The sequence below is a fragment of the Sphaerotilus sp. genome, assembly GCF_031429695.1.
In the GTDB taxonomy this organism is placed as follows: Bacteria; Pseudomonadota; Gammaproteobacteria; order Burkholderiales; family Burkholderiaceae_C; genus Sphaerotilus.
This window is the reverse complement of record NZ_JANPAB010000048.1, coordinates 1-41,635: the sequence shown is the minus strand read 5'-3', so window position 1 is coordinate 41,635 and position 41,635 is coordinate 1. Positions and strand designations below refer to the sequence as shown.

31 protein-coding genes and 1 CRISPR repeat array are annotated in these 41,635 nt (G+C 67.2%); of the genes, 13 read left to right on the top strand and 18 right to left on the bottom strand.

Translation table 11 applies throughout. The annotated features are described in order from the left end of the window. Positions 1–170: 170 nt before the first annotated feature. A CRISPR array of direct repeats spans positions 171–1,479; the repeat unit is 29 nt; unit sequence GGTTGCCCCGCGTGAGCGGGGATAGGCCC. Between the two features lie 154 nt (positions 1,480–1,633). Together RMP06_RS08415 and RMP06_RS08410 are read left to right on the top strand one after the other, a co-directional pair. Continuing rightward, positions 1,634–1,972 carry a hypothetical protein gene (locus RMP06_RS08415; protein ID WP_310461324.1) on the top strand — a complete coding sequence of 113 codons (339 nt, stop codon included), beginning with the start codon at positions 1,634–1,636 and terminating at the stop codon, positions 1,970–1,972. Further along, complete coding sequence (locus RMP06_RS08410) at positions 1,969–2,652, top strand: hypothetical protein (RefSeq protein ID WP_310461323.1); 684 nt, start codon at positions 1,969–1,971, stop codon at positions 2,650–2,652. Before RMP06_RS08415 ends, RMP06_RS08410 begins: the two co-directional genes overlap by 4 nt. 9 nt (positions 2,653–2,661) lie before the next feature. Here the strand turns inward: RMP06_RS08410 and acs are convergent, their stop codons facing one another. Then, a complete protein-coding gene (gene acs, locus RMP06_RS08405; protein ID WP_310461322.1) occupies positions 2,662–4,644 on the bottom strand; it encodes an acetate--CoA ligase in 1,983 nt (660 codons plus the stop codon). A gap of 222 nt (positions 4,645–4,866) precedes the next feature. On the opposite strand from acs, the gene RMP06_RS08400 reads away from it, so the two are divergent. After that, positions 4,867–5,490, top strand: coding sequence for a TIGR00645 family protein (locus tag RMP06_RS08400; protein ID WP_310461321.1), 624 nt, complete (start codon positions 4,867–4,869; stop codon positions 5,488–5,490). Here the strand turns inward: RMP06_RS08400 and RMP06_RS08395 are convergent. Further along, positions 5,438–8,629 (bottom strand): transglycosylase domain-containing protein, encoded by a 3,192-nt coding sequence (locus RMP06_RS08395; protein ID WP_310461320.1) that lies wholly within the window; start codon positions 8,627–8,629, stop codon positions 5,438–5,440. The two genes, RMP06_RS08400 and RMP06_RS08395, sit on opposite strands and share 53 nt — an antisense overlap. A 325-nt stretch (positions 8,630–8,954) precedes the next feature. Here RMP06_RS08395 and RMP06_RS08390 point away from each other — a divergent pair, with 325 nt between their 5' ends. Together RMP06_RS08390 and RMP06_RS08385 are read left to right on the top strand one after the other, a co-directional pair. Next, positions 8,955–10,478: a fumarate hydratase gene (locus RMP06_RS08390; protein ID WP_310461319.1), complete on the top strand. Its 1,524-nt coding sequence runs from the start codon at positions 8,955–8,957 to the stop codon at positions 10,476–10,478. Between the two features lie 5 nt (positions 10,479–10,483). After that, positions 10,484–10,726 (top strand): cysteine-rich CWC family protein, encoded by a 243-nt coding sequence (locus RMP06_RS08385; RefSeq protein ID WP_310461318.1) that lies wholly within the window; start codon positions 10,484–10,486, stop codon positions 10,724–10,726. Here RMP06_RS08385 and RMP06_RS08380 read toward each other — a convergent pair. Then, positions 10,699–13,572: a putative bifunctional diguanylate cyclase/phosphodiesterase gene (locus RMP06_RS08380; protein WP_310461317.1), complete on the bottom strand. Its 2,874-nt coding sequence runs from the start codon at positions 13,570–13,572 to the stop codon at positions 10,699–10,701. The genes RMP06_RS08385 and RMP06_RS08380 overlap by 28 nt on opposite strands. A 152-nt stretch (positions 13,573–13,724) precedes the next feature. Here RMP06_RS08380 and RMP06_RS08375 point away from each other — a divergent pair, with 152 nt between their 5' ends. Together RMP06_RS08375 and RMP06_RS08370 are read left to right on the top strand one after the other, a co-directional pair. Next, the gene (locus RMP06_RS08375; RefSeq protein WP_310461316.1) at positions 13,725–16,004 is read left to right on the top strand and encodes a GGDEF/EAL domain-containing response regulator; all 2,280 of its coding nucleotides are present in this window, start codon (positions 13,725–13,727) and stop codon (positions 16,002–16,004) included. Then, positions 16,001–17,866, top strand: a complete 1,866-nt coding sequence (locus tag RMP06_RS08370) for a sensor histidine kinase (protein WP_310461315.1) — start codon at positions 16,001–16,003, stop codon at positions 17,864–17,866. Before RMP06_RS08375 ends, RMP06_RS08370 begins: the two co-directional genes overlap by 4 nt. Here RMP06_RS08370 and RMP06_RS08365 read toward each other — a convergent pair. Next, positions 17,853–19,160: a mechanosensitive ion channel family protein gene (locus RMP06_RS08365; protein WP_409050124.1), complete on the bottom strand. Its 1,308-nt coding sequence runs from the start codon at positions 19,158–19,160 to the stop codon at positions 17,853–17,855. The genes RMP06_RS08370 and RMP06_RS08365 overlap by 14 nt on opposite strands. 95 nt (positions 19,161–19,255) lie before the next feature. On the opposite strand from RMP06_RS08365, the gene RMP06_RS08360 reads away from it, so the two are divergent. Continuing rightward, positions 19,256–19,915 (top strand): RluA family pseudouridine synthase, encoded by a 660-nt coding sequence (locus RMP06_RS08360; protein WP_310461313.1) that lies wholly within the window; start codon positions 19,256–19,258, stop codon positions 19,913–19,915. A gap of 12 nt (positions 19,916–19,927) precedes the next feature. Here the strand turns inward: RMP06_RS08360 and RMP06_RS08355 are convergent, their stop codons facing one another. From RMP06_RS08355 to RMP06_RS08345, 3 genes are all read right to left on the bottom strand, one after another. Further along, positions 19,928–20,095 (bottom strand): DUF3149 domain-containing protein, encoded by a 168-nt coding sequence (locus RMP06_RS08355; RefSeq protein ID WP_310461312.1) that lies wholly within the window; start codon positions 20,093–20,095, stop codon positions 19,928–19,930. A 313-nt stretch (positions 20,096–20,408) separates the two neighbouring features. Next, positions 20,409–20,915: a serine O-acetyltransferase gene (locus RMP06_RS08350; RefSeq protein WP_310461311.1), complete on the bottom strand. Its 507-nt coding sequence runs from the start codon at positions 20,913–20,915 to the stop codon at positions 20,409–20,411. Positions 20,916–20,927: 12 nt separating this feature from the next. After that, positions 20,928–22,133, bottom strand: a complete 1,206-nt coding sequence (locus tag RMP06_RS08345) for a glycosyltransferase (protein WP_310461310.1) — start codon at positions 22,131–22,133, stop codon at positions 20,928–20,930. A gap of 341 nt (positions 22,134–22,474) precedes the next feature. Between RMP06_RS08345 and RMP06_RS08340 the strand changes: the two genes are divergently transcribed. The 5 genes from RMP06_RS08340 to RMP06_RS08320 all read left to right on the top strand — a co-directional run bounded on the left by RMP06_RS08340 (position 22,475) and on the right by RMP06_RS08320 (position 28,486). Then, the gene (locus RMP06_RS08340) at positions 22,475–23,758 is read left to right on the top strand and encodes an O-antigen ligase family protein (RefSeq protein WP_310461309.1); all 1,284 of its coding nucleotides are present in this window, start codon (positions 22,475–22,477) and stop codon (positions 23,756–23,758) included. Between the two features lie 132 nt (positions 23,759–23,890). Next, on the top strand, positions 23,891–25,078 hold the full coding sequence (locus RMP06_RS08335; protein WP_310461308.1) for a hypothetical protein: 1,188 nt from the start codon (positions 23,891–23,893) through the stop codon (positions 25,076–25,078). Positions 25,079–25,082: 4 nt separating this feature from the next. Further along, complete coding sequence (locus tag RMP06_RS08330; protein ID WP_310461307.1) at positions 25,083–26,297, top strand: glycosyltransferase family 2 protein; 1,215 nt, start codon at positions 25,083–25,085, stop codon at positions 26,295–26,297. Positions 26,298–26,348: 51 nt separating this feature from the next. Continuing rightward, on the top strand, positions 26,349–27,479 hold the full coding sequence (locus tag RMP06_RS08325) for a Gfo/Idh/MocA family protein (RefSeq protein ID WP_310461306.1): 1,131 nt from the start codon (positions 26,349–26,351) through the stop codon (positions 27,477–27,479). After that, complete coding sequence (locus RMP06_RS08320) at positions 27,476–28,486, top strand: NAD-dependent epimerase/dehydratase family protein (protein ID WP_310461305.1); 1,011 nt, start codon at positions 27,476–27,478, stop codon at positions 28,484–28,486. Before RMP06_RS08325 ends, RMP06_RS08320 begins: the two co-directional genes overlap by 4 nt. Here the strand turns inward: RMP06_RS08320 and RMP06_RS08315 are convergent. The 11 genes from RMP06_RS08315 to RMP06_RS08270 form a co-directional block, all read right to left on the bottom strand. After that, positions 28,443–28,712, bottom strand: a complete 270-nt coding sequence (locus RMP06_RS08315) for a hypothetical protein (protein ID WP_310461304.1) — start codon at positions 28,710–28,712, stop codon at positions 28,443–28,445. The two genes, RMP06_RS08320 and RMP06_RS08315, sit on opposite strands and share 44 nt — an antisense overlap. Further along, entirely contained in the window at positions 28,709–30,541 is a 1,833-nt protein-coding gene (gene feoB / locus RMP06_RS08310; protein ID WP_310461303.1) for a ferrous iron transporter B, read from the bottom strand. The genes RMP06_RS08315 and feoB overlap by 4 nt, the downstream gene beginning before the upstream one ends. Then, entirely contained in the window at positions 30,538–30,807 is a 270-nt protein-coding gene (locus RMP06_RS08305) for a FeoA family protein (RefSeq protein WP_310461302.1), read from the bottom strand. Before RMP06_RS08305 ends, feoB begins: the two co-directional genes overlap by 4 nt. A gap of 165 nt (positions 30,808–30,972) precedes the next feature. Continuing rightward, entirely contained in the window at positions 30,973–31,416 is a 444-nt protein-coding gene (locus RMP06_RS21450) for a phage tail assembly chaperone (RefSeq protein WP_409050123.1), read from the bottom strand. 3 nt (positions 31,417–31,419) lie between these two features. Further along, positions 31,420–35,487, bottom strand: a complete 4,068-nt coding sequence (locus RMP06_RS08300) for a TipJ family phage tail tip protein (protein ID WP_310461301.1) — start codon at positions 35,485–35,487, stop codon at positions 31,420–31,422. Then, positions 35,484–36,074: a tail assembly protein gene (locus tag RMP06_RS08295; RefSeq protein ID WP_310461300.1), complete on the bottom strand. Its 591-nt coding sequence runs from the start codon at positions 36,072–36,074 to the stop codon at positions 35,484–35,486. Before RMP06_RS08295 ends, RMP06_RS08300 begins: the two co-directional genes overlap by 4 nt. Continuing rightward, entirely contained in the window at positions 36,071–36,874 is an 804-nt protein-coding gene (locus RMP06_RS08290; RefSeq protein WP_310461299.1) for a C40 family peptidase, read from the bottom strand. The genes RMP06_RS08295 and RMP06_RS08290 overlap by 4 nt, the downstream gene beginning before the upstream one ends. Before the next feature lie 55 nt (positions 36,875–36,929). Further along, positions 36,930–37,640 carry a phage minor tail protein L gene (locus RMP06_RS08285; protein WP_310461298.1) on the bottom strand — a complete coding sequence of 237 codons (711 nt, stop codon included), beginning with the start codon at positions 37,638–37,640 and terminating at the stop codon, positions 36,930–36,932. 6 nt (positions 37,641–37,646) lie between these two features. Next, on the bottom strand, positions 37,647–37,991 hold the full coding sequence (locus tag RMP06_RS08280; RefSeq protein WP_310461297.1) for a phage tail protein: 345 nt from the start codon (positions 37,989–37,991) through the stop codon (positions 37,647–37,649). Position 37,992: 1 nt separating this feature from the next. Continuing rightward, complete coding sequence (locus tag RMP06_RS08275) at positions 37,993–41,241, bottom strand: phage tail length tape measure family protein (RefSeq protein ID WP_310461296.1); 3,249 nt, start codon at positions 41,239–41,241, stop codon at positions 37,993–37,995. Between the two features lie 16 nt (positions 41,242–41,257). After that, positions 41,258–41,488: a hypothetical protein gene (locus tag RMP06_RS08270; RefSeq protein WP_310461295.1), complete on the bottom strand. Its 231-nt coding sequence runs from the start codon at positions 41,486–41,488 to the stop codon at positions 41,258–41,260. Positions 41,489–41,635: the final 147 nt, after the last annotated feature.

Below are 41,635 nucleotides of genomic sequence, written 5' to 3'. Positions count from 1 at the left end.
GCCCAGGCCCTGCGACCGGATCATCTGCACGACCTGCAGCTTGAAGCTCGCGTCAAAGACTCTTCGTTTCGTGTTCGTCACGTTCGTTGCCCAGGTGATTTCCACCTATCGGTGTGTGCGAAATCATTAGATCAGGACACTGCACAGGCCAGCGCCACGACTGCGAACAAGGTTGCCCCGCGTGAGCGGGGATAGGCCCGTCTGGGTCTGCCCGGTCTGGCGCGGGATATCGGTTGCCCCGCGTGAGCGGGGATAGGCCCCAGTCGTCGAGCCTCTGAGTCTCGAAGAGGCCGGTTGCCCCGCGTGAGCGGGGATAGGCCCGCAAAGAGCACCCGTGCCGCAGGCCGGTTCCTGGTTGCCCCGCGTGAGCGGGGATAGGCCCGCGGCGACCACTGCCGCCACTGCCGCCCAGACGGTTGCCCCGCGTGAGCGGGGATAGGCCCCTGTTTGACCCGGCCGAGGCGCTTGACGGCTAGGTTGCCCCGCGTGAGCGGGGATAGGCCCGAGGGGGCCGCCTTCGTGAGCTTGACCTCGGTGGTTGCCCCGCGTGAGCGGGGATAGGCCCCGCTCCGAGGGCTTCCAGTTCAGTTCGAACACGGTTGCCCCGCGTGAGCGGGGATAGGCCCTTGATCGGGTCCGAGCCATGCGCCAGGCGCAGGTTGCCCCGCGTGAGCGGGGATAGGCCCTTCCTGGGCGATCTGTGCGGTATCCCGAGCGCGGTTGCCCCGCGTGAGCGGGGATAGGCCCGTGCAGCCGTTGAAGCGAACGCCGGAGCCGATGGTTGCCCCGCGTGAGCGGGGATAGGCCCTGAAAAACGACGCAAGCCGGACTCCGAGCGTAGGTTGCCCCGCGTGAGCGGGGATAGGCCCGTATCGTGGCATGGGAGCAATTGGACTCCGCCGGTTGCCCCGCGTGAGCGGGGATAGGCCCCCGGACGACGGATCGACCTGGAGCGGCCGAGGGGTTGCCCCGCGTGAGCGGGGATAGGCCCATCGGATTGCAGGTCGCTGACGGCTTCGACAAGGTTGCCCCGCGTGAGCGGGGATAGGCCCCCGCTGTTGACGACGCGGGAGACCGCGCGCCAGGTTGCCCCGCGTGAGCGGGGATAGGCCCTTCTGTGAACATGAAGATTCGAGCTGGATTGGGGTTGCCCCGCGTGAGCGGGGATAGGCCCCGGATCGACAGCGATGACTCTTCCAGCGCGTCGGTTGCCCCGCGTGAGCGGGGATAGGCCCGTGGCACGGCACAGCATCTGGTGAGGGCATTCGGTTGCCCCGCGTGAGCGGGGATAGGCCCCCTGGCGTTCTCCCTGGCGGCGGCTGGACCTTGGTTGCCCCGCGTGAGCGGGGATAGGCCCGAGGGGCAAGCGTCCCTGACTGTTGCGCTTGAGGTTGCCCCGCGTGAGCGGGGATAGGCCCATGCTGTCCCGCTGCTTGAACGTGATCGCATAGGTTGCCCCGCGTGAGCGGGGATAGGCCCCCGGAGGATGAGGTTCTGCCGGTGGTCAACACGGTTGCCCCGCCCGAGCGGGGATGATCTCTCCCGATCATCAAAGCATGACAAGACGCGCAGGGGTGCAAGATTTGGCGCAAAATAGCTAAATTAATATTTTGGCTATTTTTAAATCATCCCCATGAAAACCGTCGCCGCCACCCGCGCCAAGAACACCTTGGGCCAAGTCCTCGACATCGCCTGCCACGACATGGTGATGCTGGAGCGCCACGGCAAGGCACAGGTCGCACTGATGCCGGCGGCCGCCGCGCGCGTGGGCATTTTGTGCGCCTATGCCAGCGGTCATTTCAGCCGCAGTCAGGCGATGAAGATGCTGGGGTTCTCGTGGTACGGCGAGCTGCTGGATGCCCTGCGAGCCGAGCACGTTCGCATGGCTGTCGGCGACCAGGACACCGAGGCGATGGCGCAGCAGATCACTGCGCTGTGGTCGGATGCCACCCCCGACACCATCCCCGCATGAGCACCCCCATCCGCCTCGTCGTGCCCGACACCGGGCCGCTGATCACGCTCGCCAAGCTGGGGGCGCTGGATGCGCTGCTGGTGTTCGACGACCGGGTGCGCCTTGTACTGACCGACTACGTCGAATTCGAGGCCACGCGCCGGCACCAGGAATTCCCCGATGCGCAGGCCATCCACGCCTTCCTGCGCGACAACGCAGGCCGGGTGGAAATCGAGCGCACGGGAATTGGCAGCAACTACAAGAAACTGGTGCTGCTGAAGGAGCAACTGGCGCAGTCGCCGGAGCTGGCCGCCCAGCTTGGCATCGACCTGAGCGCGGAGCTGGACGACCCAGGCGAGCTGTCCATCGTCCAGTACATCCGTGACCTGATCGACCGTCCGCCGGGGACACCAGCTCTGATCTTGGCTGAGGATGACTATTTCCTGCGCCCGCTGTCACCCTTGCCGAGCAACGCCCATGTGGTCTCGACACGGGCCTTCCTCAACGCCTTGCCGAGGCTGGCCGCGCTCAAGGATCGACCGACACTCTGGACCGCCGTAGCCCGCTGGCGCGAGGCGGCGGATGCAGCCGGTATCGTGGACCGCCCGGCCGCTCGGCTGGCGACCACCTGGGAGGACACCGTCCACCCGGATCGAGCCGCCGAGGTCGTGCGGGCGCTGCGCCGACGCCACGACCTCTGATCACATAGATCAGTACGCCTGTCCCAACTGACTCAGGATCGCCGGGTTCTCCAGCGTGCTGGTGTCCTGGGTGATTTCCTCGCCTTTGGCGAGCGAGCGCAGCAGGCGGCGCATGATCTTGCCCGAACGGGTCTTGGGCAGGTTTTCACCGAAACGGATGTCCTTCGGCTTGGCGATCGGGCCAATTTCCTTGCCAACGTGGTCGCGCAGTTGCTTGGCGATCGCCTTGGCTTCGTCGCCCACCGGCAGCGGACGCTTGAGCACGACGAACGCGCACACCGCCTCGCCCGTCGTGTCGTCCGGACGGCCCACCACCGCGGCTTCGGCCACCAGCTCGGTGCAGCTCACCAGCGCGGACTCGATTTCCATCGTGCCCATGCGGTGGCCCGAGACGTTCAGCACGTCGTCGATGCGGCCGGTGATGGTGAAGTAGCCGGTCTTGACGTCACGGATCGCACCGTCGCCCGCCAGGTAGTACTTGCCCTGGAAGTCGGCCGGGTAGTAGCTCTTGACGAAGCGTTCGCCGTCGCCCCAGATGTTGCGGATCATCGACGGCCACGGACGCTTGACGACCAGAATGCCACCCTGCCCGTTCGGCACGTCCTTGCCGGTCTCGTCCACGATCGCGGCCATGATCCCCGGGAACGGCAGCGTGCAGGAACCGGGCACCATCGGCGTCACGCCCGGCAGCGGGGTGATCATGTGGCCACCGGTTTCGGTCTGCCAGAAGGTGTCCACGATCGGGCAGCGGCTGCCGCCGACGTGCTTGTGGTACCACTCCCAGGCGGCCGGGTTGATCGGCTCACCCACCGAACCCAGCAGGCGCAGGCTCGACAGGTCGTAGCTCTTCGGGTGCACGGCGTCGTTGGCTTCGGCCGCCTTGATCAGCGAGCGGATGGCGGTCGGCGCGGTGTAGAAGATCGAGACCTTGTGGTCCTGGATCATCTTCCAGAAGCGGCCGGCGTCCGGGTAGGTCGGGACGCCTTCAAAGACGATTTCCGTGCCGCCCAGCGCGAGCGGGCCATAGGTGATGTAGGTGTGGCCCGTGACCCAGCCGATGTCGGCGGTGCACCAGAACACGTCGTCCGCCTTCAGGTCGAAGGTCCACTTCGTCGTCAGTGCGGCGTGCAGCAGGTAGCCACCGGTCGAGTGCTGGACGCCCTTGGGCTTGCCGGTCGAGCCGGAGGTGTAGAGCAGGAACAGCGGGTGCTCGGCGCCGACCCACTCCGGTTCGCAGGTGGTGGCCTGCCCGGCGGTCACGTCATGCATCCATACGTCGCGGCCTTCGACCATCGTGACCGGCGCATTGGCGCGGTTGACGACCAGCACCTTCTCGATCTTCTCGCAGCCGGGCATCGCCAAGGCTTCATCGACGATGGACTTCAGGGGCAGCTTCTTGCCGCCACGGACCTGGCAGTCGGCGGTGATGACGGCCTTGGCGCCGGTGTCCTCGATCCGGTCGCGCAGCGATTGGGCCGAGAAACCGCCGAACACGACCGAGTGGGTCGCGCCGATGCGGGCACACGCCTGCATCGCCGCCACGCCGTCGATCGACATCGAGATGTAGATGACCACACGGTCACCCTTGCCGATGCCCATGGAGCGCAGGCCGTTGGCGATCTGGCAAGTCTTGGCGAGCAGGTCGCTGTAGGTGATCTTGGTGACTTCGCCGCCGTCGGCTTCGAAGATGATCGCCGTCTTGTCACCCAGGCCACGCTCGACATTGCGGTCCAGGCAGTTGTAGGAAGCGTTGAGCGTGCCGTCCTCGAACCATTTGAAGAACGGAGCGTTCGACTCGTCGAGCACCTGGGTGAACGGGGTCTTCCAACTGATCAGATCGCGCGCCAGATCGGCCCAGTAGCCTTCGTAGTCAGCGTCCGCCTTGGCGCACAGGGCCTCGTAGGCGGCCATGCCAGAGACGGCGGCGTTGGCGACAAACGCCTCGGACGGCAGATAGATCTTGGGTTCTTGGGTGGTTTCGGCTTGGGTCACGCTTGTCTCCTGCGGTGGAAAAGTGCTGCCCCCCACATTAGGGAGAGGCTCTTACGAACCCCTTACTTCGCAAATTTCATTCCCGTGGGGGCTGGATCGAGATCAAGAAATCGCGCGCCATCCTGACACGATCACCCCACTAGAATCCGCTGGTTTTCCCGTGTTTTCACCCGCTTTCCCAGCGGCTGCTGTTCCGTTACGGACCCACACCCTGACAAGCCCATGGCACAAACTCCCGCACCACTGACCGCGCCTACCTCGCCGCTGTCCAAGCTCATTTTCTCCAGCCGCTGGCTGCAGTTGCCGCTGTACCTGGGGCTCATCCTGGCACAGGCCGTCTACGTGCTGCAGTTCTGGAGGGAACTGGTCCACCTGATCGAGGCCGCACTGGGCAACCAGCACGCCCTGCAGACCCTCGTGTCCAGCATCGGCTACAAGAGCACGGCGCCGCTGGAGGGACTCAACGAAACCGTCCTGATGCTTGTCGTGCTGGGTCTGATCGACGTGGTGATGATCTCGAACCTGCTGATCATGGTGATCGTGGGCGGCTACGAGACCTTCGTGTCACGGCTGAACCTGGAGGGGCATCCGGACCAACCGGAGTGGCTGAGCCATGTCAACGCCTCGGTGCTGAAGGTCAAGCTGGGCACGGCCATCATTGGCATCAGCTCGATCCACCTGCTCAAGACCTTCATCAACGCCGAGAACTACAGCGAGAAGACGCTGATGTGGCAGACGATCATCCACATCGCCTTCCTCGCCTCGGCCATCGCCATCGCCTGGGCGGACAAACTCATGCACCCGCCCGGCACGCCTGCGCCGACACACCCGACAGCACCGGCTTGAGCAGCGGCGCCATGCTCTTGAGGATCTGCACCGGCAAGGCGCTGGTGAACTTGTAGCCACCCGCCTCCGGCCCAAGCACAAAGGCAGTGAGCGTGCCGAAGTGGCGCGGGCCCAGATAGAACACGAACGTCGCGGTGCGGCTGGTGACCTTGGACGCCAGCAGGCCGCCGCCTCGGGTGTAGGTGTTCAGCCGGTTGTCGCCGGTGCCGGTCTTGCCGCCGATGAGCATCGGTGGCTGGCCCGGCTCGTCGAGCGTGCCCTTGATGCGCCGCGCCGTGCCATCGCTCACCACCAGCGCCAGCGCCTTGCGCGCCGTCGCGGCGATCTCGGGCGCCAGAACCTGTTCGCCCTCGGCGGGCTTCTTCTGCAGCGTCACCTCGTAGGGTGATCCGGCAGCGAAATGCAGACTGTCCAGCATCGTGGCCGGCAGGCGCCGCCCGTCGTTGACAAGGATGCCCATCAGCTCCGCCAGCGCCGCGGGCCGGTCGCCCGAACTGCCGATCGCCGTGGCGTAGGACGGCACCAGCGTCTCGAACGGGAAACCCACTCGCTTCCACTGTGCATGGATCTTGGCAAACGCCTCGACCTCCAGCAACTGCACGATGCGGCTGTTCTGCCCGCGCCGCGCCTTGTTGCGCAACAGCCAGTTGTAGGACTGCTCGCGCTCGACCGCACCGGCGTCGAGCACCTGCTCCAGCGCCGCCTGGGGGTTCTGGCGCAGATAGTCCGCCACCCACAGCTCCAGCGGATGCAGGTGCGCCAGGTAGCCACGGTCGGCCAGCGAGTAGTTGCCCGGCGCGTGCCGGTCATAGAGCTTGCGCAGGTAGTCCGGTGGCAGCGGCGCGCCGGGAAGCTGCCGGACGAGGTAAGCGCTGAAGTCCTCGAATGCGCCGTCCGGGTTGACGGAGCGGTAGATCACTGCCAGCCGTGGCGCCGTCTTGTGCACGCTGGCCGCCATGTGCTCCAGCACCTCGCCGACCGGCTTGTCGTGGTGGCGCTGGTAGAACTTGCGCATGAACTGGCGCCCCTCCTTGTTGATGAAGAGCTTGAGCAGTTCCAGCCGGCGCGGGTGGTCGTCGTCGTCGAGGATATCGGTGGCCGAATTCGATGCGTTGTAGAGGTGGTGGTACACGACGTCCCGCATCAGCCGGATGAAGGGCAGATTGAGCGAGTCGCGCAATGCCTCGTACAGCGTGGGCATGCGGCCGTTGTCGGCGTTGTGGAAATTGGCGAAAACATGCGCGCCGCCGCCGGTGAAGAAGGTCTCGCCGGGGCTAGCCGAATAGGTACGCAGCATGGCGGCTTCGAGCATCGCGGCCAGGGAACGGTCCTTGGCCGTCTTCAGCCAGTCCACTGCCCAGCGCGTGAGCCGGTCCTTGGGGCCGACCTCGACCGCGGCCAGCGCCTTGAGATCCAGCGCCACGTAGTCCTGGTGCAGCTTGGCGATGATTTCCAGGTAGGTCACCAGCGTGCGCAGCTTGGCGGTGGAGCCGAGTTCCAGCTTGGCGCTGCCGTTGATGTCGAAGGGCTGGTCGAGGTTGTCGGTCTGTACCCGCACCCGGTTCATGCCCTCGCCGCGCTCGTAGAGGGTGAAGCTGTAGAGGAGTTTGGACGGGTCACCCTTCTCCAGCAGCTGGAAGCCGAGCAGCCCGGCGTCCTTCGCCACCTGCGGATCGCGCAGCCGGTTCAGCAGGTTCGTGACGTCCCGCTGCAAGCGGCCGTCCAGGTGGCTGGTGGCACTGAGGTCGAAGCGGTCCAGCTCGTACAGGCGGGGCGTGTTGAGCATCGACGAGAGCTGGACCCGCAACAGCGTCGAGGCGTTGCGCTCACCGAATTCGATGCCGGCGGCCGGACCGGTGTAGGCACCGCGGACGTCCAGCGGTGCGGCCAGGGCGGCATCTCGCAGCGCCGGGCCGATGACCCCTTCCTGGGCAAGCAGGCGGGTGTAGCTGGCGGTCATGTTCAGCAGCTGGGCATGGCCAGGGCCGAAGTAGTGGGCCGGGCGACGCTGGGCGATCATCAGGCTGAGCACCTGCCGGAACGCCAGACCACGCGCCGACAAGCCGGCTTCCTGCTCACCCGGCTCGCGCAGGCGCCGGTTGGCGGCCTCGACATCGACGCCGTACCAGGCGGCCAGTCCGTCATTGACGCCGTGCACTTCGCCCCAGCCTTTCTGGGCACCCAGCGGCAGGCTGTTGAGGTAGTCCTGCAGGATGCGACGGCGGGCGGCCACGGTGTTCTCGCCATCGCGATAGGCGCGCACGGAAGCCGACACCATCTGGAGGTACTTGTCCCGGGCCGAGGACGTCCGGCCATCGGGTGAATGGCGGAATTTTTCGGTCTGGGTGGCCAGTGTGCTGCCGCCCGCAGCGGCGTGGTCTTCGTGGGCCACGGCAACTGCCTGGTCCAGCACGGCCTTGCCGAGCCGGGTCCACTCGATGGCCGGGTTATGGCGCGGCTCGCTGGTGTCGAGCACCTCGCGGTTCTCGATGAACCCCAGCGTCTGCGCCACCAGCGCCGGCATGTCCTGCTCGTGCGCGTAGGTGGTGAGCGGAAAACGCGAGCGGAACAACGGCTCACCGCGGCAGTCCTGCAGCGTCAGCCCGCTCTGCACCTTCTCCGGGTAAGGCGGAAAGAGTCCCCTGACCATGAAATCCTGCAGCGCCGCGGACTGCTGCGCCTGCGACACCACCTGGTAGCCGCGGCCAGTCAGGCTGGTGAGGAAATCCGGCAGACGGGTGTAGCCCATGCGTTCGTCGCTCGGGCCGGCCTTGGGATAGCGGCTGCCAGTGGCAGGTTGCGGTTTCAGCTCGTGCCCCAACCTGGCGGCCCAGTCGGTAAAAAAGCGCGCCTGCAGTGCCGACGAACGCATCTCGACATGCGCCAGGTACGACACGCCCGCCACCACGGCCAGTCCGGTGGACCACTTGGCGAGCGTGACGGGCCAGCGCCGGCGCGGTGATGGCGGCGGCGGGGGGCTGGCCGATGTGGGGGGGAGCGGGGGTGGTGCGCCACCGCCGGGCTCCTCGGAGAAGGTCATCGGCAGGGTGTCCAGCGCATGGGCGCCAGCAGTGGAAGCGGAGGTCGCGTCGAGGGCGCTTGCAGCCGACGGTCGGTTCCCGGTGTCGCCTGGAGTCATGGACAGCACGTACCTGAATATTCTTGTGGATCTCCCGGGGCACGCCCCCGGACTGCAAGGATCTCGTCGCCTGACGAAGCCCTGGGGGAGCTTATCGTATCGACCCGACCCTCCTGAAACTGAAAAGCTGGTGAATGCAGTCGCTTGAAACGATTCCGCCACGCCTGTTGCCACCGCCCCGCACCTGTGGCAGCACGGAACACCCCCTTGAGTAAACTCGCAGCAAGTCGACCAGCGCAGCATCGCGGATCTGCCTCCGCTTCCGCCTGCGCCGTTCACGTACCCGTTCAATCCGCCCGCCGGGCGATCCGTCGAGAGACCCGTCATGACCACCATCCGCCAAGCCGATCTGGTTGAAAGCGTCGCTGCCGCGCTGCAATACATCAGCTACTACCACCCGGCCGACTACATCGCCCACCTCGCCCGTGCCTACGAACGCGAGGAATCCGCCGCCGCCAAGGACGCGATCGCCCAGATCTTGACCAACTCGCGCATGTGCGCCGAGGGCCGTCGCCCGATCTGCCAGGACACCGGCATCGTCAACGTGTTCCTGAAAATCGGCATGGATGTGAAGTGGGAAGGGTTCACCGGGTCGATCGCCGACGCAGTGAACCAGGGCGTGCGCCAGGGCTACCTGAACCCGGACAACGTGCTGCGCGCCTCGGTGCTGGAAGACCCCATATTCGCCCGGAAGAACACCCGGGACAACACGCCGGCCGTCATCCACATGGAAGTGGTGCCCGGCGACAAGGTGGACGTCATCGTCGCGGCCAAGGGCGGCGGCAGCGAGAACAAGTCGAAGATGTACATGCTCAACCCGAACGACAACATCGTCGACTGGGTACTCAAGACGGTGCCGACGATGGGCGCCGGCTGGTGTCCGCCGGGCATGCTGGGCATCGGCGTCGGCGGCACCGCGGAGAAGGCCGTGATGATGGCCAAGGAAGTGTTGATGGAAGACATCGACATGTACGAGCTGCTGGAGCGCGGCCCGCAGAACAAGCTCGAAGAGATGCGCATCGAGCTGTACGAGAAGGTCAATGCCCTGGGCATTGGCGCGCAGGGCCTGGGCGGGCTGACCACCGTGCTGGACGTGAAGATCAAGACCTTCCCGACGCACGCCGCCTCCAAGCCGATCGCGATGATCCCGAACTGCGCGGCCACGCGCCACGGCCACTTCGTGCTCGACGGCTCCGGACCGGCCTTCATGACGCCGCCGAGCCTGGACCTTTGGCCGGACGTGCATTGGGCGCCCGACTACAACAAGAGCAAGCGCGTCGATCTGAACACACTGACCAAGGCCGAAGTCGCGAGCTGGAAGCCGGGCGACACGCTGCTGCTGAACGGCAAGATGCTCACGGGGCGGGATGCCGCCCACAAGCGCATCGCCGACATGCTCGCCAAGGGTGAAACGCTGCCGGTGGACTTCACCAACCGTGTCATCTATTACGTCGGCCCGGTCGATCCTGTGCGCGATGAGGTCGTGGGGCCGGCCGGTCCGACGACGGCGACTCGCATGGACGGCTACACCCGCATGATGCTGGAGCAGACCGGCCTGATCTCGATGGTGGGCAAGGCCGAGCGCGGGCCGGTGGCGATCCAGGCGATCAAGGACAACCAGTCGGCCTACCTGATGGCGGTCGGCGGGTCGGCGTATCTCGTGTCCAAGGCGATCAAGGCGGCCAAGGTGGTCGGTTTCGCCGATCTGGGCATGGAAGCCATCTACGAGTTCGACGTGGTCGACATGCCGGTGACGGTCGCGGTGGACGCGGGCGGCACCAGCGCCCACATCACCGGCCCGAAGCTCTGGCAGGCCAGGATCGGCAAGATTCCGGTCGTGGAGGCTTGACCCACATGATCGAACGCCCCGTCGCCCCGCTGCCCGCCACCGGCTGCCCGCTGTGCGGCGGACCGAACGGCTGCGCGCCGGCGCTGTCCGGCTCGTTCGACAGCCCCTGCTGGTGTACCACGGTGCAGATTCCGTCCGAGCTGCTGGCCCGTGTGCCGGCCGCGCAGCGCGGACTGGCCTGCATCTGCCGCCGCTGTGCCGAAGCGGGCGCGGGCCAGCCTCAGCCGGAGGTCGCCACCGGCTGCTGAGCCGAGAAGCGGCACAGCGCCGCGAACTCGGCCGCCGGCACCGCCTTGCTGAACAGGAAACCCTGGAATTCGTCGCAGCCGAGCTGGCGCAGGGTGTCGGCCTGGGCCTGGGTCTCGATGCCCTCGGCCACTGTGTGCTTGCCCAGCGCCTGGGCCAGCGTCAGGATGGCGCGGGTCACCGCCAGCGCGGACGGGTCCTCGCTCAGGTCCTGCACGAAGGCGCGGTCCACCTTCATCACATCGATCGGCAGGTTGCGCAGCGTCGCCATCGACGAGTAGCCGGTGCCGAAATCGTCCAGCGCGATCAGCACACCGCGCTCGCGGAGCCGGCCCAGCTGCTCGCTGGCCAGGCGGGCGTCGCCGACCAGCAAGCTTTCGGTCACCTCCAGCTCCAGCATGTTCCAGGGAACGCCGTGCTGGACCAGCGCCGTCTCGACATCCTCCATCAGCCGCCCGGATTGCAATTGGCGCGGTGACACGTTGACCGACAGGCGCTGCAGCGGCACACCCTCGCGCCGCCAGCGTGCCAGCTGGGCACAAGCGGCCCGGATCACCCACAGTCCGATCACCTCGATCAGGTCCGACTCTTCGGCCAGCGGAATGAACACCCCCGGCGCCAGCAGCCCGCGGGTCGGGTGACGCCAGCGGATCAGTGCCTCGGCGGACACGATGCGGCCATCGGTCACACAGACCCGTGGCTGGTAGTGCAGCACCAGCTCCTTGCGCGCCGCCGCCTGGCGCAGATCGGCCAGCAGCGCACTGCGCTCCAGCAGCCGTGCATCGAGCGGCTCTTCGAACATCGCATGGCGGCCTCGACCGGCGTCCTTGGCGGTGTACATGGCCATGTCGGCGTGGCGCAGCAGATCGGTGCGGTTGTCACCGTGCACGGGGGCCAGCGCAATGCCGATGCTGGCGCCCAGGAAATGCTCCTTGCCTCCGAGCGAGAACGGCACCGCCATGCGACGGCACACTGCACTGGCCACCTCGATGGCCGCCACATCATCCGCCCCAGGCAGTACCAGCACGAATTCGTCGCCTCCGGGTCGCGCCGCCACTGCGCGCGTCGGCGCACAGGCTTCGAGGCGTTCGGCGGCCTGGCGCAGCAGTTCATCGCCCAGGCCATGCCCCAGGTTGTCGTTGACCGTCTTGAAGTGGTCGAGGTCGATGAAGAGCACGGCCAGGGCCACCGCGGACAGCGCCGGCTCTGGCCCCTGCAGTGGCGCAGTCCCGAGAGCCGTATCGGGCGCGAGCAGCGCATCCAGCTCCTGGTGCAAGCCGTTCCGGTTCAGCAGACCCGTCAAGTCGTCGTGGCGGGCCTGCCAGGTGAGTTCCAGTTCGCGCTGGTGCGCGGCCAGCGCCACCGAAAGCCGGTCGCGCAGCTCGGCCGCCTCGCGCAGGCGCTGCAGGGGTGGATCGGTGGTCCAGCCCAGCAGCAGCAGTCCGTGGGTGCGGCCCTGCCAGCGCAGCGGCAGGGCCTGCAGCGCAGTGTCCTTGTCCTGGCGCATCGGCGCGCACCAGGCCGAGGACAGACTCGATCCGCTCGGCTGCCACACGGAATCGACCGTCACCCCGAGCAGCGCCTGGACCTCCTGCGGCGCCAGCGCCCGCACGCTGCGCCGCACCTTGTGCGCAAAGGCTTCGTCGTTCCACTGCAGATGCAGCCGAGGGACCCGCGCCGACTCCACCCGCGCCAGCCCCATCACGGTCGCCCCCAACCCCGGCAGTGCCTGCACCAGCACGCGCCGGAACACCTCGTCCACCGCGCGGTGACCCACGATGTCGCGGTCGATCGAGGCGAGCAGCTCCAGCGACTGGAACTGCGTATCGACCGCCCCTGCCATCTCGTTGAACGCCTGTGCCAGCGCACCGAACTCGTCGCGAGCAGCAATGTCCACCCGCACCCCGGGCGCGCGTTGTTCGAGCTGGCGGGTGCCGCGCTGCAGGCGCTGCAGGGGGCCGAGCGTGCGTCGGATCAGCACACCGCTGGCCAGCAACACCCCGAACAGCGCACAGAGCGCCCCGCCCACCAGCGGCCCGGTCAGCGCAGGCCCCAGCACGGTGGTGGGTGCGCGCATCTGCACCATGTCGAACTGCCAGTCGCCGGCACCGAAATCGGCGTCGAGCGGAAGTGTCCAGCCGATGTGCACGCGGTCAGCGATGGCCGTGTCCAGCAGACCGGGCCGGTCACCGCCAGCCGCCGCCGGCGCAGGACAGTGCAGACGCAACCCCTGCGCGTTCTGCACGCACCAGTAGGTGGCGGTGTCTCCTGCGGCCACCGACTGCCACAGCGCATCCGGGGACAGCTCCGCCAGCCAGCGTGTGCCGTCGGCCCGGGGCGCCTGGGCGAGCACGAGCTGCAGTTGGCCATTGCGTTCATGCGCCAGCAGCTGGCTGCGCGCCGCACCGGGCCTGGGCAGTGCCGTCGCGGCCTGGGCCAGCGGACCGGGCCAGCCCTCGGTGGACCAGCGCAGCCGCCCGTCCGCGCCGACCAGCGCCGCCTGCCGGAACTGCATCCCGAGCCCGGGCAGGCGTGTCCGCACGCCCGCATCCAGCGGATTCGCCCCGGGTTCCAGCATCGGTGGCTCTCCCGGCCAGGCCGCCATGAGCGCGCGCGCATCCCCCAGATGGGTGCCCACCTGCTGGGCCACGGTGCGCACCAGCACCAGCCGTTCACGCGACGCGAAACGCTGGGTCAGCGACTCCAGCGCCTGCCCGCCCAGCAGCGTCAGCACGGCCAGCGGGAGCGCCACCGCCAGCAGCACGCTCAGAGTGATGCACCAGGCCAGCCGGCTGTGCAGCACCCGGCTGGCCGTCAGGCCACGCGTGGAGGAGGAATCGACCGACATGGGGGACCAGGAAACCAGTTGTTTTCAATATCGGCGACGGAGCATCAGCCTTGAGCAATTGCCAAGTCCCGGCGCCTGAGACAGACTGCGCATGGGGGGCGCGGCCCTGCCCGCCTGCGCTGCAAGACAAGCGGCATTGCCCGGAGTCGTACTTGACCTTGACGTTTCCCGCTTCCCCTCCCGATTCGACCCTTGCACGGCCGGCCCATCCGGCGGATGTTGCCGAGCTGAAAGTGCTGACGGTCGATGACGATGCGGTCTTTCGCCGTTCGATGGCCTTCGCGCTGGAAGGCTACCGATTCCAGGGCCGGGACATCACGCTGCTGCAGGCGGGCAGTGCTGCACAGGCCCGCGCGCTGCTGGTGGCACACCCGGACATCGCCTTGCTGCTGCTCGACGTGGTGATGGAGGACGACGACGACGGCCTGATGCTGGTGCGCCATGTGCGCGAGGTCATGGGGCGGCGCGACATCCGCATCGTGCTGCTGACCGGCCAGCCCGGCATGGCCCCCATGCGCGACGTGATGCGCAACCTCGATGTCAACGAGTACTGGCACAAGACCGAACTCGGCAGCGACCGCCTGGAGGCCATCCTCAACGCCAACCTGCGCAGCCACCAGTTCATCCGCGAGGCGCTGCAGACCCGGCGCCAGCTCGAACAGTTGCTCGCCGCGGTGGACGGCGCCAGCCACGTGCCCGATCTGACGGGGCTGAGCCAGGCGCTGCTGGTCGATGTCGCCCGGCTGCTGGGCCTCCCCGGCGAGGGCCTGGTGGTGATGTGGCCGGCGCACACGACCGCCGCACTGGTCATTGGCGCCACCGGCCGTTTCGCTGAACTGCAGGGGCGCCCGCTCGACGCGCTGAACGACCCGGAACAGGTCCAGCGCATCGAGCAGGCGCTCACGCACCAGACCGCCACGGTGGTCCCGCCCGACCATGCGCTGGACCTGCTGATGCCGCTGCACCCCTCGTCGGCGCTGTCCGCCGGCCAGGGTCGCGAGGTCGATCTGGCGACGGCGTTTGCACTCTGGATGCCCCGACGCCAGCCTCCCGCACCCAACGCAACCGAGATGGTGCAGTTGCTGGTGGCCAATGTCGGCGCCCAGATGCACCGGCTGGAGCTGATCGCCAAGCTCGACCGGCTGGCCTACCAGGATCCACTGACCGAGCTGCCCAACCGCAACGGGCTGCTGCGCATGATGCACGCAGCCGGTGAGCGGCTGTCCACGATGGTGCTGCAGTTCGAGGACGTGGACCAGTTCTCCAACCTCAACCTGATGCTGGGCTTCGAGACCACCAACCGGCTGCTGCAGGCCCTCGCCCAGCGGCTGCGCGACGAGGCTGGCCCGGAAGTGCTGCTTGCACGGGTCGACAACGACACCTTCGCGCTGCTGGGGCCACCCGACAAGCTCGACACCCCGCTGCACCGCCACCGCAGCGAGGGCATCACCGTCAGCGACGGCCATTTTTCGGCCGTGCTGCACCTGACCGGCGCGCGGGTCGATCTGGCCTTGTTCAGTGGTTCGCCCGAGGAGATCCTGTCCACCGCACGCTATCTGCTCAACGACGCCAAGCGACGCGGCGGAGGTCAGGAGGTCGCCTACCTCCCCGGCATGGAAGCCGCCGCCCGCGACAACTACCGGCTCGGTCAGGCACTGCACGAAGCGCTGCGGGCGGGCGAGATTCGCATCGCGCTGCAGCCGCAGGTCTGGCTGCACGACGGCAGCCTCAAGGGTTTCGAGGCGCTGGCCCGCTGGACGGATCGCCGCGGGCAGGAGGTGTCCCCCGTCACCTTCATCGCACTGGCCGAGGCCTCCGGTCACATCACCGCGCTGTTCACGCAGGTGCTGCACCAATCCTGCCATGCGTGGCGGGTGCTGGAGGCACTGGGACTGGGCCACCTGCGCATCGCGGTCAATCTGTCGGCGCTGCAGCTGGCCACTCCGACGCTGGCGCAGGACATCACCGATCAGTGCGCCGAAGACGGCGTGCCGCCGGACGCCATCGAGCTGGAGGTGACGGAAAGCGCCGTGATGCTCGATCCGGACGGTGCCGCCGCGCAGCTCACCCGGCTGCGCCAGCTCGGCTTCGAGGTGGCGCTGGACGACTTCGGCACCGGTTTTTCGTCGCTGGCCCGGCTGCGCAGCTTCGGCCTGGACTGGCTCAAGATCGACCGGGCCTTCCTCGGCGAGATTGGCCAGCGCCCGGACCACGAAACCTTGCCCGACATGATCGTCACGCTGTCGCGCCAGCTCGGCCTGAAATCGCTCGCCGAAGGGGTCGAGACCGATGCGCAGCGGCTGTGGCTGGTGCGCAGCGGCTGCATGGCCGCCCAGGGCCTGCTCTTCGGCGCGCCCATGGCCGTGTCGGAGCTGCCAGCCTGGCTGCGCGAACACGGCCACCTGCCGGTCCAGCCTGCCACGCCCGATTGAACACTGCGCCACCGCCCCGACCGCCACCGGCCGCCTGGAAGCGCGAGGTCCGGGTCGTGGGCTTGCGCCTGCTGCCCTGGGTGATCGTGGTGTGCGTGGCCGGGGCACTGAGTTACCTGCGCCTGCTGGACCTGCGGCTGACTCCGCTGCGCAACGCCGCGCGCCTGCTGATCGAGCAGAGCATGGCGCTCACCAGCAGCGAGCTGTCCAACCTGTCGCGCGACGCACTGGTGCTCGGCCAGAACCCCGCGCTGACCGCGGCGATCAGCGCCGACAACCTGCCCGCGACCGACACCGGGCTGCTGACCTTCGCCCGCGCCTCGCGCCCCTATGCCCGCATCGCCTGGGTCGACGAGACCGGCCGCGAGCGCAGCCGCATCGACAACACCGACGGCATCGCCACGCTGGTGGAGGCGGGACGGCTGCGGCGCAGCGGGGTCGAGCCATGGCAGAAGTCGCTGTCCGACCTGCTGCCCACGGAAGCGCGCTTCACATCGCTCGATTTCCGGGACGGCATGGTGTGGCAGCGCGCCGCCTCTCCCGTCTACGACGGCCGTGGCCGGCAGCGCGGGATGGTGGTCGTCACGCTGGATCTGCGCCGGCTGCTGACACAACTGCAGGCGCTGGAGAGTGCCGGCATCGACCCGGTGCAGCTCGTCGGGCCGGACGGGCGGCTGGTCGAAGCCAGCTCCGCCGCCCCAGGCCTGCCCGTCACCGACCCGGGCCTGTGGCAGCTGATGCAGGAGCAGGGCCGCGGCCGGCGTGAAAGCGCTGCAGGCATGTGGCATTTCCAGGACTTTTTGCCCACCGAACCCGGGCCGGGCAGACTGGCGTCCGCCACCTGGTACTTCATCGCCCACGTCCCGGCCGACACGGTCGGGCAACTGCGCAGGGCCAGCGCCTGGCAGAGCGGTGGGGCCAGTGCGCTGGTGCTGCTGCTGGCGATCTGGGCCACCTGGCGTCGGCGTCAGATCGAGCGCGAGCGCGAGCGGCTGCTGGCCGATCTGCAGACCAATCACCGTGCACTCGCCGCCGCCAAGGCAGAAGCCGAGGCCTCGCTGGAGCGCCTGCAACACCTGCAGACCGAGCTGGTGCAGGCGGAAAAGCTCGCCTCGCTGGGCCTGCTGGTGGCCGGCGTCGCGCATGAGCTGAACACGCCGCTGGGCAGCGCCAAGGTGACCGCCTCGACGATGACCCGCCGGCTGGACGACGCCCTGCGCAGCGCAGACGCTGGCAGTCTCTCGGCGCAGCAACTCCGCTCGGTGCTTGACAACCAGCGGGCCGGGCTGGACATCGTCGACCACAGCCTGGGCCGGGCCGGCCAGGTGATCCGCCTGTTCAAGCAGCTCGCGGTGGACCGGGGCACCGTCGAGCGCCGGGTGTTCGCGCTGGACGACGTGCTGAGCGATGTGCAGCGCCTGCTCGCCGCGCGCCAGCTGGCGCCCACAGTCGCGCTGTACATCGAACCGGCACCCGGACTGGTGCTCGACAGCTACCCCGGGCCGCTCGGACAGGTGGTCGAGAATCTGGTTGGCAACGCGCAGCTCCATGCCTTCGATACAGACGCCAGTCCGCCGCCGCGGACGACTCCCGCGGTCATCCGCGTGCGCAACCAGCTCGACCCGCACAGCGGCCTGCTGCACATCGTGGTGATCGACAACGGCCGTGGCATCGACGCCGAGGTTCTCCCTCGCATCTTCGACCCCTTTTTCACCACCCGGCGTGGCCGGGGCGGCACCGGCATTGGCTTGCACCTGTGCCACCACTTCTGCACCCAGGTACTGGGCGGCCGGGTAACGGTGACGACCAGCCCAGGCCAGGGCAGCCGGTTCACGGTGCAGATTCCGCTCAAAGCGCCTTGATCGCCACGGCGGCGATCGGAGCAGTGGCCGCAGGCACCGCCGGAGCCTCGGGCGGCGGCGGCCGGCGCAGGCCCACGCCCTCGCGCCGCAGCAGGTCCAGCACGGCCAGGTTGACCTCCGAGCGCACGTTGCCCTGGCCATTTTCCGGATCGGTGATCCAGAAGTAGAGCGTCAGCTCCAGCGCATCGGCCGCGAAGGCGGTCAACTGCACCGCCGGGCCGGGTTCCGCCAGCACGCGTGGCACGGTCTTCATCGCTGCGATCAGGGGCTCGCGCAGCCCTGCCACATCGGTGTCGTAGTCCACGCCAACCAGGGTACTGAGCAGCACATTGCGGTCGGCCAGCGACAGGGTCTGCACGGTGGTCGTGATGAGCGTCTCGTTGGGCACGATGGCCTCGCGGCCGGACGGGGCACGGATCACGGTGTAGCGGGTGGTGATGTCGGTGATCACGCCCTCGAAGTCGGCCACCTTCACCATGTCGCCAATGCGCAGGGCGCGCTCGGCCAGAATGACAAAACCGCTGACATAGTTGGCCGCGAGTTTCTGCAGGCCCAGGCCGATGCCCACGCCGAGCGCGCCGCCCAGCACGGACAGCGCCGTCAGGTCGATCCCCACCGCCGACAGTGCCAGCAGCAACCCGATCGACAGCAACGCCGCGCGCAGCACATTGGCGGCCACCTTGCGCAGGGACAACTGCGCGCCCGCCGCCCCGGCCAGCAGCCGTGCCTCCAGCGCCGCCGAGATCCACAGCGCCACCACCAGCACGAAGCCCGCGGACAACGCGCCCTCGATCACGTTGCGCAGGCTGATCGGGTGGGCACCCACCTTCCAGCGGATGTCGTCGAGTTCGTCCAGCAGAGCAGGCAGCAGGCCCGTCACCCACAGCACCATGCCCAGCCAGGCGATCCACGAGATCGTCCGCTCCGCCGCCCGCACCAGCGTCGACGCCGGAAACGCCAGACGCAGCACCCGCACGCTCAGCCGGATCGCCACCAGCGACAGCAACACCGGAATCGCCAGCCGAAACACCGCCAGCGGCTGCCCCAGGTCCAGCAGCACCCGGCGCGCCACATAGGCCAGCGCCAGCGCCAGCACGGGGAACAGCACCCCGTCGATCACATGGGCGCCGAACCAGATCGAGCGAGGGTTCGGTACTTCCTGCACGCCACGCCGCAATCCCCACACGATCAGCCAGGTCGCCAGCAGCACGGAGGCCAGCACCCCCAGCTCGACCAGCGACGACGGCCGTGCCAGAGACACCAGCAGGGTGGGCAGATCGGTGACGGGAAACATGGGCATGGCGGGGAGTCGGCAGGCTGGAAAGGAGCGTCGATTCTGCCGCCAAGCCCGCAGGGCCGCCGTGTCCGGGTGTACGCGACAATTCCGGCATGCACCCGCCAGACGATTCCAGCCTCTCGCCCGACATCGACCTTCTCCATGTCGACGAAGCACTGGTGGTCGTGCGCAAACCGGCAGGGCTGCTGTCGGTGCCCGGTCGCGGGCCGGAGCGGGCGGACTGCATGTCGGCGCGTGTGCAGCAGCGCCTGCCGGATGCCCTGGTCGTGCACCGTCTGGACATGGCGACATCCGGGCTGCTGCTGATGGCGCGTGGTGCCGCGGCCCAGCGCCTGCTGAGCGCAGCATTCGCCGAGCGCCAGGTCGCGAAGCGCTACACGGCGGTCGTCGCCGGACAGATCGACGCGGACCATGGCGAGGTGAACTTGCCGCTGATCTGCGACTGGCCGAACCGGCCGCGCCAGATGGTCGACCACGTCCGCGGAAAACCGGCGCTCACGCGCTGGCGGGTACTCTCGCGCCAACCGGCCGCAGGCACCACCCGGGTCGAACTGGAACCCGTCACAGGGCGCTCACACCAGCTGAGGGTCCACCTGCAGTCCATCGGACACCCGATCGTCGGCGACGAACTTTATGCAGCAACGCAATGGCAACAAGCGGCACCACGCCTGCTGCTGCACGCCTGCCACCTCGCCTTCGCACACCCTCTCAGTGGTGCTGCGCTGGCGTTCGATGACCCGGCCGCGTTCTGAGGCTCCGACCGGTCAGGCAGAACCACCCAGGCGGGCTGCGCGCTCCGCTGCCTCGCCGTCTTCGCGGATGTGCCGAAGGAAGTAGCGCAGGAAAAACACGCCCATGCCAAGCATGAAGGCAATGCCAGCGGCACTCATCAGTCCGTAGTCGGTCGAGAAAAAGTCTTGCACGGCGTGCATGTCGGGCTCCTTTTGGGTCGTTGCGCCAGAACTGCATCACACCGCAGTCACCGACCCGCGCCCTTGCGGCGCATCAAGCCGCGCGCCCAGCCCTGCCGGATCCGATCAGGACGGATCAAAAAAATGCCCCCCGGTTGATCCAATCGGGGGGCAAATGCTCTGATGCGCCGACCACGAAGGCCGTGAAACCATCGATCGACGGTGTCGAGACTATCGCGGTGCGGCAGCCGGCGCACTAGGGAATGCGTTGATCAATTTCCGGGAACTTGCGCAGCCGCGTGCAATCCTGACGCAATCCCGCGCCGTAGATCAGTCAACGTGGCGGTCGATTGCGCGCCGGTATTCCCAGCGCCGTGTGACCGGGTGGAACATCCTTCAGCACGACCGCATTGGCCCCCACCCGGGCACCGTCGCCCACCTGCACTCCACCAATGATCTTGGCCCCCGAGCCAACGAAGATGTCGTCGCCCAGCCGCGGGAAGGCACCGCGGTTCTCGCCGATGACGACACCGCTTTCGAGCCACACATTGCGCCCGCCGCGCACGCTGGAGTTGATCACCACGCCGATCGGGTGGATCAGCACGAAGCCGGGGCCGAACTGCGACTTCACCCCGATGACACAGCCGTTGAGCCACTTGTTCAGGATGTGCGGCACGAGTGCCAGCGGCGCCAGCCCGATGCGCGCCAGCCAGGCCTGCAGACGGTACAGCGCGTTAGCCAGCGTGCCGTCGGCGAGCACCACCTTGAGCAGCGGGACGGGCGGTCCCCCTTCGCCGTAGAGCACCTGCTTGGCGCGCAGGTCGGACAGCAGCAGCTTCATGGACAGCCCACCTCAGTTGTCCTTGACCTGGGCGCGGAAGTCGACGAGCGCCAGGATGTTGTGGCGCCACTGGCGTTCGCGGGCGATGTAGGCCCGCGCAGCCTGACCGATCCGCTGCAGCGCGGGCAGGTCGCGGCTGCGCTGCAGGACCATGCCGACGGCGCTTTCCAGGTCGCCCGCCTTGAACAGCCAACCCGTCTCGTTTTCCTTGACGACTTCCTTGATCGGGATGAAGTCCGGCGCGATCGGCGCGATGCCGCAGGCCATGAACTCGAACAGCTTGACCGGTGAGGTGTAATCCCCTGCGCTCGGCAGTACGGCCATGTCCATCGCCGCCAGCAGGCCCGGCACCTCGTCGTGCGAGACCCGGCCGGTGAGGATCACCTGCTGCTCCAGGCCGTTCTTCGTCACGAACGCCTGCACGGTCGGAAAGGTCGCACCGTCACCGACCAGCAGCAGCTTCAGGTGCGGGTTGTCCTTCAGGCGGCCGGCGATCTGGTAGACGAACTGGTCGATCGCGTGCCAAGGCACAAACGCCCCCAGGTAGCCGCAGACCACCTCGCCGTCCTGCAGGCCCCACCTGGCGCGGGTCTCGGCGCGCTGCGCGGGCGTGAAGCTGAACTTGTCGATGTTGGCCGCGTTGTGCGAGACCAGCGACGGCGCGATGCGGCCGTGCGCCTTGGTCACGCGGTCGCGGAAGGCCCCCGACACGAACACCAGCCCGTTGGCGCGGCGGAACACCCAGCGTTCGATCAGGGTGGCCAGCTTCAGGAAGAACAGCGGCCGCACCCGGTAGACGGTGGCCGAGTCGTTGACCTCCAGGATCACCGGGATCTTGCGGGCGCGACCGATCACCACCGCCACGAACATGTACAGCGAATACCGCTCGTAGATCAGGTCCACATCCTTGTGCGCACTCAAGTATTCGCGGATACGCCAGCCGGACACCAGGTTGTAGCCCAGCTCGACCAGCTCGAACATCGGCTCGGGCAGGCTGGTGACCCACTTCATCCAGGGGCGCGCCTGCTTGGTCGGGCTCAGCGCCTTGGGGCTGGCGTAGGGGTCGGCACCCGGCAGCGAGATGATGTCCACCGTCACTCCTTCGGCACGCAGCGCGTCGGTGATGCCGCGGATGTGGACGCCTTCGACGGCCTTGCCCTGGGTGCGGTGGTGGTAGAGCACGCGGCGCAAGGGAGGGAGGACAGCAGGCTTGTTCATGGAGAGGTGTGGGTTTCCGTAGTCACGCATGCACGTATTCATGCGGCCCGTGATGGTAAGCGCGCAACACCCTGTCACGGCCGGGCGAAAAGCACAGCTGCGATGTTTGTGCAACAGCCCGGAGTACCCACTAATTCCAGATTAAGGCGGCCCCCCTCGCCTGGCGAGAGCGAGGGCCGGGGCCTGTCATGCGATTGGCATGCAGAAGCCGGTAGGATCGCGCTTTTGCGCAAGAACAACGGTCTTCGACAATGAGCTTCGCGGTCTTCCTGCTGTACGTGTTCCTGAGCTTTTTCCGGCCGATCGAGTTGTTCGTGCCCGAAATTGCCGAATTCCGGCCCATGCTGGTGCTCTGGAGCCTCGCCTTCGTCATGGCCGCCAGCCGTGCGCTGGTGCGCAAGCAGATCGCCGCACGGGGTGTCGATTTCAAGCTGCTGTTCGGCTTCATGTTCAGCCTGGGGCTGTCGCTGGCATTCAACGGCTGGATGGGTGGCGCCTTCACCGCGATGAACGACTTCACCACGTCGTCGATGCTGTTCGTGCTCGTCGCGCTCAACGTGACCGATCTGGGCCGGCTCAAGAAGACCTGCGCCGCTGTCGTGCTGTCGATGCTGATCGCCGCAGGCTTCGGCATCCAGGCCTTCCACACAGGTCAATACGCGACACAACTGGTGCTGCGTCAGACGGCACCCAGCCACGAAGACGACGATCCGAGCCGTGCACCACCCTCTTCCGCCGCAGAAATCCCAGCCCAGGACAACTCGGGCTGGTACCTCTGGCGGGTCCGCGGCCAAGGCTTTCTGAGCGATCCGAACGACTTCTCGCAGGTGCTGGTGATGTGCCTGCCGCTGTTATGGGCCGTCTGGCGCACGGGCAAGTACCTGCAGAACCTGCTGTTCGTGCTCGCGCCGGGTGTGGTGATGGGCTATGCGATCTTCCTCAGCCAATCGCGGGGTGCGATGCTGGGCGCTGCGTCGCTGCTGTTCTTCCTTGTTCGAGACTGGCTGGGCACGACCCGCACCACGGTCCTGATGGCGCTAGGCGGCGCGGGCTTCATCGCGGCCAGCGCCATCGGCGGCCGGGCCATCTCGTCGAAGGAACAATCGGCCGCCGAACGCATCGAGGCCTGGTCGGTGGGCCTGGAATTGCTGAAATGGAAACCGGTCTTCGGCGTCGGCTACGGCAATTTCACCGACCACAACCCGCTGACAGCCCACAATTCCTTTGTACTGTGTTTTGCCGAATTGGGACTGGTTGGCTATTTCCTGTGGATCGGCATGATCGTGCTGGCCTACAAAAGCCTGTCCACCGTGATCGAATGCCTGCCGAAACGCAATCCACACCGCCTGATGGTGGAGTTGCTGCGCAATTCGCTGGTGGGTTTTCTGGTTTGCGCGTGGTTCTTGTCACGCACCTACCAACCCGTGCTGTATTTCCTGCTCGCACTGTGCATTTCTGCCTGGTACTGCGCTATGCAATCTCCGGGCATGGCCGATCAGGATTCCACCGCCCATCGACGCATGCACAACATCAAGTGGGTGAAAAGCACCTTCTTGATGATGGCCTTCACGATTTTCGCAGTAAAGGCCTTCGTGGTTTCTCACAACCTTGGTGGCGGAGGTTGAGCTTCAGCAAATGAGGGTCTTCCCGGATCCGCAGGCGATGCTAGAGTTCGGCCGGTCCGATTTTCCAGACAGTTCGCTATCCGTTTGTGCGTTGGGCACCGGCGCGGATTCTCACCACACCAAAAGGCTCCGATGAGTGTCGTGCTTGTCATTTCTGTCCTGCTTGCGGCCATTGCTGGCGTCGTGGCGCTGTTCATTCGCCAGCGCAATATCCAGACTTGGCTGGCCAGTTATCTGAAGCAGGACTGGCGCGCACCCGTCCCCGCCGGCGTGACGAAGCACGTGATGTTCTGCTTCGTCGACCACTACGAGCCGATGTGGAAGCAGCCGGACTACGCCACCGAATGCAAGCGTGTGGCCCGCTGGCGCCAGGAATACCCCGTGCTGTGTGCCCCGTTCAAGGACGCCGACGGTCGCGGCCCGATCCACAGCTTCTTCTATCCCGAAGAGGAATACCGCCCCGAGCACCTCGACCCGCTGGTGGAAATCTGCCGCATGGGGCTGGGCGAGATCGAGATCCACCTGCACCACGACAAGGACACCGAAGCCGGCCTGCGCGAAAAGCTGCGCCGCTTCACGCAGTTGCTGGTCGATCGCCATGACGCGCTGCCGGTTGATCCGGTCACCAAGCAGCCGCGCTGGGCCTTCATCCACGGCAACTGGGCGCTGGACAACTCGCACCCGGAAGGTTACGGCTGCGGCGTGAACAACGAGCTGATCGTGCTGCGTGAAGAAGGTTGTTATGTGGATTACACCTTCCCGGCCTCGCCGGATCCCTGCCAGACCTCGACCATCAACCAGATCTACTACGCCAAGGACGACCCGCACGCCTGCAAGTCGCACGACACCGGCGTGCGTGTGAAGGTCGGCGGCCAGGCCTCGGGCGACCTGATGCTGATCCAGGGGCCGCTCGGCTTCAAGTGGAACGACCGCAAGTTCGGCCTCATCCCGCGCATCGAGAATTCCGACATCCGCACCAGCTGCCCGCCGACACCGGACCGCGTCGATGCCTGGATCGAGACCGGCATCCACGTCGAAGGAAAGCCGGAATGGATCTTCGTGAAGATCCACACCCACGGCACGCAGGAACGCGACATGGACGCCCTGTTGGGCGAGCCAATGCGGCGCACTTACGAACACCTGCATGCCAAGTACAACGACGGCAAGGACTGGAAGCTGCATTACGTCAGCGCCCGCGAGATGTACAACATCGTCAAGGCGGCCGAACAGGGTCTGCCGGGCGAACCGGGCGAGTACCGCGATCTGGTGATCCCCCGCCCCGGCTATCGCGCGACGGTCAACACGGCGGCGCAGGGCTGATCCGGTGCTGCACACGCTGCTGGTCATCGCCGCCATCGGAGGCGTTGTCGCGGTCATCTACTCGTACGCGCTTTACCCCGTGGTGTTGTTCGTCATCGGGGCGATCAACCAGGGGCTGCGCGACGTGGCCTTCGTTTTCCGCAAGCACGACCGCCGCATCGACGCCGGCCGCGGCGAGACCGAGCCGGAGTGGCCGCACGTGGCCGTCGTCATTTCCGCCTACAACGAAGAGACGCACATCGTCTCGCGCATCGAGAACCTGCTGAAACTGGACTACCCCGCCGACAAGCTGCGTGCCTACATCGGCTCCGATGGCAGCCGCGACCGCACGGCCGAGCGGATGGCGCAGTTCCAGGACGACCCCCGCGTCGTCGCCCTGCCCTTCAAGGTCAACCGCGGCAAGGCCAGCGTGCTGAACGACCTGGTGTCGCGCACCGTTGAGCCGATCGTGGTGTTCTCGGACGCCAACACCTACTTCGAGCGCAGCGCGCTGAAGCGGCTGGTGTCGCGGTTCCAGGATCCGAAGGTGGGCGGCGTCACCGGCGAGCTGCGCCTGCTGGGCAATGCAGGGGGCGACAACCAGGACAGCCTGTACTGGCGCATCGAGCAGTTCCTGAAGTTCTTCGAGGCCCGCATCGGCGCGCTGCTCGGCGCCAACGGCGCGATCTATGCAATCCGCCGGGAACTCTGGCAGCCGCTGCGGCCGGACACGATCTGCGACGACTTCTGCGTGGCGATGAACGTGTCGGCGGCGGGACATCGGCTGGTGTACGAACCGAAAGCCTGGGCCGAAGAAGACACGCCCGAGCAGATCGGCGAGGAGGTCAAGCGCCGCATCCGCATCGGCATCGGCAACTTCCAGGCGCTGGCCCGCCACCCGCAGTACCTGACGCGCACCTCGCTGGCCACCGCCTTCGCCTATGTCTCGCACAAGGTGCTGCGCTGGACGGCACCGCACCTGCTGCTGCTGGCGCTGGCGGCGTCGGTCGCGCTGGCCATCACCGAATCCTCGTCGGGCTGGGCGCTGTACGCACTGGCCCAGGCCGGAAGCTACGGGCTGGCCTGGGCCGGCTGGCGGCTAACGACGCGCGGCGTGAAGCTGCCAACGCTGGTGAAGCTGGCGGCCTTCCTGTTTGCGCTGAACTGGGCGTTTCTGGTGGCGTCCTGGCGCTTTTCGACCGGGCGGGCCAGCGGCAGCTGGGGCCGCACCAGCCGCTGAATCCGGCGTCCTTGCCTTGAAGTCTTTGAAGCATCACCAGGAGTGCATACCGTGTTGAGGGTAGGAATCATCGGCTGCGGCAAGATTGCCGACGGCCATGTCGAGCAGATCCGCGCCATCGGGCGCGGCGAGGTGGTCGCCGTGTGCGACCGCGAAACCCTGATGGCGGAGCAACTGGCCGTGCGGATGAAGATCCCCGGCCGCTACGACGACGCGGCGGAGATGTTCGCCAAGGAAAAGCTCGACGTCGTCCACATCGCCACGCCGCCGGACTCGCACCTCTTCCTCGCGAAGATGGCCTTCGCCGCGGGCTGCCACGTGTTCATGGAAAAGCCGTTCGCGCTGACCGCAGCACAGACACGCGAGATCCTGGCGCTGGCCGCGCAGGCCGGGCGCAAGGCGGGGGTGAACTACCTCTACAACTACGAGACGCCGGGGCTGGAGCTGGAAGAACTGGTCAAGAAAGGGACGCTCGGCGAGATCGTCCACCTCGACACCAACTATGGCTACAACCTGGCCGGCGACTATGGCCTGGCCGTGATGACTGACCCGGGCCACTGGGTGCATCGCCTGCCGGGCAAGCTATTCCACAACGTGCTGGACCACGTGTTGGCCAAGGTCATCCCCTTCCTCGGCGACGAGATCGACACCCGCGTGCTGGCCTTCCGTCGCCGCGGCCCGACCGGCTCGGCCATCGTGGACGCGATGCCCGACGAACTGCGCTTCATCCTGCGCAGCGGCGGCGTCACCGTCAGCGGCAACGTCAGCGCCCACGGCCGCCCGGTACCGCACACGCTCAAGGTGGTCGGCACGAACGATTCGGTCGAACTCGACTACACCGCGCGCACGCTGATCCAGGCCTCGCGCTGGTCGGCGCCGAGCGCGCTGGGCCGCCAGTTCATGGCGTGGACCCAGGCAAAGCAGCTCGCCGCCAACGGCCGCCGTAACCTCACGCGCTTCCGCAAGTACGAGTTCCACTACTTCCAGTGCATGCGCGTGCTGCTGGACCGCTTCTACGACGCCGTCGAGGGCAAGGGGCCGGACCCGATCCCGCCCGAGCAGATCCTGCGGGTGTGCCGCGTGATCGACCAGATCGTCGTGGGCGTGGACGCCTGCATGGCCGAGCAGAACGGCACCAGCAACGGCCCCCGCAACGGCACCGTCCAGGAGATCGCCGCATGAAGATCCTCCTCACAGGCGCCGGCGGTTTCCTCGGCAAGCAGATCGCCCGCAGCCTCTTGATGCAAGGTCAGTTCGACCTGCGGCTGCACTTCCGCAACAAGGCCCCGGCCGGTTTCATCGAGTCGCTGGTCAAGGAGTTCCCGCAAGCGCAGGTTGAAACCGCCGCCGCCAACCTGCTCGCGCGCGGCTCGTTCGACGCGATGTTGCAAGGTGTGGACTGCGTGATCCACGCCGCTGCCGGCATGAAGGGCGCGGCAGCCGACATGTTCGCCAACACCGTCATGGGCAGCCGCAACGTCTTCGAGGCCTGCGGCAAGGCGGGGATCCAGCGCATCACGCTGATCAGCTCGTTCGCGGTCTACAAGACCGATGGCATGAAGCCGGGCGACATGCTGGGCGAAGACACCCCGATCGAGCCGATCGGCGTGGACAAGGGCCCCTACGGCTACGCCAAGACGCGCCAGGAACACATGTTCATGGACTACGCGAAGCAGTACGGCTTCGAGACGGTGGTGCTGCGCCCGGGCGTGATCTACGGGCCGGGCGGCGGGGCACTGTCGCCGCGGGTCGGGCTGAAGGCACTGGGGCTGTTCGCGAGCCTGGGCAACGGCGCGCTGCTGCCGCTGACCTATGTCGAGAACTGCGCCGATGCGGTGGCGCGGGCGGCGGTGCATGCGCCGGGCGGCAGTGCCTTCGCCGTCACCGACGACAACATCCCCACCTGCCGCCAGTACCTCGACGGCTACCTGAAGCACGTGCAGCAGATGCGCGTCATCCCGCTGTCGTTCGGGGTGTTCCTGTGGATGTCGAAGCGGCTGGTGGCGTACAACCAGAAGTCCAAGGGCCAGATGCCCGCGGTCTTCACGCCTTACGTCGTTCGGTCGATGTACACGCCGATCCGCTACAGCAACGAGGGCCTCAAGCGCATCGGCTGGACCCAGCGCGTGCCGACCCCCGAAGGGCTCAGCCGGACCTACGCCTGGTTGAAGGCGCAGCCACCACGCTGACGCTGATCGTCTGCGCCGGGCTGCCGCAGGCGCTGGCGGCACCCGGTGAGGCGCTGCACCCGCCGCAGCCGCTGCCACACCCGCCCGAAGACGCGGCGACCGCGTGGCGCCCAAGCTTCAGCTTGAGCACCCGCGTGGCGGTGTGCCACAAGGCCCAGCCGCAGGCGGCGGCGATCACGGTGGTTTCGAACACCCCGTAGAGCGTCAGCGGGATCAGCGTGCTCATGTCAGGGCCTTGGCAACGTGGAAGGTCAGGAAGGCCGCGCCGTAGGCCAGCGCGGTCAGGTAGGCCGCCGACAGCCACATCGTGCGCACCGAATTGGTCTCGCGGCGGATGACGGCCAGCGTCGAGATGCACTGCGGCGCAAACACGAACCACGCCAGCAGCGACAGCGCCGTCGGCAGTCCCCACTGCGCGCCGATCAGGCCGGCGAGCTGCTGGGTGGCGGCCTCGCTGGTATCGGACAGCGCATACACGGTGGCCAGTGCCCCGACCACGACCTCGCGCGCTGCCATGCCCGGCACCAGCGCGATGCAGATCTGCCAGTTGAAACCGAGCGGCGCGAACACGAACTCCAGCGCGTGGCCAATCATGCCGGCAAAGCTGTAGCCGATCGCGGCGCCAGTGGCGCCTTCCGGCGGCGCCGGAAAGCTGCCCAGCCCCCACAGCAGCACGGTCAGCGACAGGATGATCGTGCCGACGCGGCGGATGAAGATGCGCGCCCGCTCCAGCAGCCCGATCGCCAGGTCGCGCGGATTCGGCAGCCGGTAGGCGGGCAGCTCCAGCAGCAGCGGCTGTTCGGTGTCGCCCTGCACCGAGAACCAGCGCTTGAGCACCATCGACACCCCCACCGCGCTGACAATGCCCGCGACATACAGCGTGAACAGCACCAGCCCCTGCAGATTGAACACCCCCCCCACGGTCGTGTCGGGAATGAAGGCGCCGATCAGCAACGCATACACCGGCAGCCGTGCCGAGCAGGTCATCAGCGGCGCCACGAGGATGGTGATGAGGCGGTCGCGCGGATGCTGGATGCTGCGCGTGGCCATGATGCCCGGCACCGCACAGGCGAAGCTCGACAGCAGCGGGATGAACGAGCGCCCCGACAACCCCGCTCCCACCATGACCCGGTCCAGCAGGAAGGCCGCGCGCGGCAGGTAACCCGATTCCTCCAGCGCGAGGATGAACAGGAACAGGATCAGGATCTGCGGCAGGAACACCAGCACGCCGCCCGCCCCGGCGATCACGCCATCCGTCAGCAGGCCGCGCAGCGGCCCTTCCGGCATCAAGCCGTTGACCAATGCGGTGAGCCAGGCCATGCCCACCTTGATGCCTTCCATCAGCGGCGCAGCCCATGAAAACACCGCCTGGAACATCAGCAGCAGCAGCGCCGCCAGCACCAGCGGACCCCAGACCGGGTGCAGCAGCACGGCGTCCAGCCGCTCGTCGCGCAGGCTCACCGTGTCGCTGAAGGTGACGGTCTGCGCGAGCAGGCGCGCGGTCTCGGCGTGCAGATTGGCGGGGGTGGCCACTGTTGGCGCGGGCGGCACACCGCGGTCCAGCAGCTCGACCAGCGCCTGCGCCCCGTCCTGCTGCACGGCGATCGCCTCGACCACCGGCACCCCCAGTTCCCGGCTCAGCGCAGCACGGTCGATCTGCATGCCCAGGCGGCGCGCCTCGTCCATCATGTTGAGCACCAGCACCATTGGCCGGCCCAGCGCCCGCACCTCCAGCGCAAAGCGCAGGTGCAGCCGCAGGTTGGTGGCCGAGACCACGGCGATCAGCACATCCGGCAGCGGTTCGCTGGCCAGTTCGCCCAGACACACCGCGCGGGTCACGGCCTCGTCCGGGCTCTTGGGCTGCAGGCTGTAGGCACCGGGCAGATCAAGAAGGCGGAACTTGCGGCCGGACGGCGCGGTGAAGCGGCCTTCCTTGCGCTCGACGGTGACGCCGGCGTAGTTGGCCACCTTCTGGCGGCTGCCAGTCAGGCGATTGAACAGGGCGGTCTTGCCGCAGTTGGGGCTGCCGACCAGCGCGAGATGGGCTGTGTTCATGGTTGCACCGAGGGGGCGTTGAGCATGACCCGCTCGGCCTCGGCCCGGCGCAGCGCGAACCGGGTGAAACCGAGCTGCACGGCGATCGGTTCAGCGCCGAGCGGCCCGTGGGCGACCACCCGCACCCGCTCGCCTGGCACGAACCCCAGTTCCTCCAGCCGCTGGGCGATCGGGTCATCGGCCGAGCGCGGCACCACGGCCGCGATGCAGGCGCTGACCCGCAGGGGCAGATCGCGCAGGGACAAAAGGATGGGGGCTTGCGTCATGTCGATAATTCTAAACAAGAATCGTTTTCAATACGATATGGAGCCCCCCCGCAAATGCCCTGCTGACGCGCCGCGAGAAAAATCGGACGCCCAGTTGAGATAAATGAGCACAGGCAGCATTTGCAGCCACTGCAAGAAAATTCCACTCAGTGAAACTTCAGGCCATCAAGGCATCAGAGGCTTCTGAGGCCACTCGATAGGACCAGAGGGGTCATCGACAGACGCGGGGAGATCACGCAGCGCCTGTCGATAGCTCCGCAGCGGCTCAGGCAGCAGCCCCTCAAGGGCACGAACCGCAAGCAGATCCGACTCCGCCAGGCACTCATTCCGACGCGACCGCAGCGCAGCGAGTGCGTCAGCCTGGATCTCATCGGCAGTCCGTGGGTCATGCCACGCCTTCGAAACGGGATCCCACTCCTGCAGGCCAACCGGGCGGGGGGGCTTGAGAACCCACTCAAGCGCCCCGGAATCCCACCAGGCATCGACCGACGGGGCCGGGACGATCAGGAGCGCGTTGCCAGGGGCGACTGACTGGAGCAGTCGCTCATAGCTGCTGCCGGATCGCAGGCAGATGATCTCGCCGCTCGGGTCGACTTCTGGGAAGTCCATGCTTCACCTCTTCAGGCACTGGATTGAGATGACGGTACCCGCAGTCGCCGTGACCTGCTGTGAGCCACTGGTGTGCTCGGCGCGGATGAATGCAGTGACGAGGCCCGACAGAACCCCAGTCCAGCGGATCACAGCCGATCCAATCACGAATCCACCCTGACCAGATTGCCCTTTGACAGGGACGGAGTACGCAACCACAGCCCCGTTGATGACCAGTACCAGCCGGCCAACTGTTGCTGGGTTCGACGAGTTCGGCTCACCATCCACTGTGATGCCACCGATCACATCGACCAGCACAGCGCCGGCAGCCATCGCCAAAACCGACGATGAATTGCTTCCAATTGCCAGCGGGGATGGCAAAGAAACGGCCGCGCTCTCGGTGATTGCGTTCGCAGCGATGTACGACTGTGCAGATGCCTCGGTAATCTGCCCCCCAACATTGACCCCGAACGCTGCCCCGACCGTCGCCCCATCCTCCGGCTTGCCTGCCCCGCTCACCGCTGACCACGTTGCCCGCTTGCTCGTTTCCTCAGCAATGCGGATGCCCAGCGCGTTCCGGGCGCCATAGGCAGCAGCCCAACGGTTACGGAACACCGCGGCATCGATCGGCGTGGTTGTAGTCGTGTCATCCCAGGCCGGCGACAGGCTCACCAGGTATGCCGCCAGCGATGCCTTGGCTGTCAGTGCTGCATCACGCTCCGTGACGATGCTGAAGCCATTCGCCTGAGCGACCAGCCCAGGGAAGCTCTCGTCCAGCTCTCGCCACGACAGGATCAGCGCCGACTTCTCGGCCCCGGTGAGCTTTGCATCGGCCGAGATGTCACTGATGCGTCCATTGGCCTCGTCCAGTCCCTGCTTCGTCACCGCGGCAATGCGATTGCGCAGCGTATCGCGCGCCAGGCGCGCTGCGACCCATCGGGTCCGCCAGACGGCTGGATCGATCGGCGTCGTGGCAGTCATGTCACTCCAGCCTGGCACCAGACCGACCAGGTAGTTCGCCAGGTTGCTGACCTCCGCATCGTAGGAGCTGCGCTCGATGAGGATCCCGTACCTGCTGGCCTCGGTCAGCAACCCTGAGCGCTCGCCATCGAGCGACTGCCATTCCGTGATCGCTGCGGACTTTTCCAGCGGCGTCAGCTTGCCGTCGCTGGCCATGTCGTTCAGCTCGCGTGCCACGTCCTCGGCCAGCTTGGTGCCGACCCTGGTCCCTGCCGGCGCCCCCAGCGTGGCATCCAGATCCCCGACATACCCGATCTGCCGCGCACTCGTCGGTGCGCCTGGGGTGTAGGGAGGGATCTCGGCGTACTCGCTGGCGATGCGTGCGATCTGCGGGTGCAGACCCCATCCATAGGAGTCCAAAGCTCCAGCGAAGGTATTGCCCTTGACCAGGATCAGCCGCATGGTCGCCGTACCAGCAGGCGCCTGCGTCACCACACTCAACCGGCGCCACCCGTCCAGAGATGAGCCCCCGCGGTCGACATCGGCCGGCTGCAGCCAGACCACCCCGCCACCCGGCACCGGCGCGCCAGTCACCGTCTTGTATTCGGCCACCAGCCCGAATAGGCACCGATGCGCGGCGACCATGGCGACCATGCATGTCCACTCGCCCACCTCGACCGGAATGAGCGCCTCGGTGTACGCGCCCCCGAAGATCGTCTGGTCTGTTGCCGTAACCACCCGACCGAGCTGGTGCATCACGATGGCATCGCACCCGGGAGGAATCCAGGTGCCCGACCCATCGCGGGCTCGCTCCGTCCCAGCAAAGTCCAGCGGCTGGCCAGCAATCCACGGCGCCAGCACCCAACCAGCAGTCGACTTGCTTGCGAACTCGCTGTTCGCGATCAGGTTGCCGGACTCGCCACCCCATGGCGTGCGTGCATCTCCGGCTACTTGCAGCGCGCCATCCAGTGTCGTGCCTCCTTCGACCCCCAGCGGGTTCACCGTCCGCACCGACACCTCCAGCGCGCCTGGCGTCATGTTGTCCAGGTCCACGGACTGGCCACCTGTCAGCGGCAGCGCCGTCCACGGACCGGACGACATGCGCCAGCTCACGCGGTAGTGCAGCCCGGGCGCAGGGGGGATCCATCCGACCGTCACGCGGGAGTACGCCACCCCAGCGACGCGGTACACCGTTTCACGCAATGAAAGTGGCCCGATTGCCACCGGTGCATCCTCGCGCATCCGGCTGACCGGTTTTTCATCGAACTTCAGACCCAGCTCGATCCAGTCGTACTTGCCAGACTGGTGCGCCACGCCGGCCAGGTCGTAGGTGCCCGGCGTCTTGCCCTCGGCGACCCGGATGCAGCGCCAGGCAGTTGGCGCAACCGCCGAGCTTTCGAGCACCCAGACCGACTGGGCAGGCGGCACCACATCCAGCGCCGACAAAAGCGACACCAGTGACGCTTTTCCAGCTCCCGTGGACACCGGCCGCGACATCGAGCGCAGGCCCATCACCTGTGTCGTGTCCGGCACCATGACGTGCAGCGTGTACGACTCACCAGCCCGCAGCGTCACCTCCCGGTCGAGCGTCACCTGGGTGGCTGTGGCCGCCTTGACCAGGCCACCCAACTGCTCGCCGGAGACACTCGGATCCGCGACCTGGAACACGCGGCCCAGCGGCACGGCTGCACCGATCGACCCGACCGAAAAGGAGACGGTTTCCCCCTCTTTCGCCTCGGTGTAGAGCGCCCACTTGCCCAGCCGAATGGCCTGTCCCCTGGAGCAGCAACCGATCGGCGACAGCTCCATGTTCTCGACGCCGTACTTCGCGACCAGGTCCGGATCGGAAACGAATTCCGGCTCCAGCTTGTACTGGTTGTCTGGGTTGTTCCACCAGACCACGCAGCCCGACTTCTTGACCCCGCGCGAACTGCCCTCGTACCGAAAGGCCCCGCCGACGACGTTGGCGGCCGTGAACAGGCTGTAGGCATCGCTCGGGGCATCCTGCTGCACCTGGAACGCGCTGCCGCCGTAGCTCAGCATCCCCCGGAAGATGGCCGCCATGTCCTGCAGCACCTTGTAGGCCTCGTCGGGCCGCTGCAGATAGAGGTTGGCCGTGAAGCGCGGCTCCATGCCGCCACGGCCATCCGGCACGCCGACGAACTGCCCGGCCGCGTTGACCGCGTCGCAGTAGCGCGCGATGTTGTACAGCTCCCACTTGTTGAACTTGCTCGCCGCGATGCGCCGGCCGAGCCCGTAGCGCGTGTGGGTCGCCAGATCGAAGTAGACCCACGCCGGGTTGTTGCTGTACGCCAGCTTGAACACGCCGTTCCATGTGCCGGAGTAGGTCCGGGTGGTCGGGTCGTAGTTGCTGGGCACCTGGATGATGCGGCCGCGGAGGCGGTAGGACCGCACTGGGATGCGCTGGTGGTGCTCGGCATCGACCCGCAAACCGCACAGCGCCGAGTTCGGGTAGCGCAGCTTGGCGGTGTTGATCAGCGTGTAGCTGTCGAACCAGGTCTCGTTGCGCAGCGTCACCGACGCCGAGTCGGCCGTCAGGCGGCGCATGCGGATGTCCCACGGCCCGGCGCCGACCAGGTCGATCAGCACCGACACCTGGTAGCGCGTCGTCGTCTTGCCATCGACCGTGCGGCTCCAGCGCTCGACGAATCCGCCGGCGCTGCTTTGCACATCGATCGCGAACTGGACGATGGTGCCCAGCAGATCGCCCGACGCTGTGGACTGCTGCGACAGCTCCGGGATACCCACGGTCACCCGCACCCGATTGGCCGCCCCCGCCGGGACTGACCGCACGACCGGCACACCGGCACGCGCCCGGATGCCGACAGCCACTTCGCTCTGCGCCGTGTCGAATCCGCTCAGCGCCGTCTGGCCCTGGCCTCCAACGGTCGAGACGAAGCTGTCGACGGTGAAGTTGCGGGTGCCGTCGGCATTCTCGATCGGCACGCCGTCCAGGAAGACCGACTTCAAGCCGTCAACCAGGCCGGCAATCTCTCCTTCGGAGACGAGGTCCAGCACCTCGGCCCACTGCTTCGAGCGCAGCGTGTCCTTGGACTCGGTCGGTGCGCGGCTGCCGCCCTTCTTGGCACCCTGGACGACGAGCGCGCTCATACGGCGATGTCCGCCGTGCGGATGCCGCCGCTGATGACGACCGAGCCGACGATCATCTCGCCGTACAGCACGGGCACGCAGCCGCCCTCGGCATCCACGTTCGCCGCGCCGTTGAAGCTGTAGCTCGCGCTGTTCTTGTCTTTCTCGGTGCCATCTGCGCCGCGTTGGGGGCTCAGCATCTGGATCACACCACCGAGCATCATCATCAGACCGATATCGACCGCCTTCACTGCTGTAGCGCCGTCTTGCGTCATGCCGGCATAGACCAGCCCACCAATAACCAGCACCGCTCCGACGATCGTCTGCCCCAGCCCCTGACGCTTTGCCCCCTCGACCACCGGCACGATGCGGATCACCTCAGCCGTGCCCACCGGCTGCGCCAGCTCCGTCTCGGCCAGGTTCGCTCGCCCCGCCCAGACCTTGTAGCCCGGCGTGCTGTGCAGCAGCAGGTGGCGCTCGAACCCATCAAGCACCGCGCACAGCGCCCGCACCGCCTCGGCGGCCGACTCGACGGCCAGGTGATGCACCCGCCCGAAGGTCTTCCCCAGGCGACCATAGAGCCGCACCTCGCGGAGGATCTGCGTCATGCCGCGCCCCCGGCTGCGCCGACATCGAGCAGCGATCGGTGGCGCAGCACGGCGGTGGTGTGGCGGTCCCAGTAGCCGCCCCACACGTCGCGGCCCGACAGGCGGCCGTACAGGTGGTGCAGGATCGTGCCATCGCCGGCGAACACCGCGGCGTGGTTGTCGCAGCGTGCGCCGACCTGCATCAGCAGCACGTCGTGCTGGCGCGGTGCCTCGTTGACCATGACGAAGCCGGCCTCGGCGTAACCATCGCGGTAGAGGTCCGCGTGGTCTGCACCCTCCCACCATGCGTCGGCGCGCTCGAAGTCGGGCAGCTCGATGCCCAGCGTCTGGGCGTAGTAGTCGCGGATGAGCGTGTAGCAGTCCAGCACGCCGTGGTGAAACTGCCGGCCGACCAGCGGCGCCACGAACCCGGTCGGGTGCGTCACGGTCACCGCCTCGCTCGGGTAGCCCACGATCACCCAGGTCAGGCCCGTGCGCTCGCACATGACCATGTCGGCCATGGATGGGTTCGCGCAGGCGTCCGGATGGCTGTGCACCACGGCCAGCACCTGCCCGAGGTCTTCGGCTTCCGCCCAGTCCTCATGATGGATTCGGAAGCGGCCGCGCTCATCCGTAGTGCCGGCGTACTCGTTGCGCACAGGGATGTAAGACGCAGCGTGGTGCGCCTCCCAGTACTGGATGATCAGGCCGCAGCATTCGGCCGGATACGTACTGGCTGCGTGCTCAATCAGATCGGTGCGGACCTGGGCAAGCTGGCCGTCGGTGAGAGTGGGCTGTGGGGTAGAGGTGGTGGGCAGCATGCGGCGGATATTCCGCGCGCGGGCGAGGCACCTCTAGGGGAACTGATTCAGCGGATCAGACCTGCCGCAGCAGCCCCGCACCCGGGAATCCACCGAACGGCATGCCGTCCGGAGACGCCCCGAATCGGTACTTGCACCCGGCCAGGCTCAGGCTGCAGCGGTCCTCGGCGGCCAGCGCCGTCGGTGTGTCGTCCGACTTGGCCACCGGCCCGCCGGTGTAGCCGCACTCGGCGGACCGATACACCCAGCCACAGCGCCGCGACAGGATCTGGCGCGCGGGCAGCTTGAAACCTGCGGCATCTGCGGGGCTGGCCAACTCGTAGACACACAGCTTGTTGTCCTGGCTGGCCTTGCGATCGACGATCCACTCGTCATCGGCATAGCCGGCGAGCGGGTCTGCCGTCGGGTTGACACTGCTGGGGAAATTGACCGCATCCAGGAAGCGCGCCAGCGTCCGCCGGCGGACGAACTTGGCGCCCTCCATGTTGCTGTACTGGCGGTTGAGCAGCCCCATCACGCCCAGCACGTTGCTGACGCGCACGCTCGGCCGGGCGAGTGGACCGGTGCCGGACTGTTCGAACCCGTCGGCCTCGATGGGGAACGGTGTGTAGGTCAGGCCCTGCCAGACGATGGCGGCGCTGAGCCCGTTGAGCTGTGGTGCGAAGCGGTGCAGCGCGCCGCCGATGGGGCGGGCATCGATCTCGAAGAGGGTGACGATGGCCGAGTGCGAGAGCTTGGCGAGTTCGGCGGCGACGGAGGCGGTCATGGCAGGTCAGGGCTGGTAGTCGCGCTCGAAGCGGGCGCTGATGTCGGACAGGCCGAGCACGTCGGGTAGCGTGCGGGACCACTGCCTGCAGATGTAGAGCGCCGGCGCCGTGCTGCGTGGCGGCGTCCAGTTGAATGCGATCCAGCCGCCGTGGGTCTTGAAGAATGCGACGATCTCATCGCCCGCCGTCGGGTAGACACCGCTGAAGCGCATGTCCCAGTTGTCGGGCATGTTGTTGATGCCATCGGGCGAGCGCTGGGCGTAGCCGTCGCCCATGCGCACCGTGATCACCTTGGGCTCCACCTGCACCTGCGTGCCGCTGGACTCCGCCCAGTCGAAGGTCAGCGCCATCTCATTTCCCCTTCCAGAGGATGCCGCCCGGGCGCGACTGCTTGGTCGCCCAGGTGTTGATCGACATCTCGACCATGCCGCCGAGATCGCGCGCGGCGTCCGATTGGTCAGTCGTGCTGCCCTCGGCGCCGGAGACGCTGATGCTGATGCTGACCGGGCCCATTGAGCGGGTTGCGCTGGTGCCATTGCGGGTGTGGCGCGGGTCGTCGGCGGTGAGCACCTCTTCGCCAGCCATCAGGACCGCGGGCACTTCGTTGGGCTTCAGGCCCGCGATGCCGCCCGTGTGGTACCGCGGCGCGAACGACCACATCTCGGCAGGGAAGGAGCCTGTGCGGCCACCGCCACCGCCGACGACACCGCCCTCGTGGAAGAAGCTGCCGAGCCAGGAGGCTGCTGTCGACACGAGTCCAGCGCCACTTCCGCCGCTGCCCTTGCCGCCGAGCATGCCGTCCAGACCATCCAGCATGCTGCCCATGAGCTTCTCGCCCATGCGCTTGCTGATCAGGTCGAGCATCGACTTCGCGAAGCCGCTCACCATGTCGCGCAGCGCATCACCGGCCGTTTTCGCGCCCGAGGTCACGTCGCGGAAAAAGTTGCTGAACGCTGCCTGCCCGCTGGTCTTGAGCGTGGTCTCGATCTCGGTCTTCTTGAGCGCGATCTCCTTGACCTGCTGGCCCGCAGCGTTGGCGTCGTTCTTCTCGCCCGCGGTCTGGGCCAGCTCGCGCTGCTTGTCCACCAGCGCCTGGAGCTGGGGCAGTGCCTTTGCACGGGCTGCAAACTTCTTGCGCTCCGCATCCACCGTGTTCAGCTCGCCGGCTGAAACGATCTGGTCAATCTCGGCCTCAGCCTGCTGCAACGACGCGAGCAGTTCCTGGTACTGAGCCTTGTAGCTGTCGAGCTTGCCGGCGCGGCCCAGCTCGTCGATCTGCTGGCCAGCCTGCTCGGTCAGCTCCTTGAGCTGCCGCTTCAACTCAGCCCTGGATCCTGCCGCAGTGCTTGGGACGAGTCCGATCTGTACCTGGACGCTCGACTGCTCTCCTTTCAGCTCGTCAAGTTGCTTTTGTAATGCGGCCCTTCCGGCCTTGTCGCTCTTCGGCAGGAATCCGATCTTCAGCTCCAGATCGCGCTGCTCCCTGCCAATCTCATTGAGCCGCTGCTCGAACTTTTCCTTGTCCGGGATCAGATCGATAGCCAGCTTCAGATCGCGCTCCTGGTCGCCGAACTGGCGGCGGATGGAAACCGTCCGGGCTTGGGCTTCCGCCTCGGCACGCTCGGCCGGGTTCTGCTTGCGGATCGCCGCCGTGCCTTGGTTGACCTCGGCGTAGCTGCGGACTTGATCCGCTGCCGCTTTCCAGGCTGCGGCCCATTGCTGCGCCCGGTCGCGGGCTGTCTGCAGTGCGTCGGCAGTGACGATGTTCTGACCGTCGGCCACAGCCTTCCGGATCGACACCTGCACGCCCGTGAGCTGCGCGTCGAGCTGGGCGAGCGCGGCCCGCTTGGCAATCCCATCCTCGGGCTTCTCTTCGACGCGCCGCTCTTCGATTCCACGCTGGCGCTTCAGCGCCGCTTCCTGGGCGCTAAGCCGGCTCTGCTCAACCTCGTTGAGCGCGCTGGCATACGCCTGCACCGACAACAGCCCCTTGGCATTGGAGGCATCGGCGACCGATGCCCGCCGCTGTGCGTCTGCCTGCGCTTCGGCCAGGAGCTTCTGCGACCCCGCTATCTCGACCTGCAGGAGCGCATCCTGGTACTGCTTCGACGCCTTGTAGATCTGGTCCCGCGTCACCTGCGCCGCGATGGACTTCTCGGTCGCCCGCATCGCATCGCTGTTGCTGACGCTGCGCGCATTGCCGAGGTCCGTCTCTGCCTCGGACTGCACCTCTGCCGCGAATCGATCCCCAGTCACGCCGTAGCGCGTGACACCACGCCGCGGGGCGGTGTCGGGGTTGTCGCGCATCCGTGCAGCGCGGGCCTCCAGCCCCTTGAGCCGCTCCTCGGCGGTCTCCTCTCGCCCGATGCCCTTGAGCTTGTCCCAGACGCCGGAGAGCGCCGCGCCGACCGCCATCCAGCCGCGCTCCAGCGAGCCCAGCGCCGGCACCGAACGCTGCTCCATCGCGCTGGCCAGCGCGTCCATGCTGACGCGCATGGCCTCCTGCGTGCGGCCCTGGGCTTCCAGGCTGCGGATGTACTTGTACTGGTCCTCGCTCAGGTGGTTGTACGTATCGTTGTGCTGCGCGGCCCAGGCGGCGATGCCACCCTTCATGCCGGCGAAGTCCTTGACGATCTCGTCAGTCGATGCCCCGGTCAGTTTCTGCACTGCCGTTACCGCGCGCCCCGCCGAGGCCATCGAGCTACCGACGAACGTGCCACTGTCCACCAGGGCCTGCATCGTCTCGCGCACCTTGCCGACCGCCATGCCTTGCGACTCGGCAATCGACGTGCCCATGGCGATGACCTGACCCTTGGTGACACCCGCCGCACCGCCAGTCAGCACCAGGCTCTTGGTGAGCTTCGTCGACTCCTCATGGCCCTGCAGCGCGGCCATGGCCACCACGACCAGCCCTGCCGCCAGTCCGGTCGACGCGACCCGCAGCGGCGTGATGATGCTGCCCAGCGCCTTCAGCGCATTGCCGACGCCACCGAAGGAGCTGGTGATCTGCGGTGCCTGCTGCATCAACACCATCAGCGGGTTCATTCCGCCAGCGAGGCTCACCGCCACGTCCTGCATCTGCATCGGCAGTTGCTGCCATGCCTGCGCCGTCTGCCCGGCGCTGATCTGGCCGGCCTTGCCGTGTTTTTCCAGCGCGGCGATCGACGCCTCGGCCTGCTGCGCCACCCCCATCTGCGCGGCTCGATAGCGCAACACCTCGCCGGTTGACTTGCCGTACAAGTCGGCAGACTCGCGCAACTGCTGCAGGAATCGCTCCTGCGCGCCCGTCATCCCGCTGGCTGCGGCCGTGGCCTGCTGGGTGGATTGCGCCTGGCGCTGGGCGGCGGCGGCAGCCGCGTTGCCGGCTGCAGTAGAGGCAGCGCCGGCCTGCTGATGCTCGGTGCCGAGATGGTCGGCCGCCTGTGCCGCCTTGTCGGTGGCCGCTGCTGCAGCCGCCTGCCCGGCAGCCGCCTGAGTCCCGGACGCCCCAGCCGCTGCTCCCGCTTGCTGGTACGCCTGCTTGACCGCCTCGGCGCCGTGCACCGCGTTGTCGGTGTCGGCGGTGAGGACAATCTTGCCTTCGATGGGACGGGTGGCCATGGCGCTCGGGGGTCAGTCAGTCGGGGGTGGACAGGGTCTTGAGCAGGCTCTGGCGCAGCTCGTCAGAGAACGCCGAGGCGGCGATCAGCACCTGCAGTCGCTGCTCCTGTCGCTCGCGGCGCCAGGCGCGCCGCAGATAGCCCGTGAACTGGGCCATCGTGTAGTTCAGGACGTCGTCGTGTCGATGTCCACCGGCAACGAGCTGCTCGAAGGCGTCGGCCCAGAACGCGCTGCTGCGGTGTTCCACGGCAGCCCGTCGCGGGGGGCCCGCACGGGTGTGAGGGGGGGGGGGGCGGGGTGCAATTGTGGGGTGACCGCTACGACCGAGATATGGTGGACATCTTCGCATTGCAGGACGAGGTGACACGGACGATGCATCACGAGGTGGCGCATC

Excerpts from the sequence above, each read along its gene's own strand:
- RMP06_RS08335 (WP_310461308.1), top strand. The coding sequence starts at position 23,891 with ATGAGTGTCGTGCTTGTCATTTCTGTCCTGCTTGCGGCCATTGCTGGC.
- RMP06_RS08400 (WP_310461321.1), top strand. The coding sequence starts at position 4,867 with ATGGCACAAACTCCCGCACCACTGACCGCGCCTACCTCGCCGCTGTCC.
- RMP06_RS08350 (WP_310461311.1), bottom strand. The coding sequence starts at position 20,915 with ATGAAGCTGCTGCTGTCCGACCTGCGCGCCAAGCAGGTGCTCTACGGC.
- RMP06_RS08345 (WP_310461310.1), bottom strand. The coding sequence starts at position 22,133 with ATGAACAAGCCTGCTGTCCTCCCTCCCTTGCGCCGCGTGCTCTACCAC.
- RMP06_RS08280 (WP_310461297.1), bottom strand. The coding sequence starts at position 37,991 with ATGGCGCTGACCTTCGACTGGGCGGAGTCCAGCGGCACGCAGGTGCAG.
- RMP06_RS08365 (WP_409050124.1), bottom strand. The coding sequence starts at position 19,160 with ATGTTTCCCGTCACCGATCTGCCCACCCTGCTGGTGTCTCTGGCACGG.
- RMP06_RS08355 (WP_310461312.1), bottom strand. The coding sequence starts at position 20,095 with ATGCACGCCGTGCAAGACTTTTTCTCGACCGACTACGGACTGATGAGT.
- RMP06_RS08290 (WP_310461299.1), bottom strand. The coding sequence starts at position 36,874 with ATGCTGCCCACCACCTCTACCCCACAGCCCACTCTCACCGACGGCCAG.
- RMP06_RS08305 (WP_310461302.1), bottom strand. The coding sequence starts at position 30,807 with ATGACGCAAGCCCCCATCCTTTTGTCCCTGCGCGATCTGCCCCTGCGG.
- RMP06_RS08395 (WP_310461320.1), bottom strand. The coding sequence starts at position 8,629 with ATGACTCCAGGCGACACCGGGAACCGACCGTCGGCTGCAAGCGCCCTC.
- feoB (WP_310461303.1), bottom strand. The coding sequence starts at position 30,541 with ATGAACACAGCCCATCTCGCGCTGGTCGGCAGCCCCAACTGCGGCAAG.
- RMP06_RS08285 (WP_310461298.1), bottom strand. The coding sequence starts at position 37,640 with ATGACCGCCTCCGTCGCCGCCGAACTCGCCAAGCTCTCGCACTCGGCC.
- RMP06_RS08320 (WP_310461305.1), top strand. The coding sequence starts at position 27,476 with ATGAAGATCCTCCTCACAGGCGCCGGCGGTTTCCTCGGCAAGCAGATC.
- RMP06_RS08315 (WP_310461304.1), bottom strand. The coding sequence starts at position 28,712 with ATGAGCACGCTGATCCCGCTGACGCTCTACGGGGTGTTCGAAACCACC.
- RMP06_RS08340 (WP_310461309.1), top strand. The coding sequence starts at position 22,475 with ATGCTGGTGCTCTGGAGCCTCGCCTTCGTCATGGCCGCCAGCCGTGCG.
- RMP06_RS08275 (WP_310461296.1), bottom strand. The coding sequence starts at position 41,241 with ATGGCCACCCGTCCCATCGAAGGCAAGATTGTCCTCACCGCCGACACC.
- RMP06_RS08410 (WP_310461323.1), top strand. The coding sequence starts at position 1,969 with ATGAGCACCCCCATCCGCCTCGTCGTGCCCGACACCGGGCCGCTGATC.
- RMP06_RS08385 (WP_310461318.1), top strand. The coding sequence starts at position 10,484 with ATGATCGAACGCCCCGTCGCCCCGCTGCCCGCCACCGGCTGCCCGCTG.
- RMP06_RS08300 (WP_310461301.1), bottom strand. The coding sequence starts at position 35,487 with ATGAGCGCGCTCGTCGTCCAGGGTGCCAAGAAGGGCGGCAGCCGCGCA.
- RMP06_RS08415 (WP_310461324.1), top strand. The coding sequence starts at position 1,634 with ATGAAAACCGTCGCCGCCACCCGCGCCAAGAACACCTTGGGCCAAGTC.
- RMP06_RS08390 (WP_310461319.1), top strand. The coding sequence starts at position 8,955 with ATGACCACCATCCGCCAAGCCGATCTGGTTGAAAGCGTCGCTGCCGCG.
- RMP06_RS08380 (WP_310461317.1), bottom strand. The coding sequence starts at position 13,572 with ATGTCGGTCGATTCCTCCTCCACGCGTGGCCTGACGGCCAGCCGGGTG.
- RMP06_RS21450 (WP_409050123.1), bottom strand. The coding sequence starts at position 31,416 with ATGGACTTCCCAGAAGTCGACCCGAGCGGCGAGATCATCTGCCTGCGA.
- RMP06_RS08295 (WP_310461300.1), bottom strand. The coding sequence starts at position 36,074 with ATGACGCAGATCCTCCGCGAGGTGCGGCTCTATGGTCGCCTGGGGAAG.
- RMP06_RS08360 (WP_310461313.1), top strand. The coding sequence starts at position 19,256 with ATGCACCCGCCAGACGATTCCAGCCTCTCGCCCGACATCGACCTTCTC.